The 55,748-nt window shown below is 36.9% G+C and carries 65 protein-coding genes and 1 tRNA gene (2 of these 66 cut by a window edge); 14 read left to right on the top strand and 52 right to left on the bottom strand.

Translation table 11 applies throughout. The annotated features are described in order from the left end of the window. A protein-coding gene (locus tag HMPREF9071_RS10430) for an LTA synthase family protein (protein WP_173301512.1) crosses the window boundary here: on the bottom strand, nt 1–497 show its beginning. 1,429 nt of this gene lie to the left of the window's left edge; 497 of the gene's 1,926 nt are visible here — the first part of the coding sequence; the start codon lies at nt 495–497; its stop codon lies beyond the left edge, outside the window. Between the two features lie 95 nt (nt 498–592). After that, nucleotides 593–2,350 (bottom strand): 30S ribosomal protein S1, encoded by a 1,758-nt coding sequence (gene rpsA / locus HMPREF9071_RS10425; RefSeq protein ID WP_009746609.1) that lies wholly within the window; start codon nt 2,348–2,350, stop codon nt 593–595. Between the two features lie 314 nt (nt 2,351–2,664). Between rpsA and HMPREF9071_RS10420 the strand changes: the two genes are divergently transcribed. Further along, a complete protein-coding gene (locus HMPREF9071_RS10420) occupies nt 2,665–3,063 on the top strand; it encodes a lipocalin family protein (protein ID WP_009746608.1) in 399 nt (132 codons plus the stop codon). Nucleotides 3,064–3,099: 36 nt separating this feature from the next. On the opposite strand, the gene HMPREF9071_RS10415 is transcribed toward HMPREF9071_RS10420, so the two are convergent. Continuing rightward, nucleotides 3,100–3,417 carry a rhodanese-like domain-containing protein gene (locus HMPREF9071_RS10415; protein ID WP_009746607.1) on the bottom strand — a complete coding sequence of 106 codons (318 nt, stop codon included), beginning with the start codon at nt 3,415–3,417 and terminating at the stop codon, nt 3,100–3,102. Between the two features lie 11 nt (nt 3,418–3,428). Continuing rightward, nucleotides 3,429–4,619 (bottom strand): pyridoxal phosphate-dependent aminotransferase, encoded by a 1,191-nt coding sequence (locus HMPREF9071_RS10410; protein WP_040358106.1) that lies wholly within the window; start codon nt 4,617–4,619, stop codon nt 3,429–3,431. A 134-nt stretch (nt 4,620–4,753) separates the two neighbouring features. On the opposite strand from HMPREF9071_RS10410, the gene HMPREF9071_RS10405 reads away from it, so the two are divergent. From HMPREF9071_RS10405 to HMPREF9071_RS10385, 5 genes are all read left to right on the top strand, one after another. After that, the gene (locus tag HMPREF9071_RS10405; RefSeq protein WP_009746605.1) at nt 4,754–5,554 is read left to right on the top strand and encodes an SDR family oxidoreductase; all 801 of its coding nucleotides are present in this window, start codon (nt 4,754–4,756) and stop codon (nt 5,552–5,554) included. Nucleotides 5,555–5,619: 65 nt separating this feature from the next. Beyond that, entirely contained in the window at nt 5,620–5,937 is a 318-nt protein-coding gene (locus tag HMPREF9071_RS10400; protein WP_009746604.1) for a hypothetical protein, read from the top strand. Further along, on the top strand, nt 5,934–6,917 hold the full coding sequence (locus tag HMPREF9071_RS10395) for an NAD-dependent epimerase/dehydratase family protein (protein ID WP_009746603.1): 984 nt from the start codon (nt 5,934–5,936) through the stop codon (nt 6,915–6,917). Before HMPREF9071_RS10400 ends, HMPREF9071_RS10395 begins: the two co-directional genes overlap by 4 nt. 122 nt (nt 6,918–7,039) lie before the next feature. After that, complete coding sequence (locus tag HMPREF9071_RS10390; RefSeq protein WP_009746602.1) at nt 7,040–9,574, top strand: DUF5686 and carboxypeptidase-like regulatory domain-containing protein; 2,535 nt, start codon at nt 7,040–7,042, stop codon at nt 9,572–9,574. A gap of 87 nt (nt 9,575–9,661) precedes the next feature. After that, entirely contained in the window at nt 9,662–11,143 is a 1,482-nt protein-coding gene (locus tag HMPREF9071_RS10385; RefSeq protein ID WP_040358577.1) for an ankyrin repeat domain-containing protein, read from the top strand. A 103-nt stretch (nt 11,144–11,246) separates the two neighbouring features. Here the strand turns inward: HMPREF9071_RS10385 and HMPREF9071_RS10380 are convergent, their stop codons facing one another. The 3 genes from HMPREF9071_RS10380 to HMPREF9071_RS10370 form a co-directional block, all read right to left on the bottom strand. Continuing rightward, nucleotides 11,247–12,380, bottom strand: coding sequence for an acyl-CoA dehydrogenase family protein (locus HMPREF9071_RS10380; RefSeq protein WP_040358574.1), 1,134 nt, complete (start codon nt 12,378–12,380; stop codon nt 11,247–11,249). Nucleotides 12,381–12,418: 38 nt separating this feature from the next. Beyond that, complete coding sequence (locus HMPREF9071_RS10375; RefSeq protein ID WP_009746599.1) at nt 12,419–13,417, bottom strand: PLP-dependent cysteine synthase family protein; 999 nt, start codon at nt 13,415–13,417, stop codon at nt 12,419–12,421. A 215-nt stretch (nt 13,418–13,632) separates the two neighbouring features. Continuing rightward, nucleotides 13,633–14,982, bottom strand: coding sequence for a lytic transglycosylase domain-containing protein (locus HMPREF9071_RS10370; RefSeq protein ID WP_040358571.1), 1,350 nt, complete (start codon nt 14,980–14,982; stop codon nt 13,633–13,635). Between the two features lie 192 nt (nt 14,983–15,174). Here HMPREF9071_RS10370 and HMPREF9071_RS10365 point away from each other — a divergent pair, with 192 nt between their 5' ends. Next, entirely contained in the window at nt 15,175–16,119 is a 945-nt protein-coding gene (locus HMPREF9071_RS10365) for a mevalonate kinase (protein WP_009746597.1), read from the top strand. A gap of 5 nt (nt 16,120–16,124) precedes the next feature. Further along, entirely contained in the window at nt 16,125–16,661 is a 537-nt protein-coding gene (locus HMPREF9071_RS10360; RefSeq protein ID WP_040358569.1) for an RNA methyltransferase, read from the top strand. Between the two features lie 2 nt (nt 16,662–16,663). Here HMPREF9071_RS10360 and HMPREF9071_RS10355 read toward each other — a convergent pair whose 3' ends face one another. Continuing rightward, nucleotides 16,664–17,026, bottom strand: a complete 363-nt coding sequence (locus HMPREF9071_RS10355; RefSeq protein WP_009746595.1) for a hypothetical protein — start codon at nt 17,024–17,026, stop codon at nt 16,664–16,666. A 14-nt stretch (nt 17,027–17,040) separates the two neighbouring features. Continuing rightward, nucleotides 17,041–17,457, bottom strand: coding sequence for a tRNA (adenosine(37)-N6)-threonylcarbamoyltransferase complex ATPase subunit type 1 TsaE (gene tsaE, locus HMPREF9071_RS10350; protein WP_009746594.1), 417 nt, complete (start codon nt 17,455–17,457; stop codon nt 17,041–17,043). 64 nt (nt 17,458–17,521) lie between these two features. Here tsaE and HMPREF9071_RS10345 point away from each other — a divergent pair, with 64 nt between their 5' ends. From HMPREF9071_RS10345 to HMPREF9071_RS10330, 4 genes are all read left to right on the top strand, one after another. Then, complete coding sequence (locus HMPREF9071_RS10345; protein WP_009746593.1) at nt 17,522–18,157, top strand: DUF4290 domain-containing protein; 636 nt, start codon at nt 17,522–17,524, stop codon at nt 18,155–18,157. Between the two features lie 118 nt (nt 18,158–18,275). After that, complete coding sequence (gene murA, locus HMPREF9071_RS10340; RefSeq protein ID WP_009746592.1) at nt 18,276–19,586, top strand: UDP-N-acetylglucosamine 1-carboxyvinyltransferase; 1,311 nt, start codon at nt 18,276–18,278, stop codon at nt 19,584–19,586. Nucleotides 19,587–19,696: 110 nt separating this feature from the next. Then, nucleotides 19,697–19,770, top strand: a tRNA-Arg gene (locus HMPREF9071_RS10335). Nucleotides 19,771–19,883: 113 nt separating this feature from the next. Further along, complete coding sequence (locus HMPREF9071_RS10330) at nt 19,884–21,047, top strand: site-specific integrase (protein WP_009746591.1); 1,164 nt, start codon at nt 19,884–19,886, stop codon at nt 21,045–21,047. A 25-nt stretch (nt 21,048–21,072) separates the two neighbouring features. Here HMPREF9071_RS10330 and HMPREF9071_RS10325 read toward each other — a convergent pair whose 3' ends face one another. From HMPREF9071_RS10325 to HMPREF9071_RS10265, 13 genes are all read right to left on the bottom strand, one after another. Then, a complete protein-coding gene (locus HMPREF9071_RS10325; RefSeq protein WP_009746590.1) occupies nt 21,073–25,401 on the bottom strand; it encodes a tape measure protein in 4,329 nt (1,442 codons plus the stop codon). Nucleotides 25,402–25,498: 97 nt separating this feature from the next. Beyond that, a complete protein-coding gene (locus tag HMPREF9071_RS10320; protein ID WP_009746589.1) occupies nt 25,499–26,029 on the bottom strand; it encodes a hypothetical protein in 531 nt (176 codons plus the stop codon). A gap of 9 nt (nt 26,030–26,038) precedes the next feature. After that, the gene (locus HMPREF9071_RS10315) at nt 26,039–26,542 is read right to left on the bottom strand and encodes a glycoside hydrolase family 73 protein (RefSeq protein WP_009746588.1); all 504 of its coding nucleotides are present in this window, start codon (nt 26,540–26,542) and stop codon (nt 26,039–26,041) included. Nucleotides 26,543–26,558: 16 nt separating this feature from the next. Next, entirely contained in the window at nt 26,559–27,167 is a 609-nt protein-coding gene (locus HMPREF9071_RS10310; protein WP_009746587.1) for a hypothetical protein, read from the bottom strand. Between the two features lie 197 nt (nt 27,168–27,364). Beyond that, nucleotides 27,365–27,853: a hypothetical protein gene (locus HMPREF9071_RS10305; RefSeq protein WP_009746586.1), complete on the bottom strand. Its 489-nt coding sequence runs from the start codon at nt 27,851–27,853 to the stop codon at nt 27,365–27,367. 69 nt (nt 27,854–27,922) lie between these two features. After that, nucleotides 27,923–28,375, bottom strand: coding sequence for a hypothetical protein (locus HMPREF9071_RS10300; RefSeq protein ID WP_009746585.1), 453 nt, complete (start codon nt 28,373–28,375; stop codon nt 27,923–27,925). Nucleotides 28,376–28,387: 12 nt separating this feature from the next. Further along, nucleotides 28,388–28,789 (bottom strand): hypothetical protein, encoded by a 402-nt coding sequence (locus HMPREF9071_RS10295; protein WP_009746584.1) that lies wholly within the window; start codon nt 28,787–28,789, stop codon nt 28,388–28,390. Then, nucleotides 28,786–29,169 carry a hypothetical protein gene (locus tag HMPREF9071_RS10290; RefSeq protein ID WP_009746583.1) on the bottom strand — a complete coding sequence of 128 codons (384 nt, stop codon included), beginning with the start codon at nt 29,167–29,169 and terminating at the stop codon, nt 28,786–28,788. Before HMPREF9071_RS10290 ends, HMPREF9071_RS10295 begins: the two co-directional genes overlap by 4 nt. After that, nucleotides 29,169–29,489 carry a hypothetical protein gene (locus HMPREF9071_RS10285; protein ID WP_009746582.1) on the bottom strand — a complete coding sequence of 107 codons (321 nt, stop codon included), beginning with the start codon at nt 29,487–29,489 and terminating at the stop codon, nt 29,169–29,171. The genes HMPREF9071_RS10290 and HMPREF9071_RS10285 overlap by 1 nt, the downstream gene beginning before the upstream one ends. Beyond that, the gene (locus tag HMPREF9071_RS10280; protein ID WP_009746581.1) at nt 29,486–29,794 is read right to left on the bottom strand and encodes a DUF6706 family protein; all 309 of its coding nucleotides are present in this window, start codon (nt 29,792–29,794) and stop codon (nt 29,486–29,488) included. Before HMPREF9071_RS10280 ends, HMPREF9071_RS10285 begins: the two co-directional genes overlap by 4 nt. 1 nt (nt 29,795) lies before the next feature. After that, entirely contained in the window at nt 29,796–30,869 is a 1,074-nt protein-coding gene (locus HMPREF9071_RS10275; protein ID WP_009746580.1) for a hypothetical protein, read from the bottom strand. 14 nt (nt 30,870–30,883) lie between these two features. Then, nucleotides 30,884–31,459: a head fiber protein gene (locus HMPREF9071_RS10270; protein WP_009746579.1), complete on the bottom strand. Its 576-nt coding sequence runs from the start codon at nt 31,457–31,459 to the stop codon at nt 30,884–30,886. Nucleotides 31,460–31,480: 21 nt separating this feature from the next. Continuing rightward, nucleotides 31,481–32,173 (bottom strand): hypothetical protein, encoded by a 693-nt coding sequence (locus HMPREF9071_RS10265; RefSeq protein ID WP_009746578.1) that lies wholly within the window; start codon nt 32,171–32,173, stop codon nt 31,481–31,483. A 179-nt stretch (nt 32,174–32,352) separates the two neighbouring features. Between HMPREF9071_RS10265 and HMPREF9071_RS12630 the strand changes: the two genes are divergently transcribed. After that, nucleotides 32,353–32,571: a zinc ribbon domain-containing protein gene (locus HMPREF9071_RS12630; RefSeq protein WP_216698053.1), complete on the top strand. Its 219-nt coding sequence runs from the start codon at nt 32,353–32,355 to the stop codon at nt 32,569–32,571. A 205-nt stretch (nt 32,572–32,776) separates the two neighbouring features. Here HMPREF9071_RS12630 and HMPREF9071_RS11830 read toward each other — a convergent pair whose 3' ends face one another. From HMPREF9071_RS11830 to HMPREF9071_RS10190, 17 genes are all read right to left on the bottom strand, one after another. After that, a complete protein-coding gene (locus HMPREF9071_RS11830; RefSeq protein WP_009746577.1) occupies nt 32,777–34,339 on the bottom strand; it encodes a hypothetical protein in 1,563 nt (520 codons plus the stop codon). A gap of 10 nt (nt 34,340–34,349) precedes the next feature. Further along, entirely contained in the window at nt 34,350–35,738 is a 1,389-nt protein-coding gene (locus HMPREF9071_RS10255; RefSeq protein ID WP_009746576.1) for a phage portal protein, read from the bottom strand. 2 nt (nt 35,739–35,740) lie between these two features. Further along, on the bottom strand, nt 35,741–36,076 hold the full coding sequence (locus tag HMPREF9071_RS10250) for a hypothetical protein (RefSeq protein ID WP_009746575.1): 336 nt from the start codon (nt 36,074–36,076) through the stop codon (nt 35,741–35,743). Further along, on the bottom strand, nt 36,060–36,371 hold the full coding sequence (locus HMPREF9071_RS10245; RefSeq protein ID WP_009746574.1) for a hypothetical protein: 312 nt from the start codon (nt 36,369–36,371) through the stop codon (nt 36,060–36,062). Before HMPREF9071_RS10245 ends, HMPREF9071_RS10250 begins: the two co-directional genes overlap by 17 nt. Nucleotides 36,372–36,390: 19 nt before the next feature. Then, nucleotides 36,391–40,695: an interleukin-like EMT inducer domain-containing protein gene (locus HMPREF9071_RS11825; RefSeq protein WP_117601747.1), complete on the bottom strand. Its 4,305-nt coding sequence runs from the start codon at nt 40,693–40,695 to the stop codon at nt 36,391–36,393. A 5-nt stretch (nt 40,696–40,700) separates the two neighbouring features. Next, complete coding sequence (locus HMPREF9071_RS10235) at nt 40,701–41,492, bottom strand: hypothetical protein (RefSeq protein ID WP_009746572.1); 792 nt, start codon at nt 41,490–41,492, stop codon at nt 40,701–40,703. Beyond that, nucleotides 41,492–42,664 (bottom strand): PBSX family phage terminase large subunit, encoded by a 1,173-nt coding sequence (locus HMPREF9071_RS10230; protein WP_009746571.1) that lies wholly within the window; start codon nt 42,662–42,664, stop codon nt 41,492–41,494. The genes HMPREF9071_RS10235 and HMPREF9071_RS10230 overlap by 1 nt, the downstream gene beginning before the upstream one ends. Beyond that, the gene (locus HMPREF9071_RS10225) at nt 42,645–43,130 is read right to left on the bottom strand and encodes a hypothetical protein (protein WP_009746570.1); all 486 of its coding nucleotides are present in this window, start codon (nt 43,128–43,130) and stop codon (nt 42,645–42,647) included. Before HMPREF9071_RS10225 ends, HMPREF9071_RS10230 begins: the two co-directional genes overlap by 20 nt. 18 nt (nt 43,131–43,148) lie before the next feature. Further along, nucleotides 43,149–43,844 (bottom strand): hypothetical protein, encoded by a 696-nt coding sequence (locus tag HMPREF9071_RS10220; protein ID WP_009746569.1) that lies wholly within the window; start codon nt 43,842–43,844, stop codon nt 43,149–43,151. After that, nucleotides 43,822–44,511: a phosphoadenosine phosphosulfate reductase family protein gene (locus HMPREF9071_RS10215; protein ID WP_009746568.1), complete on the bottom strand. Its 690-nt coding sequence runs from the start codon at nt 44,509–44,511 to the stop codon at nt 43,822–43,824. The genes HMPREF9071_RS10220 and HMPREF9071_RS10215 overlap by 23 nt, the downstream gene beginning before the upstream one ends. Nucleotides 44,512–44,529: 18 nt before the next feature. Next, entirely contained in the window at nt 44,530–44,664 is a 135-nt protein-coding gene (locus HMPREF9071_RS12615) for a hypothetical protein (protein WP_009746567.1), read from the bottom strand. A gap of 83 nt (nt 44,665–44,747) precedes the next feature. Further along, a complete protein-coding gene (locus HMPREF9071_RS10210) occupies nt 44,748–45,221 on the bottom strand; it encodes a hypothetical protein (RefSeq protein ID WP_009746566.1) in 474 nt (157 codons plus the stop codon). A 452-nt stretch (nt 45,222–45,673) separates the two neighbouring features. Then, a complete protein-coding gene (locus HMPREF9071_RS10205; protein WP_009746563.1) occupies nt 45,674–45,985 on the bottom strand; it encodes an SH3 beta-barrel fold-containing protein in 312 nt (103 codons plus the stop codon). Next, nucleotides 45,982–46,134: a hypothetical protein gene (locus HMPREF9071_RS12290; RefSeq protein WP_009746562.1), complete on the bottom strand. Its 153-nt coding sequence runs from the start codon at nt 46,132–46,134 to the stop codon at nt 45,982–45,984. Before HMPREF9071_RS12290 ends, HMPREF9071_RS10205 begins: the two co-directional genes overlap by 4 nt. 20 nt (nt 46,135–46,154) lie before the next feature. Beyond that, a complete protein-coding gene (locus HMPREF9071_RS10200) occupies nt 46,155–46,445 on the bottom strand; it encodes a hypothetical protein (RefSeq protein WP_009746561.1) in 291 nt (96 codons plus the stop codon). A gap of 65 nt (nt 46,446–46,510) precedes the next feature. Beyond that, nucleotides 46,511–46,816 carry a hypothetical protein gene (locus HMPREF9071_RS10195; protein WP_162859683.1) on the bottom strand — a complete coding sequence of 102 codons (306 nt, stop codon included), beginning with the start codon at nt 46,814–46,816 and terminating at the stop codon, nt 46,511–46,513. 76 nt (nt 46,817–46,892) lie between these two features. Continuing rightward, nucleotides 46,893–47,345 carry a hypothetical protein gene (locus HMPREF9071_RS10190; RefSeq protein WP_009746559.1) on the bottom strand — a complete coding sequence of 151 codons (453 nt, stop codon included), beginning with the start codon at nt 47,343–47,345 and terminating at the stop codon, nt 46,893–46,895. Nucleotides 47,346–47,383: 38 nt separating this feature from the next. On the opposite strand from HMPREF9071_RS10190, the gene HMPREF9071_RS12285 reads away from it, so the two are divergent. After that, on the top strand, nt 47,384–47,728 hold the full coding sequence (locus HMPREF9071_RS12285; RefSeq protein WP_009746558.1) for a RepB family protein: 345 nt from the start codon (nt 47,384–47,386) through the stop codon (nt 47,726–47,728). A gap of 61 nt (nt 47,729–47,789) precedes the next feature. Here the strand turns inward: HMPREF9071_RS12285 and HMPREF9071_RS10180 are convergent, their stop codons facing one another. The 13 genes from HMPREF9071_RS10180 to HMPREF9071_RS10130 all read right to left on the bottom strand — a co-directional run. Continuing rightward, nucleotides 47,790–48,035, bottom strand: coding sequence for a hypothetical protein (locus tag HMPREF9071_RS10180; protein WP_117601774.1), 246 nt, complete (start codon nt 48,033–48,035; stop codon nt 47,790–47,792). A gap of 14 nt (nt 48,036–48,049) precedes the next feature. Next, a complete protein-coding gene (locus HMPREF9071_RS10175; protein ID WP_009746556.1) occupies nt 48,050–48,388 on the bottom strand; it encodes a VRR-NUC domain-containing protein in 339 nt (112 codons plus the stop codon). Beyond that, on the bottom strand, nt 48,385–49,038 hold the full coding sequence (locus HMPREF9071_RS10170) for a hypothetical protein (RefSeq protein WP_009746555.1): 654 nt from the start codon (nt 49,036–49,038) through the stop codon (nt 48,385–48,387). The genes HMPREF9071_RS10175 and HMPREF9071_RS10170 overlap by 4 nt, the downstream gene beginning before the upstream one ends. A gap of 15 nt (nt 49,039–49,053) precedes the next feature. Further along, nucleotides 49,054–49,797: a GIY-YIG nuclease family protein gene (locus tag HMPREF9071_RS10165; protein ID WP_162859682.1), complete on the bottom strand. Its 744-nt coding sequence runs from the start codon at nt 49,795–49,797 to the stop codon at nt 49,054–49,056. 264 nt (nt 49,798–50,061) lie between these two features. Beyond that, on the bottom strand, nt 50,062–50,499 hold the full coding sequence (locus tag HMPREF9071_RS10160) for a hypothetical protein (protein WP_009746553.1): 438 nt from the start codon (nt 50,497–50,499) through the stop codon (nt 50,062–50,064). A 21-nt stretch (nt 50,500–50,520) separates the two neighbouring features. Continuing rightward, on the bottom strand, nt 50,521–50,817 hold the full coding sequence (locus HMPREF9071_RS10155; protein ID WP_009746552.1) for a hypothetical protein: 297 nt from the start codon (nt 50,815–50,817) through the stop codon (nt 50,521–50,523). A gap of 10 nt (nt 50,818–50,827) precedes the next feature. Next, entirely contained in the window at nt 50,828–52,204 is a 1,377-nt protein-coding gene (gene dnaB, locus HMPREF9071_RS10150) for a replicative DNA helicase (RefSeq protein ID WP_009746551.1), read from the bottom strand. Between the two features lie 15 nt (nt 52,205–52,219). Further along, nucleotides 52,220–52,987: a DUF6291 domain-containing protein gene (locus tag HMPREF9071_RS12560; protein ID WP_253908278.1), complete on the bottom strand. Its 768-nt coding sequence runs from the start codon at nt 52,985–52,987 to the stop codon at nt 52,220–52,222. A 13-nt stretch (nt 52,988–53,000) separates the two neighbouring features. After that, entirely contained in the window at nt 53,001–53,159 is a 159-nt protein-coding gene (locus HMPREF9071_RS12280; RefSeq protein ID WP_009746549.1) for a prophage Lp1 protein 20, read from the bottom strand. Between the two features lie 12 nt (nt 53,160–53,171). Beyond that, entirely contained in the window at nt 53,172–53,366 is a 195-nt protein-coding gene (locus HMPREF9071_RS12275) for a DUF6291 domain-containing protein (protein ID WP_009746548.1), read from the bottom strand. 91 nt (nt 53,367–53,457) lie between these two features. After that, on the bottom strand, nt 53,458–54,351 hold the full coding sequence (locus HMPREF9071_RS10140) for a site-specific DNA-methyltransferase (RefSeq protein WP_009746547.1): 894 nt from the start codon (nt 54,349–54,351) through the stop codon (nt 53,458–53,460). 76 nt (nt 54,352–54,427) lie between these two features. After that, nucleotides 54,428–54,829 (bottom strand): YopX family protein, encoded by a 402-nt coding sequence (locus HMPREF9071_RS10135; protein WP_009746546.1) that lies wholly within the window; start codon nt 54,827–54,829, stop codon nt 54,428–54,430. 181 nt (nt 54,830–55,010) lie between these two features. Continuing rightward, a protein-coding gene (locus tag HMPREF9071_RS10130; protein ID WP_009746545.1) for a phage antirepressor KilAC domain-containing protein crosses the window boundary here: on the bottom strand, nt 55,011–55,748 show its 3' portion. Its footprint extends 27 nt past the window's final position; 738 of the gene's 765 nt are visible here — the last part of the coding sequence; the start codon falls outside the window, past its right edge — the gene reads right to left on this strand; it ends in the stop codon at nt 55,011–55,013.

The raw sequence follows: 55,748 nt of genomic DNA, 5'->3' as shown, positions 1-55,748 counted from the left end.
CTCAGAATAGGAGTTTGATTAACCTTCACGCGGGTATAAAGGAATATCCAAATTGCAATTAATAAGAAGAAGCCCAAGAACAGATACCAATAGTCCATTAAGAAGGTGAAAAATAAGTTAGTTTTGTTCTGTTCATGCTCTATTACTGCAAATGATGCTGAGGTAAGCCGTGATTTGCTAAAAGGATAGTAGGCCATATCTATAAAATTGGAGGCATAGCCTATTATATTAGGAATAAAATATACCCAAAAGATGATTTTTTGAAATTGGGGATATGTATTTACCCATAAAGGCAATAAACTCATTAATATAAAGATCAGATTGAGATACATTATGGCGCAATTATCAAAAGCCAAACCATAAAACAAGAGTTTGAGAGTACTATAATCTCCCATCATGCCATGGTTAAAGTAAATGAATAATCCACGAGCAATAGTATAAAAGAAATAGATTAAAAAAATGCGATATAAGAATACTAGATATTCATTAATACGAATAGATTTCATAAAAAATAGATTTAAAAAAGTAAAAAAGGTACTACCTTTGAACAAAGTAGTACCCTAAAACAAAAATTATGAAAAAAACTAAACCACTATTGTCCTTTTTCCATTTTATCTTTGAGCTCTTGGAGTACATCCAAGTCCCCCAAAGTGGATTTTTCTACTTGTTGAGTAGGTTGCGCTGCAGCTTCTTTTACATTTTTTTCTTCTTCTTCTTTGAAGATCGCAGTATGGGAAGCTACTACACGTTTGAATTCTTTACTGAATTCAATGATTTTGAAATCAGCCGTTTCTCCTTTACCTAACTTCTTACCACTTTCGGTTTCCAAATGACGAGAAGGAACAAAAGCTACAATATCTTCATTGAAAGGAACGGTAGCTCCTTTGTCGGTAATTTTAGAGATAGTACCTTGGTGGATGGTACCTACAGCGAATTCAGTTTCATACTTGTCCCAAGGATTAGGTTCCAATTGTTTGTGTCCTAAGGCAAGCTTGCGTGTATTTACATCAAGTTCAAGGACTACGACTTCCATTTTATCTCCTACAGAGCAGAATTCGGATGGATGTTTAATCTTTTTAGTCCAAGAAAGGTCAGAGATGTAAACAAGCCCATCAATACCCTCTTCTAATTCTACAAATACACCAAAGTTGGTAAAGTTACGTACGGTACCTATATGGCGTGAACCTACAGGATATTTAGCTGTAATATCTGTCCATGGATCTACAGTTAGTTGCTTAATACCTAAGGACATTTTTCTCTCGTCTCTGTCCAAAGTAAGGATAACGGCTTCTACTTCATCTCCTATATTTACGAAATCTTGTGCAGAGCGAAGGTGAGTACTCCATGACATTTCAGAGACATGGATGAGTCCCTCTACCCCATCGGCTACTTCTACAAAGGCTCCGTAATCAGCAATGACTACAACCTTACCTTTTACTTTATCTCCTACTTTGAGGTCAGCAGGAAGAGCTTCCCAAGGATGTTTTTGTAGTTGTTTCAACCCTAATTGGATACGTGACTTATTGTCATCAAAATCAAGGATAACCACATTAATTTTCTGATCAAGTTCTAATACTTCAGTAGGGTGGTTAATACGTGACCAAGAAAGATCGGTAATGTGGATAAGACCGTCTACTCCTCCAAGATCTACAAATACCCCGTAAGAGGTAATGTTCTTCACAACCCCTTCAAGGACTTGTCCTTTTTCAAGTTGTCCTATGATTTCACGTTTTTGTTCCTCTATATCTGCCTCAATAAGAGCCTTATGGGATACTACTACATTCTTGAATTCATGGTTGATTTTTACCACTTTGAATTCCATAGTTTTATTCACAAACTGGTCGTAGTCGCGGATAGGTTTCACATCTATTTGAGAGCCAGGAAGGAAAGCCTCTATACCGAATACATCTACAATCATACCTCCTTTGGTTCTACATTTTACAAAACCATTAACAATTTCTCCACTTTCAAAGGCAGCATTGACTCTGTCCCATGCTTTGATAGTACGAGCTTTTTTGTGAGAAAGAACGAGCTGCCCTGTTTTGTCTTCACGTACATCCACAAGTACTTCTACTTTATCTCCTACTTTTAGAGAGGGGTTGTAACGGAATTCATTAAGGGAGATAACTCCTTCGCTCTTGGCATTGATGTCAATGATTGCTTCACGGTCAGTAAGGTGAGTTACAGTACCCATTACGAGCTCATCGGTTTGGGTATCTACGAAGTTATCCTTAACTAAACGTTCGAATTCGTCTAATTTGTCTTGGTCTACTTGGTCAATACCCTGTTCATACTTAGTCCAGTTGAAATTGTCCAACTGTTCTTGTTGTTCTTTAGTGATTTCAGCCATTGCTGATAAAAAAAGTTAACTATGCTATAGGTCAAGGGGAGGAGCACAGATAGCATAGGTTAGTAATACATATATTATATGGTATATCTTCCCCCTTGTGAAAACTCAAAGATTTTGCAAAAGTACGATTTTATTTTGATATAAAGCAAGAGATTTCTGAATTTATTTTGTAATATTTTATTCGGATTTTATTAACTTTTTAATGTATTTTGAGGGGGATAATTTATTAAAAAGTTATATTCTTGTTAAATTCAAGAAAAACTTAAGATTAATTTGTTTTTCTGTTTTACATTTGCACCAAAAATTAATAATTAATGAAAAAAAATTTTTTAATCTTAGCAAGTTTAGTAGCGATAGCTACTGCTTGCAGTAAAAGTGAAGGAGAAAGAACAGGAACTTCTATCGTAGATGAATGGGTCCCTATAAAGATAGTAAGGCAAAAGGTGGAAACTCCTATTAATAGTTGTAATAAACAGTCAAAAGTTATTATTACAAAAAATCACTTTACTTATTATGAATATTGGAAAGAAAATCAAGATTGTAAATCTCAAATTGACGAGTATGATTATATAATAGATAAAGAAAATGGGAAAAGTAGGATAAAAAAAGATGGTGAATTTCACTATTATTACTATGCATTAGAGGATAATGGGGCACATCTTCGTCTTACTAATCTTATAGAGAATAGCTATACGATATTTAAGCGCAAATAGATTATAAGGGGCTATCTGAAAGGATAGCCCCTTATATTATATAATAGGTAATTCTGCTTTTTCCCAAGAGAGGATTCCTCCATCTAAGTTCAGAAGTTTCTTATAACCTTGTTCTAAGAGAAAAGCAATAGCCTTCTGACTACGTCCCCCTGAATGACAGGCAATAATTACCGTTTTATCAGTGGGAATTTGAGCAAAGTTCTCTGTAAGGGTGGAAAGAGGCAGATGCAGGTAGTGATTTACTTTATAACACTTCTGAGCTACTTCATTGGCTTCCCGCACGTCTACAAGGAGAGTACCTTGCTTTGTGAGTTTCCACGCTTCTTCGGGTGTAACATGTTGTATGTCATTCATGATATTGTATTTTAGAGGGTTACAGCTTCCTTAATACGGCGAAGAGCTTCCCTAAGATCTTCCTCACTGGTGGCGTAAGAAAGGCGGATGCAGTGGCTATTTCCAAAAGCCTCTCCTGTTACAGTGGCTACATGGGCTTCTTCCAATAAGTAAAGAGCAAGATCACCCGCATTGTGGATTGTCTTGCCTCGTAAGGTTTTCCCGAAATAATAAGAAATATCAGGGAAGAAGTAGAAAGCTCCGTCAGGAATATTGGTTTTGAATCCTTCTATCTTACAAAGAAGTTGATATACCACATCACGGCGATGACGATAGGCATCTATCATGTATTGTATATTGCTCAAGGGTGCTTTCAGGGCTGCGATACTAGCACGTTGGGCAATACTATTAGCACCACTGGTAATTTGTCCTTGCATTTTGGTACAAGCTTTGATAATCCACTGGGGAGCTCCCATATATCCCATACGCCATCCAGGCATAGCAAAGGCTTTGGAGAGACCGTTTACTGTGATAGTACGTTCATACATCCCTTCTATTTCTGCCATAGAGGTATGCTGCCCTATATAGTTAATGTGCTCATATATCTCATCAGAGAGGAAGAAGATATTGGGGTGCCTTCTTAGCACTTCAGCTAGGGCTTCTAACTCTTGGCGAGAGTAAATGGCTCCACTTGGGTTTCCTGGAGAACTGAGCCATACCATCTTAGTGCGGGGGGTAATAGCAGCTTCTAATTGTTCAGGAGTTATCTTGAAATGACTCTCAAGAGTAGTAGGAATTTCCACAGGGACTCCCTCGGCAATCTTAGTAATATCGGAATAACTGACCCAATAAGGGGTAGGGAGAATTACTTCATCACCAGGATTAAGCATCACTAAAGCTATATTAGAGAGACACTGTTTTGCCCCAGTGGAGACGATTATCTGAGAAGGTGTATAAGTAAGATGGTTGTCCTTTTTGAATTTTTCGCAGATAGCCTCCTTTAGCTCCATATAACCATCTACAGGGGAGTACTTGCTATAATTCTGATGAATAGCCTCAATAGCAGCTTCCTTTATAAAGTCAGGAATAGCAAAATCAGGTTCTCCTAAACTAAGACTGATAATGTCTTTGCCTTGTCCTTTAAGTTCTCTGGCTCTTGCAGCCATCGCTAAGGTAGCTGAGAGAGTCATATTATTTGCGCGGTGGGATAAAAATTGATTCATAATTTACGAAAGTTATGTTTTACAGGATACAAATTTACGTTTTTTCTTCATATTAAGAAATAGAAAAAGGAAAAAAATTTGCCTATTTTCTTTTTAAAGATTACTTTTGTCCTCGTTTAGATACAATAAAATTAATGGAAAAAGAAGTAGTACTTATCACGGGAGCTTCCTCAGGTATAGGAAAGGCTACAGCAGAATATTTAGCAAGCAAGGGCTATATAGTGTATGGTGCGGCAAGGCAACCTAAGGAGACTCCTAAGACCTTTGTTTTGCTAGCAATGGATGTGAGACAGGAGGACTCAGTAAGGGCAGGAGTGGCTCATATCTTGGAGAAAGAAGGTCATATAGATATTCTTATTAATAATGCAGGGGTAGGTATTACAGGAGCTATAGAAGAGACCCCTATTGATGCTTTGGAGAATGCTTTTCAAACGAATTTTTTTGGAGCTATACGTACCATTCAGGCAATACTTCCTACTATGCGAGCCCAAAGGAAAGGACTTATTATTAATATTACTTCGGTAGCAGCCTATATGGGCTTACCTTTCAGAGGAGGGTATTCTGCTAGCAAGGGAGCCCTTTCTTTACTCACAGAAACACTACGTATGGAAACTCAGCAGTTTGGAATTGAATTCTGCACCTTAGCTCCAGGTGATGTAGCTACCGATATAGCTTCTCGACGCTTCCATACGCCAGCTTTTGAGAATTCCCCTTATAAGCAATATGTGCAAGCTCTCCCTTTAATGAATGAGGATGTAGATAAAGGACAGGCTCCGGAGATTTTGGCAAAAACAATTTATAGAATCATCTGTAAGAGACATCCTAAAGTACATTATGTAAAAGGGAAATTCTTAGAAAGGTTCTCTATTGTTTTGAAGAAGGTATTACCTAGCAAGTGTTTTGAAAAATTGCTGAAAGGTCATTATAAGTTATAACTCTTTAATATAAGTGTTGATAACTTATTTTTAGTATTCAAAAAAAATGATTTATTTTTGCCCTTGTGAAAACCATAGGAATTTCAAAATATTATCGTATTTATCAAAAAACCAATGATCGGAGGTTTTATGTAGAAATGCCTGAACAGACCCTAGAGTTTCGTTTTTGTGAACTTTTGGAGTTTCGTGGTAAAGTGCAGGCTATTGACCTTACCTCACATTTTGATTATTCTCAACCAGGAATTGAGATACTTACCTTCTGTGGAGGGAAATACCTATGTGTGTTCACCACTGTACAAATAATAGATTTGCAGAAACTTCTTTTTGAGATTTTTGAAGGAGTATCTGAAAAGGAAATATTTACCAAATATGTACTTCTATGATAGTGGTAACAGGAGCTACAGGCTTATTAGGAGCACATCTGCTTTACGAACTGCTCTCTCATACTACTTCTCCTATAAGAGCTTTGTACCGAAAGAATAAAGACACTTCATTATTACAACGTATATTCCAGACTTATTGTCCATCAGCTATTTCTTTGATAGAGAGAATAGAATGGATACAGGCAGATGTATTAGATATTCCCGCCCTTACAGAAGCCTTGAAAGGGACAACACAACTGTATCACTGTGCAGGGAAGGTGTCCTTTGACCCAAAAGATACCCAGGAACTCTTTAGAAGTCATGTGGAAGGAACAACTAATGTAGTGAATGTAGCCTTAGAAGAAGGAGTCAAGAAACTTTGCTATGTAAGTAGTATAGCTACTTTTACCCCTAAAAAGGGCTCCATTGTTACGGAACAGACAGAGCAAGAACCCCAGAGGGAGAAGGGGCGAGAATATGCTCTTAGTAAGTATAGTGCCGAGATGGAAGTATGGAGAGGCATACAGGAAGGACTGCCTGCCATAGTAGTATATCCGTCGGTAATTATAGGTGTAGGAGTGGAGCAACATCCAGCTATAAATGTAAAGAAACTTTGTCGGTTGCCCTATGTGACCGAAGGTGGGACAGGTTTTGTTACCGCATCTGATGTAGCACATGCTATGCGACTACTTGTAGAATCTTCTATTGAGAATGAGGGATTCATTCTTAATGGAGAGAATTTGCTTTATAGAGAATTCTTTGATAAGTTACAACAGTTACACCCTACATTACCTAAAAAGCGTTTGTTGAATAGGACTGCCTTACGAGGACTTTCCTATATTGATGCCTTTCTTTCTTTTTTTGGTAAGAGAAGACAATTATCTTCTAAGATGCTACAAACACTACAACAAAGGACATGCTATGATGGAACAAAGATACTCCAAGCAATCCCGTTCTCTTACACGCTAATAGAAGAATCACTTAAAAAATTATCCTTATAAGTATATCTATTATTGATTTTTTTATTATCTTTGCTCTCTATAATTGTATTAAATACTGATAAATTAATATATTTTTTAAAGAAATATATTTTGATTATCTCTCTTATTAATAGAAAAATATTATGCCGCTAAAAAAAAATGTATTTATTCTAACCCTCTTCTTATTTCTTGGAGGGTACGTACTTACTATAGCCCAAACACGTGTTTCGGGACAGGTGATTGATGAACAAGGAGAACCGGTTCCTTTTGCCAATGTACTTTTTAAGAATACTCATATAGGGACAGCTTGTGATGAGAATGGAAAATTCTCTCTGTATTCTCAGAAGAATTACACAACTCTTGAGGTTTCATCAGTAGGATTTACTACTAGGGAAATAAAACTTAAGGGGAATGATAATACCCGTATGAAGATTGTGCTTATTATGGGGGAAGAATTAGCTCCTGTAGTGATCGTAGAAAAACCTAAGAAAAATCTTTCTAAGAAAGAGAACCCCGCCTATCCAATTCTACAGAAAATATGGGCAAATAAGCATAGAAATACGCTTACTCAGGCGAAATCCTATCAGTATAAGCGTTATGAAACGGTAGAGTTGGGGCTTAATAATTTGGACTCTGTTTTTCTTAAGAGGGCATTGCAATCGGAATATCAAGAGGTACGTAATATTCTTTCTGAGAAAAAATATAAGCAATACTTTTCTATGCCTATGTATCTCAAGGAAGAAGTTTCTCAAGTGTATGGAGACAATGAACATAACTTGCAACGTACTGATGTAGAGGCGGAGCGTACACAAGGAGTTGTACAAACGGGCTTTGGTTTGGAACGATTTACGCGTAATTTTAGGGAATTTGATGTATATGATAATTCTTTTTATCTGTTGGACAAATCCTTCGTGAGTCCACTTTCTGAATATGGATATGGAGTATATGCCTATGTGTTGAATGATAGTATAGAAAAGGATAATCGTAAGTTATATTCTATTTATTTTTTTCCGAAACAAGACCAAGATTTGCTTTTCAAAGGGAACTTTACAGTAGATAGCAAGACATACGCTATTACTTCTATACAAATGTATACAATTAAGGAAGCCTCCCTGAATTTTGTAAGAGACTTATCCATAGAAAAGGAATTTCAATGGGTGAATGATACCTTAGTGCTTCCTAAAAAGGATTATTATGAAGGGGATTTTACAATCCTTACTAAGTCCGATGAGGAAAAGGGAATGTATGTAAAGAAGAGTATTGTTTATTCCGATTATCTGTTAAATGTTCCTAAAGAGGAATCTTTCTATTTAGCCTCAGTGGAGAAAATCAAATCCAATCAGTTTGCCCAACCTGAAACTTATTGGGAGAGACTCTCAGGAGGCGATTCTCTAATGACGAAAACACAGAACCTTATACGCAGGGTAGGTAATAATAGACGAATTAAAGGAATTTCCGATGCCTTGAATATTATAACCTCAGGTTATATTCCTATAGGACAATATGTACAATTTGGTTCTCTGTGGGAATCTTTTACCAATAATGATGTAGAACGTAATCGTTTTCGTTTCGGATTCAGAAGTTTTGTAAGCAATGATGACCGATTCCGCACCTATCTTTATGGTGCTTATGGTACTCTGGACAAAAAGTTTAAGTATGGAATTAGTGCCAAATACTTACTCTTCCATAAGCCGAGAATAATGATAGGAGGGCTTTACCAAGATGATTATTTACAGTTGGGAAGTATTCTTCAAAGAGATGATGCACAATTAGACCTTCGCAATGCCTCTAACTTTCTCTTTGCTCGTGGAGAGAACTATTATCTTACTCGTAATAAACGTATTCAAGGAGTTGCTGATATAGGATTGTTTAAGAGTAATTTGCATATCACTCTATCGGGAACCTATCAGCAGATGAAATCGGCAGATCCTGCACATTTTTCTATTGGTTATCATGCTTCTGAAGGAGGAATCTTTGATAAATATTCTGATGCCAATGCCTCTTTAGCTCTTACTTATACCCCAAAACGTAATGTATATGGTTATGGTGTAGAGCAGTTCTATGGGAAAAATATCTTTTCTACTTTCCGATTAAAGTATACACAGGGGTTCTCAGGGATACGTAATAGTCAATTTGACTATTCTCGTTTGGAAGGTATGATCCATTATCCACAGCCTCTCTGGGGTATAGGTATTCTTCATACTGTAGTAGAAGCTGGTAAGGTGTTTGGAGAGGTGCCTCTTCCACTATTGACTCCTACTCCGGCTAATCAAACCTACGCTACTTCTCGTAGGGAATTCAATCGTACTTTCCAACTTTTGGATTATTATGATTTTGTGACAGATGCTTATATTAATGTATATGCAGAACATCATTTTAATGGTTTTTTGCTGAATAGATTACCGCTAATTAAAAAGACTAAATGGCGAAGTTTGCTCTTGGCACGAGTGGCTTACGGAACCTTACGAGAGGAAAATAGAGGGGTTAGTGCCTCTAACATCTACTATAATGCTCCTGAGAAACTCTATTGGGAATATGGTTTCGGGATAGAGAATATAGGGATAGGTAATTTCCGTCCTATTCGAGTGGATTTTATCTGGAGAAGTAGTTTTAATGACCTCAATGGAGTAAGTAATCCTTATTTTGGTATTCGCTTTGGGATAAAACCTGAATTCTAATCTTTAACAAATATTTTCAGCAACTTTATTTAGAAACGCTCTAATTATTTCTTATATTTGCATCATTTAAAAAATATGGAAAATTGTATGAGAAAGATACTTTTAGGAGTAGTGTTTATAGCTTTTTTACCTGCCTTTGGACAGCGAACAAATATTTTTTTGAGTCGTGATTTCTGGACTCAAAATACTACAGTAGATCAAGTAAAAGCAGAAATAGCCAAAGGGAATAGTCCTTCTGAGCTTAATGAAAGAGCTTTTGATGCACCTACATTGGCTATATTAGGCAAAGTACCTACTGCAACAGCAATCTATCTGATAGAACAGCCAGGTAATGGCATAACTAAAGCCACACATGATGGACGTACCTACCTTTTTTGGGCAGCAAGTGCAGGGAATGTGGAGCTGATGCATTATCTTATTCAAAAAGGAAGTGATTTGTATGCTAAAGACACTAAAGGAAATATACCCATTACCTTTGCAGCCCTTTTTGGAGTAACGAATCCTAAGGTATATGATGCCTTTTTCAAAGCAGGGATAAGTCCTAAGACAAAATATGACCAAGGGGAGACGCTCCTTATGAAAGTAATCCCTTTTGATAATGAGAGATTAGAACTTACTCAATATTTTTTAGGGAAAGGAATGAAAATTAAAGAAGTTAGCAATAGTGGAGCTACGCTTTTTGACTATGCTGCTAAGGGAGGAAATATGCGCTTACTTAAAGTGCTACGTAAAAAAGTAAAGCCTACTTATCAGGCTCTTCCTATGGCAGCTGAAGGGATGGTGCGACAGCCTAATAATCCCATAGAGCTCTATAAGTATTTGGTAGAAAATCAAAAAATATCAGCCAATGCCTTTGATTCTAAAGGAGCTAATGCTCTTCACTACTTGGCACGAAGGCAGGACTTACCTTCTATAAAATATCTTATAGGCAAAGGAGCTATGATTGATATAATAGATAAGGATGGTAATACAGCCCTTATGAATGCATGTTATGGACGCAATCTGGACATAGTAAGGGCTCTTTATAAAAGTAAAGGACATATTAACCAGGCAAATAAAAAAGGAGAGACAGCCTTGCTCATAGCGCTACAGCGTAGCGACAATAATATAGTTAATTTCCTTTTAGAACAAGGAGCTGATACAAGAGTAATTAGTAAAAAAGGAACAAATGTAATAGAAGCCTTGCTGGATAGTTATAATCCTCGTAAGAAGGATAATGAGATTGATTTTGATAAAAAGGTAACTCTTTTAAAGCAGTATCTGGTTTCTTTACAAGCTCCCAATACGGAGGGGGATACTCCTTTACATTTGGCAGTAGTTAAGGGGAATAAGGAATTATTAGAGAAAGTACTCTCTTTTGGAGGAGATATTAATAGCCAAAATAAAGATGGAGAGACTCCTTTAATAAAGGCTGCAATGGTAGCTAAAGATACAACAATTCTTGAATATTTAGTAACTCATGGGGCTGATAAGGGGCTTACGACATCATTGGGAGAGACGGCTTATGATTTGGCAAGAGAGAATGAAGCATTACAAAAAAAAGGTGCTAACTTGGACTTTTTAAAGTAAACTATAATATAAAATAAAAGAGGCTGTCCAAAAAACTTTTTGGACAGCCTCTCTTACTGTGTAACTGATCCTAAGCACTTGCGTGGCTTTATTTTCTCTAATGCTATAGGTTTCTACTGATAACTAACTTTAGGATTTCAGAAGTTCCTTCTCCAATAGTACAGAGTTTAGCATCACGATAGAATTTCTCTACAGGATAATCCGTTGTGTAACCATAGCCACCATGTATTTGTATTGCTTCATTGGATGCTTTTACACAGAGTTCGGAAGCATAGAGTTTTGCCATAGCCGCCTGCTGGGTTACTTTTTGGTGTGTTTCTTTTAAATGTGCTGCCTTATGTAACATAAGTTCTGCGGCTTCTATTTCAGTGGAGAGTTCTGCTAACTTAAATCCAATTGCCTGGAAAGAAATGATAGGCTTACCAAATTGAGTACGTTCTTTAGCATATTTGATAGCAGCATTAACAGCACCCTTAGCAGTTCCTAAGGAAAGTGCTCCAATAGAAATACGACCTCCATCAAGTACTTTCATAGCCTGTATGAAACCCTCTCCTATTTCGCCTAATCTGTTTTCATCAGGGATAAGGCAATCCTGAAAAATGAGTTCTGCTGTTTCACTTGCACGCATACCAAGTTTGCTTATTTTCTTTCCATTTGAAAACCCTTTAGTTCCTCTTTCTACAACAAAGGCGGTCATTCCATGCTTATCTCCCTTTTCCCCTGTGCGAGCAATAACAACTACTACATTAGCACTAATAGCGTGAGTAATAAAGTTCTTTGTTCCATTGAGTACCCACATATCTCCTTTTTTGATAGCTGTAGTGTGCATACCACCAGCATCAGATCCGGTATTGTGTTCTGTAATTCCCCAAGCGCCTATATGTTCTCCTGAAGCCAATTTAGGAAGCCAACGTCTTTTTTGCTCTTTATTAGCGAAAGTTAGTATATGATTTACACACAATGAATTATGAGCTGCTATAGAAAGTCCTATAGAAGGGTCTGTTTGGGAAATGGCATCAACAATGGTAATATATTCATGATATCCCAGTCCGGAGCCTCCAAATTCTTCAGGAACAAGTATACCCATAAAGCCTAATTCTCCTGCTTTTCGAAATACATCTATAGGAAAAGTCTGTGTTTTGTCCCATTCACTGCGATAGGGTAATATATATTGTTTAGCAAAGGAATGAGCTGTTTGAGCAATTACTTCTTGCTCCTGTGTATAAGAAAAATTCATCATTTTAATCTAAGTGAGAATTAATTAATAATTCATCATTAATCATTAATATTTAGTTTTTCTTTTAACCATGTTTGGTTATAAATTTTATTCATATATCGAGAGCCATGGTCAGGGAAAACAATCACAACAATACTATCAGGGGAGAATAGTCCCTCTTGTGCATACTTTTGAGTAGCTACCCAAGCAGCTCCTGAAGTATAGCCACAGAAAATACCTGTATGCTGAGAAATATAGCGTGCCGCTAAGGCACTTTCTATGTCATTTACCTTCACGAAATGGTCAATAACCTTTGTATCAAGGGCACCAGGGATGAGGTTTTTACCTAATCCTTCAATATAATAAGGATGGAGTTCATTTTTGTCTACTTCTCCAGTATCAAAATATTTTTTAATAAGTGAACCTTCAGCATCTACTCCAAGTACTTTTACTTCAGGGTTTTTCTCCTTCAGGTAACGAGCAATACCAGAGAGAGTCCCTCCTGTACCGCTACAAACTACCACATGAGTAATTTGTCCAGAGGTTTGTTCCCAAATTTCTTTTCCTGTGGATTGATAATGAGCCTCAATATTTAAAGGATTGAAGTACTGGTTGATATAAATAGAGTTAGGTGTTTCTTTATGGATACGTTTTGCTACTTCATAGTAGGAACGAGGGTCATCAGCCGGTACAGATGCGGGGCATACATGTACTTCAGCCCCTAGGGCTCGGAGCATATCTATTTTATCCTGAGAGGATTTGTCAGATATAGCAAGTATACAACGATAGCCACGAATAGCAGCAATCATGGCAAGGCTATAGCCTGTATTACCAGAAGTAGTTTCAACAATTACCCCTCCAGGAGCAAGTAACCCTCTCTTTTCAGCATCATTAATGATGTAGAGGGCAGTACGATCCTTGGCAGAATGTCCAGGATTAAAGGCTTCAAGTTTGGCAAAGAAGTGTCCCTTCATAGGAGAAGCGATCTTTTGCAGGGAGATGAGAGGGGTATTTCCTATCAAATCCAAAATGCTGTCATAGTATTGAATATTCTTCATGAGGTAATGGTTTAATTAAGAAAAATCATAATGTTCTATAGTGTATATCAGAGCCTTAAAGTAAGGCTATCCTTTATAGGATAAAGTCAAGGGTGCAAAGTTACAACATTTTAAGGGTTAATTCAAGAAAAAATAAAATAATATTAAAAAAATAAAAAGAGAAGAGCTAAACGATAATTATATCATCTTTTAGCTCTTATAGAAATATTTTTAACTTACTTATGTATTACTATCCGTTGTCCCACTTTCAGGGAGTTACTTCTTAGCTTATTCCATTTTTTTAGTTGGCTGACGGTTACTCCATAGCGAGAGGCAATACGTCCCAAGGTCTCTCCTTTTCTTACTTTATGAGTGATACGATTATTAGCACGTGCTTGTTCGGCAGTAACAACCTTTGGAAGAATTTTTTCTCGCTTGGAATCCTCCTGATCAAGGTAAGCGTAGATAAGGTCTTCATTATTAACGAAGATACCAATAGCCTCTACAGGGAGCCGTACTCCATATTTTTTCCCCTCTATATAAGGGACAATATTAAGAGAATAAGCAGGGTTGAAGAACTCTATTTCTTGTTCACTCATTCCGACAATATCTCCTATATCCTTAAAGGAGATATGTCGTTTTACTTGAACTGTGTCTGTCTCAAAAAACACATTAGTTTTTTTATCTACTTGAAAGCCATGTTCTTTGGCATATTCAAAAATGTATAGAGTTGCTAAGAAGGCGGGCACATAACCTGCAGTTTCGTTAGGGAGATAGGGACGCAGATTCCAATAATTAGTTTTTCCTCCTGAGCGGCGCATAGCCTTAGTAACATTACCAGGTCCAGAGTTATAGGCAGCTAGTACTAAGTTCCAATCATTGAAAACACTATAAAGTTTTTTGAGATATTGAGCAGCTGCTTGAGTAGATAATTCAGGATGAGAGCGCTCATCCACATAGTTGTTGACCTCTAATCCATATATTTTTCCTGTGTAGTACATGAATTGCCAAAGTCCCTTAGCTCCCATTCTGGAAGTAGCCTTGGGATTCATTGCCGATTCCACAATAGCTAAATATTTGATTTCCTTAGGAATTTGGTATTTAACAAGTTCTCTCTCGAACATAGGGAAATAATATTGGCTGATATTCATAAGCCTCTGGAGGGAACTTCGTCGGTTTTTTAGAAAGTTCTTAATAACATTTTCTAAGATAGGATTATACTCTATGTGAAAAGGTGTTTTTTGGTCTAATTTGGCTAAGCGTTCCTTAAGGACTTCTGTGGGGAGCTCGTCATAAACAACATTTCCTTCAGGATTATTCTGAATGTCATTTTGCATCATTGGATAGAGAGAATTATTAGAGAGTTCCTCTAACCATTTTTTATCATAGTTTAATGCCTTATTATTGTCTTTTAGTTGAAGGAGTCCCTCGCGAAGGTTCCCTAAAGAAAGGCTGTCTTTGGAAGTAAGTCTTGAGTTAGTACGATTTGGATTCTTGTGTAAAGTATCTGATATATTGTGTTTTACCTGTGAAATTCCTAAGAGGGGGAATAAGTAAATTAAGGAAAAAATGTATATTTTTTTCATGAGATTCATTTAGCATAATGCATTCCAGAGGGCAAAAATAGGTAAATATTTTGAAACAACCTACTAATTAAATAGTAAAAAAATGAAAGATAAAAGTTAAAGCTAAAGAAGATAGAAAAACTTTTCACTTTTTTAGTTTTTTTTTCACTTTTTTTGTACCTTTGCCCTTTGAATACACTATTTTTAACCTCAATGAATTCAACATTTTTCTACTCAAAAATACTTTTATTTGGAGAGTATGGAATTATAAAAGACTCTAAGGGACTTGCTATCCCTTATAATTCCTATAATGGGACGCTAAAGAAAATTTCAATAAAAGAACAAAATAAGCAGCAACAGGACTCTAACAAATCTCTACAGATTTATTTTGAGTACCTTAAGAGAATTTCTCAAGAGGAGAAAGCCATTGTTCATTTTGATATTGAACGTATGGAAAAGGATATAGAAGAGGGAATGTACTTTGATAGTAGTATTCCTCAAGGATATGGAGTAGGGAGTAGTGGTGCTTTGGTAGCTGCTATTTATGATACCTATTCCATAGATAAGATAGAGACATCACAGCATCTCACACGTGATTTGCTTTTAAAGTTAAAGGAAATATTTTCTTTGATGGAATCCTTCTTTCATGGGAAATCCTCAGGATTAGACCCCTTAAACAGTTATTTGAGTATTCCTATACTGATTAATTCAGCCAATTTAATAGAAACTACTGGAATTCCTTCCCCCTTTGAACAAGGAAAAGGAGCTGTGTTTCTCTTGGATAGTGGAATGATAGGGGAGACGGCTCCTATGGTAGAAATATTTATGGAGAAGATGAAGAATGAGGGATTTAGGAAGATGCTCAAAACACAATTTGCTAAATATACAGATGCTTGTATAGATAATTTTCTACAAGGTAATTTTAAATCTTTGATAGGGAATGTGAAGAAACTATCTAGGGTAGTACTTAATCATTTTAAGCCCATGATACCTCAACAGTTCCATACACTTTGGCAACAAGGAATTGATTCAGGAGATTATTATTTGAAACTCTGCGGATCAGGAGGGGGAGGCTATATTTTAGGATTTACTCCTGATTACCAACGCGCTAAAGAGGTTTTGAAAGACCATAAGTTGGAATTGGTTTATCGTTTTTGAAAGATATGAGGAAGCTAACCAATGAGGAGTTACACCGCTTGAGTATAGATCAATATAGACAGGCAGAAAAGATACCTGTTATTATAGTGTTGGATAATGTGCGAAGCCTCAATAATATAGGCTCTGTTTTTAGGACTGCAGATGCTTTTAGAATAGAAAAGATTTATCTGTGTGGAATTACAGCTTGTCCTCCTCATAAGGATATTCATAAGACAGCTTTAGGAGCTACTGAAAGTGTAACATGGGCGTATGAAAAGGATATTCTCCAGCTGTTAAAGGAACTGCATCAATCTCAAGTGGAGACTATTGCGATAGAGCAAGTAGAAGGAGCGCAAAGTTTATCTGATTTTCTTCCAGAGAAAGGGAAGAAATATGCACTTATCTTTGGTAATGAAGTGGAGGGAGTACAACAAGAGGTTGTCTCCTTATGTGGAAAGGCAATAGAGATTCCCCAATATGGGACGAAGCATTCTTTGAATATTTCCGTGAGTGCTGGTATTGTCATGTGGGAAATAGGACAAAAAATAAGAAAAGAAAGTTAACATCACTTTATAAGAGTGACAGATTTAACGGTGGCTTTTTCAGTACAATTCTCTACTGTTATTTCCAGAGAGGATTGTTGGGTGTCTTTCCCTTGAATTATATAGGTACGACAAGCAGATTGGGTATCACTACGTGAAAAATCTACATTTCCTTCTTTGAAGATAGGGGAGAGAGATTCCATAGTATATCCTTGGGATTGTACCTCTGGTGATATAGTTAAGGGTTTAGACCGTAAATTCTTTAGTACTCGGCAATTAGGTAAATAGCAGAATTCAGTTCCTTTACGCTGAAAGAAAAACATAACGATGATACTGCCTAAGGCAAGTCCAAAGAAAAAGAAACCAAAGCGCTTGAGTAAGCTCATATTATAATAAGGTATTAATTATGCTGTATTATAGTAATTTCTCGAGTATTTTCATCAATAAAGGTGAATAAGACCTCTGTGTATTGATCGGGGAGGAGGGAAGGAATGCGCTCCGCCCATTCTATGAAACACCAGTTATTCTCCTGCCAATATTCCTCTATGCCAAAATCAAGGGCTTCCTGTTCTTGTTCAATACGATAGAGGTCAAAATGGAAGATTTTTCTTTCCTCTCCTTGGTATTCATTTACTAAGGAAAAAGTAGGACTGTTCACCCTTTCTGTAACACCTAAGTGCTTGCAGAGGGCTTTGATGAAAGTGGTTTTACCTACTCCCATAGCTCCCTGAAAAAGAATGACATTGTGAGAGAGAGGGAGTACTTTTTCGGAAAAAGTTTTAGCAAGAGCATCTAACTGCTGAAGAGTATATTGCATATCTGTAAATTCGGGTACAAAAATACAAAAAAATAATTATTAATTGACTTTATAATTTACTAACGTGGAACAAGAAGTTTTAGAATATAATACTGAACGTAATGAGCTTATTATTCCTGAATATGGAAGGCATATTCAGAAAATGGTGGAGAAAGCGATGAAGATAACCGATCGAACTCAACGGAATAATACTGCTAAGGGGATCATTGCTGTGATGGGAAATATGAATCCACACCTAAGAGATGTGCCTGATTTTCAACATAAGCTTTGGGATCAACTTTTTAAGATGTCCAATTTTCAGATAGATGTAGATTCTCCTTTTGAGAAACCTACGAGAGAGTCCACCACGCCTCATCCTGAAAAATTACCCCTTCCTCAGCATCGTCTCAAGTATCGATTCTATGGGAATAACATACTGAAGATGATACAAGTATGTAATAGTTGGGAAGAAGGAGAACTTAAGACTGCCTTAAAATTTTCTATAGCCAATCACATGAAGAAATGTTTCCTTACCTGGAATAAAGAAGGAGTGGAGGATCATGTGATTTTTGAGCATTTGTATGAACTTAGTGATGGGAAGATAGATTTGGCTACTTCGGAAGAGAACCTTAACAGTAAGCCAACTCATTATCAGAAAAAGAATAATAATCCCATGACAAAGAAAAATACAACCTATGGGAAGGGAAAAGGAAGAAAATAATTCAAAGGACTTATAATAGATATTATCATAGGTTGTTAAGAGGTTTCAATTACTATTTAGCCATGACAATATTGGAACTTGTATACATTAATATAAAAACACACTAACTACTATATTTATGGAAAGTTTTAAAATAGAAGGAGGGCATTCTCTGAGTGGGAGTATTACCCCACAAGGAGCAAAAAATGAAGCCCTACAAGTACTTTGCTTGGTATTGCTCACCGATGAGAAAGTGACTATTCACAATATTCCTGATATATTGGATGTGAATAAGCTTATAGGATTGCTGGAGAATTTAGGAGTAAAGATTCAGAAGTTGGCAAAAGGATCTTACTCTTTCCAAGCAGATGAGATTAACATGGATTATCTCTCCACTGCTGAGTTTGCCCAACAAAGCCAAAGCTTACGAGGCTCAATACTTATCTTAGGTCCCCTTTTAGCACGTTTTGGTTATGGAGGTATTCCCAAGCCAGGAGGAGATAAAATAGGACGTCGAAGATTGGATACTCACTTTGATGGTTTTGTAAAATTAGGAGCTACCTTCACCTATTCACAGGAGAAGCACTATTATACGGTAAATGCTCCAGAAGGACTTAGGGGAAACTATATTCTGCTGGATGAAGCTTCTGTAACAGGAACAGCCAATATAGTCATGGCAGCTTCTTTGGCAGAAGGTACCACTACACTATATAATGCGGCTTGTGAGCCATACCTACAACAAGTGTGCCGTATGCTTAATCGGATGGGTGCAGAAATAGAAGGGATAGGCTCCAACCTACTTACTATTAAAGGAGTAAAAAAGTTGAGAGGTTGTACTCACCGAATTTTGCCTGATATGATAGAGATAGGAAGTTGGATAGGGATGGCAGCTATGACACAGAGTGAACTTACAATCAAAGAAGTGGGTTGGGAACACTTGGGATTGATTCCTTCTGTATTTGAACGATTGGGGATATCTCTTGAAAGAAGAGGAGATGATATCTATATTCCTGCACATACGGATGGGTATGAGATACAAAGTTTTATAGATGGTTCAATCCTAACGGTATATGATGCTCCTTGGCCAGGATTTACTCCTGACTTGCTCAGTATTATTTTAGTTACCGCTATTCAGGCAAGAGGAGAGGTACTTATACATCAGAAAATGTTTGAAAGTAGGTTGTTCTTTGTGGACAAACTAATAGATATGGGAGCAAAGATTATTCTGTGTGATCCTCATAGAGCAGTGGTGATAGGAAATGATTTCAGATCACGATTGCGAGCTACAACGATGACCTCTCCTGATATTCGAGCAGGAATAGCGTTGCTTATTGCGGCTCTTTCAGCTAAGGGGACTTCCACCATTCATAATATTGAACAGATAGATCGTGGTTATGAATGTATAGAAGAACGTCTACAAGCAATAGGAGCAAGGATAATTCGAGCATAACTTTTTAGAAATGAATAGGTTATCATATCAATTATTTTTGTATAAAATTAAATAAGAAAATCCTTGCAGACTTAAAAAAAAGTTGTACCTTTGCATTCGTAATAACGATTGGCCTCGTGGCGCAACTGAATAGCGCATCTGATTACGGCTCAGAAGGTTACAGGTTTGAATCCTGTCGAGGTCACTAAAGGGTAACGCACTTCCACACAAAGCGTTACCTTTGTTTTTAACATATAATTTCATCTGTAATTTTTTTAAAATCGGCAAGGTAAACGGCAAGGTAAAAATTACAGACAAATGATAACAAAAACTTTTCAAGGGTGTAGTTACACCGAATTTTGGGTGTCCCCTGCCAATTGGCAAAAAGCTACTAAAAAAGACCTAAATAAAGAATGGTATGTACAATGTACCTTCTTTGATCCTCGCTATGAAAAGAAGTACCCTAAAGGATTCCCCTATCGGAAAAAGGCTAACAAACCCCAATCCATAGAGGAACGCAAGGCGCTTGTTTCTTTCTTTCTCAAAAATATTCCACAACAGTTTAACGACGGGTACAATCCTATCACCAAAAAGTACATGAACCTCAGAAATGAGGGGTTGTATCCTGATTTACTATTCATAGAAGCATTTAGACGCGCTTTGGAAATGAAAACAGGTACTAAATCACACCTATATAATATAAAGTGTGCTATTGATAGATTAGAAAAAGCCAGTGAAGCACTCGGTATGCAGTACATCAAAATCAAAGATTTGCGTCGTGTAGATTTAAAACGTATGCTTGACTATCTACAACTTCCCGATAAGTATTACAATAAATTTGTGATTTACTTCTCAAGTCTCTATCGTGAGCTGATAGAATATGAATGCTGTGAAACTAATATCACAAGGGATATATACCCAAAGAAGGTATTCAAGGAGCCGCGTCTTATTCTTGAAAAAAACGAATTGGAAAGGATTAAAGAGCACTTAAAGGAAAATTACCCCGAGTTCTATCGCTATATGATGATCTTCCTTTACTCAGGGGCACGTAATACGGAATTATTTCGATTACAGCGCAAAGATGTAGATTTGGATAAACAAGAGTTTGTGATACTTCTTGAAAAAGGAGGTCAATATAAGCGATGTACAAAGGTGATACTCGGTCCTGCATTAGGATATTGGCAGGATATATGCAGTGAGTGCCAAAGCCCCGATGATTATTTCTTTGCCTTAAACTTCGCACCAAGTAAGAAAATGGGACATAAGGAAATTGTTACCCGTTTTTGGAAACGCAATGTAAAGGATAAACTCGGTATTGAAGCTGATTTTTATTCCCTCAAGCACTATATGCTGGATAACTTGGATAGCGATACTGCTATGTTATTAGCTTCCCACACCAACAAAAATACCACAGCTATCTATCAAGTAAATAAGGCTAAAAAAGATAGGGAAATGCTCAAACATCTCAAAATAGAGATATAAGAAAAGCCCCTTAATTGGGGCTTTTTTATGATCTTATTTTAATTCCTTTGGTTTGAATATCGCTTAACACATTTTTCACTCCTGCAAGGTCTGTTTCCATTTTGTTTAGCTTGTATGTATTAGCTTCAATCCCTGCAAGATGTCTCAGTTGTTGTGCCGCATTGCTTTGCATAGACTGATTCATTTCCCTGATGAAGTTAGCGGTCTGTATAGCGGTATTCTTTATCTCGGCACTTAGTTGTGTTTGCAGTCTGAATTGTCCGTTAAGTTCGTCGGCGCTGTCTTGGCTCATTCGTGCAAGTCCTTTCTCTACGGCTTTGCGCTGTTCATTGAGAAAATCAAAATTAGGGTCATAAGACTTTGCTAAGTCATTCATGCTTTTATAAAGGGCTTTCATATTATCAAGATTCCCTTTCATTGAATTTCCAAATTGAGCCACCAATTCAGCTGATTTACGTGCAACTTCCTCTTTAGTAAGTTCCTTATTAGCCCCCTTTTTATATACTTTTTCGATTTCTTTTTGAAAAGTCTTAAATTTTTCTGCAACAAAAATTTCATATACAAGTTGTTTGCCTAACTTACCTATTACATTTCCTACAGACTTGGCAAAACTCTCAAAAGCGTCTTCTCCTGTTTGTAACGATTTCACTACACTATCTACAATAGAGGTGCCAAGTTCTCCAAAGGTATTTTTCAGGTATTCATCAAATTGTTTTTTAGCCTCTTTTGCTTCTTTATAGTAATTAACAATTTGCTCAAGAGCTTCCTTGTGCCCTTCCTTAAATTCTCTTGTTTTAAGGATACTATCTGCCAAACTTTCATTTAGTTCTCCATTCTCTTTTATTAAATCGGGATAATATTCAGTAATACTTTGGTAACCTCCTTTTGCAAGTGTTTTTATTTCTATTTTTTCCAAAGAGGTCCTCGTATCCTCCACTTTGCCGTATCTATTAGGATCTCCTCTCCTGTTACTTTCAGAAGGCACACCACTATCATAAGAACGAAATGTGCCTATAAATCGCTGTGCTTGATAATTTTTCTTTGTTACTCTATAGAATTTTTCCATTTGAGTGAGATATATATCCATATATCCAATAGCAATAGAAAGTTCTTTTGTCCCGAAAATACTCTTATAATCATTCATTAAAAACATTTCCTTTGTCAATAAATGATTATATTCTTTATGCTGATTGATTATTTGTTGTTCAGTCTTCAAATATTCAGCTCTCCTCTCTGCCATTTTTTTCTGTTTATTCATTACAAGAGAGGTTACCAAACCTACAGCTCCTCCTATTAAAGCTCCATACCCTCCTCCAACAGAAGCCCCCATACTTGCGCCTGATAGGGTTTTATCAATGATGTTTCCAACTTCTTCCATTGTTTTTCCTATCTTTTTCAAGGCTTCATTTCCTGTATTTTCTCCAAGTTTAGAAAAATCACTTCCAAAAGATTTTATGGCTCCTGAAACAGCTTGTGCTGATGATAGCATTCCATTGAACGCTTCCTGCCATTCGGCTGTGTTTGGCTTGGATTTGAACATCTTTTTGATGTTTGTGCCAAGTTTTCCAAAAGCAGTATCACTGCGGTTAGCAGTGTCTCTCGCTTGTTCCAATTGCTGTCGGAGGTTTTGGATATATTCTACGTTGTCCTTGTCACTCATGTCAAGGGTGCTTGCTAATGCGTCAATTTCTTTTTCAGCGTCTACAATGGTTTGACGGATTTCCTTGACAGTCTTTTTACGCATGTTCTCAAAGAGTTTAGCAATAGCTGTTCCTTCTTTCTTATAGAGTATATCTAACTTTTTAAGTTCACGAGCTTTCTCGTCTTGTGCTTTTTTGACTTGTGGAGCGTCGGCACCTAACTTGGCTTGCATGGCAGCTATATCGGCATTGTACTTTTCCTCAATCGCTTTGCGTTGGTCGGTATAGGTTTGGTACTTCTCTAAGAGTTCTTTGTACATAGCCTCCTGCTGACGGGTATATTCGTCTAAATTGTCCTGATTGAGTACTCGCTGATTCTCTGCTATTCTCGCTTCTTCCTTGTGGATTGCCTCGGTATCAGTATTGAAGTCTTCCCCTTTCTTCCACTTCCCCGCTGCTTCGTCTTGGGCTTTCTGCTGCTCTATAAAAGCCTGTAGTTCGTCTTCTCCTTTGCGCTTGATTGTTTCGGCTCGTTTCTCATACTCAAAGACAAGCAGAGCGTTACGCTTTTCAGCTCCTTCTTTCATTCCCCTAATCTTAGCCTCATCTTCCTCAAACATCCTATCCTTTTCCAAACGTTCTCTATCCCTTGCGTACTTCTCATAATCAAAAGTTGGAAGTTCGGATTTGGTTTTAGTCTTAGTGCTTTTTTTTGAGGAATTTCTTTCGGTTAAATCAATACCCGTTAAGCTCTTATATCTATCAATATACCCTTTAAGCGTATTTTCATTCTCGGATAGTTCTCTTTCGGTCGTTTCTGATACAATGCTATTTTTATTAGCGTTCTTTTGCTTACTAATTTTTTTTTGGAGCGATAAAATATCAGCATATAACTTCCTTGTATCTGTAGTCTTTTCATTCTCCTGCTGTTTGAGTTTAATTTGTCTTTCAGTAGCTTGGTTATACATACCCAGCTCCTCCCAACTGAATTTTAAATAAGGATTATTACTATCTACTTTATTATAGGAGAATTTAGCAAGCCCCTCACGCTCTTTCTTCTTGATATTGTAAGCCTCATTGATAAGTTTCTTTTCCGCTTGTATATCCGCAAGGTTTTTGCTTGAAAGGGCATTTTCGTAGTTGTTTACATCAAGTTTAACAACGACTTTTTTCTGTTTGCCCATTAAAAGTTTATCGGATTCGATTTGTTTTTTCAATCTATCTATAGACTGTTGTATTCCTACAGAAGCAGTACTATCTACTTTTTCCTGTAATTTTTCTAATCGTTTTATTTCTGCTTCTTTAGCTTGTATACTTTTTTCCGTATTAGTTACAGCTTCCCTTGATAGATTATCATTCATTGTTTCATAACGTCCATTCAAATCTTTCAACACTTGAGACATCTCACGTAACACTTGATTTAGAGAGGAGTATTTATCAAGTACTCCGTCTGTTGTATTTTGTAATTCTAAGAAAGCCTTGTTTCGTTCATTCCAAGATTTGGTTTCATCTTGAATAACTCCTATTAGCTTGTTAATTCGATTTTTCTCTTTATCTATTTTATTAGCTTGCTCCTCTCTAAGTTGATTGTGTCTTTCAGTAGCTTCAGCATTGGCATCTGTGCTGCTTTTCAAAGCCCACAAAGCCATTCCTAACCCTACCACAGCAGTAGCTACCAATACATAAGGATTGGCTTTCATTACAGTGTTTAAGGCAGCAGTAGCTATAGTTTGAGCTTTAGTAGCAGCAGTCTGAATACCTTTTGCAATGGCATCTTCCTTAGCAGCTACAGCCCATCCCTTTGTAATAGCAATATTAACTAATACTGCAGTGCGATAAGTTCCATAAGTAACAATCATTCCTGCTATTACTCTGCCTAACGTTTGGTAGTTTTCAACTAAAAAAGCAACCCCTTGAATAGCACCTGACACATACCCTTCGCTGGCTTTTCCTATCTCATTGAGCATTTGGTTAAAACTGTCTCCTAAGTTGGAAATTTGTCCCCCAAAACTCTTACTCTGCTCTGCCATTAGGTTAAAGAATAGCCCGCCCTCATTGGTCATATTTTTGATAACGGCTTGTACTTCAGGAAAACCAATCTTCCCTGCGCTGACCATGTCCTTTATCTCGGTTTCACTCTTACCTACCACCTTGCTAAGCTCGGCAATGATAGGAATACCTGCATTCATAAACTGATACAAGTCATTAGTCATTAACTTGCCTTGTGCTTTGACTTGTCCGTACACATGAATAAGTTGTCCCATAGGCACTCCTAATCCCGCAGCTACATCTCCCATACGGCGGAGGGTCTCGGTTACTTCCTCAGCAGGAACCTGAAAAGCAAGCAAACGCTTAGCCCCTTCAGATACTTCTTCTAATCCGAAAGGGGTTTTAGCAGCAAGGTCTGCCATTTGCGACATTAGTGCATTAGCTTTTTCCTTGCTCTTGAGCATAGTGCTAAAAGATATTTCGAGCTGTTGAAATTGCGAGCGTACCTCAATTACTTGATTGACAAAAGCCTTTGCCTGTGAAAAAGTAAAAACCGCTAATGCTCCCTTAGCGAGAGTATCAATAGACTGCTGTAGCTTATTTGTTTCACGTTGGGAGCTTTGCATTGAATTATTGAACATTCGCTCCATTTCGCGAAGTCTGCTGTCTAATTGGGTAAGGCTTAGAGTAGCCTCAAAGTCTATACTTCCGTTGGTGATATTCATAATTATAGTGGGTTTAAGGTTAAAGATAAATTTATATAATAAACGCCCCTGAAAAGGGACGTTCTACAAGAAAACAACTAAGAATAAATAAGAATTTTTATTTAAACCACCTAAACAACTTAAATCTCCAAATAATAAAAACTACTATTCCAAGTAATAGAACGATTGTTATTAAGATAAAATTAAACCTTTTGACTTCCTTTTGTTTAGTGATTTGTTGCATTTCTGATTGTGATTTATAGCTGTAATTATTGTTAGTAGTTACTGCTTCTTTTTCTTCATTATTAACTTGCACGAGGTCTTTTTCTATTACACTATTTGCTTTTAACTTAACTATTCCCCCTCGTACGATTATTGTTTCGCTTGTTCCGTCTCTCACATGGTTGTAAAACAATTCTTTGGCATTTCCAACAGAGTCCTTATCACTCTCAAGGGTGATTTCGTACGATTGGGACTGCTGAAGGTCAAAAGTGCTTACCTTTTGGGTCTTTTCTACGTGTGTAGAACTGTCTTTGACTTCCTTTCTTTCGCTCTTTTGCTCTTCTTTCAGCTCGGTTCGGCTTGATTTCTTGCTCCTGCAACCACCTAATAGCAGAAGGGCTAAGAGTAAATACATAATCTTTTTCATACATAACTGTTATTTTACTTTCTCAATTTCTCCTATGAGTTTTTTCAAGCTCTCTGCATAGTTCGGAGCAGTGGCATACCCTGCCTTAGCTACTTCTTCGGCAAACTTGTATGGGTCGGATTTTACAAGCAATGCCTTTGCGTATCGCTTGTTCCTGAAAAAGAAATTAGCATGGTCTGTAAAACACTCCTCTGGGGTATCGTATTTCATAAACCAATCTCGTACGATATACAAGTATTTTCCGTCCGTGCGCTTTGTGATACTAATCACTTCAGGAAATTTGCTCTTTTCATTAGGAGTACCCAATACTTCTGTAGTTCTTATCAGTTGTTTTTTATTTATTGGTGTATCTTTTTTTGCTTTCACTCCAAAAAACATATTCCCAGGCGCCCTTTCTCCCCAGCCACTCTCTAACGCTGCTTGTGCCAAAATAAACAAATGAGAAATCCCTATCTTTCTCTCTGTTTCAAGCGCAAAGGGCTTGTATTTAGTTATAAATTCTTTTTTTGTCATCCTCGTTATATTTTAATTAATTATTTTCTTCCTCTTTTCCCTCTTTATTATTTTCAGTCATCCCCTTGTTAATCTTATCAAAGAAATCCTTGAGTTTCCCCTCCCGCTCATAATTGTACAACGCTTTCATAATGAATTGTGGAGGATACTTCCCGTTTGTAAGGATAAATGCGTTCTTTAGGGTTTTACTCACTGGATATAATAATGTGGTGAGTTGTACTACGATTTTAAATATCTTACCCATTTCAGATTCATCAAGAGGAATACTAAGCAATGATAATGAAATATATACAGCAACTATGATAAATACCATTTCTGTATTCTTGACAAGAAATTTTTTAATGCTAAAAGTTCCTGCCTTAAAATGATATACCCCTCCAACCAAAGCATTGATTAATAATGCTGTACATATACCTGCGTAAAAGAACTCATTTTTGTCTTTCCACATAGAGAAGTACGAGTACAACATCAAAAGCGGAATACTCTTAAAGAATGCGAGAAAGAAGTAATAAATCCTATCCCTTAAGTGTATCCTATCATCAAAGTAAAAGAGCAGCACCAAGGGGGTAGCCCATATTGCTATTTTTAGTTTAACTTTTATAAGCCATTGTAAAATTTTTTTCATCTACGATTGATTGATAAGTTTATCTAACTCCTTGTTGTAATCGGGGCTTTTGTCGGTTATTATTTTGTCTTTGTCCTTTTCATCGTTATACAAATATTCAGGTATTACACTGTTATATAGAATGATGTTTGCAAAGGAAATATCATATAGAGCCTCGTTAAAAGTTACATTAGGATATTGCTTTAAAAAACCACCGACTATTGCCCAAAGGCTATCGTTTCGCTCACTTTCCTTATCGGTTTCAGCATGTTTGCTTCGTTTAGGAAAGTGATAAGCATAAAAAAATCAGAAGTCTGCATTTTGCCGAGTAGCTGAATAAAAAGTGTCCCCGCTTCTTGTATGCTTAGTTGATATAGTATTTTGTCTGTGAGTGCTTGGATTTGTTTTTTGTAGTGACAACTAAAGATATTTTTAAACCATTTCCATAAGGTCCTTTTGGGATTGGAAGCACCGAGTATCATTATAGCGAGGGCACGAGCTATATGTTTGCCATGGATAGCTTTTTTGAAAGCTTCGCCTAATGCTTTTTCCTTGTTGATTTCTTCCATTGGTATATGAGCAATTTCTTGAGATACAAGAATAAGAGTAGCAAGGGTAGGTTGTGAAACTTGGTAAGTGCTACCCGCTATATTTACAGATTGTTCCTGCTGTAGTATGGTTTGAGCTGTCTTTTGTTGAATATCCACATTCTTAAAATTAAAAGATGAAAGGTAAAAGGTAATTAGGTTTTCGTCTATTACCTTTTACCTAAATAATTATCCGTTGTACTCTTTGAGCATTTTCCCTGTTTTGGGTTTGAGAGCCGTAAAGGTATATTTTATTTTACCTCCTATCTCACTGTCCCACGTTTTTATAGACGAAACATTGGTTTTATCCATTATAAAGCCTTTTGCACTACTGTTTTCAGGTGAAAGTCTCACAGCATACTGGTCAAGGATAATACCATCTTCGTCTGGAATAGGCGTAACAAGGTCGTCTGTTTCGTAGATTTCAAACTCCAACTTATACTTGCTGGCGTTCTTACGGGTAGCAATAATTTCACCACCTTCTACTTTAGCTTCTTTGCTATCTCCTTCTTCTGTCTCTAACTTTGTCGAGTTTTCAACAGGTGTAGGAAACGCTTTCCAAGTGGGAGCAGAAGGCATTTCGCCATTCTCCAACTTGACATATTCTATTTTGGGTTTCCCCCAGCTTATGATATTTGCCATTTCTTAAATGTTTTAATCGTTACTAAATCGTTTGTATTTGAGGACGGCATTTACTAAATTTTGGAACTCATTTTCCTCAAAACTGTTAATGGTTTGTTCTTGTATAAAGAAATATTCATCGGTTATACGTCGTACCAATTGGCTCATAAACTCCTCAATTTCCAAGATACGAGCGATGTTCTTCACGTTCTTTTGTGTGCCTATATTAATTTTAGGCACATAGAAATTGATATTTACCTTACCCTCTTGTATGTCTTTGTTGATACCTGTAAGGTAGCCAATTACACAATCTTCTTTGGTGGAATTGTGTGGACGTGTGCCTTGCAAATATACATCACCACTGATGAAATTCTTTATTTCGTTTTTGAACGTATCAAAAACGTCTTTTTCTATTTGCGTACCTCCTTTTTTCATAGGGTAAATAATTGTTTTAAGATATTTTTAGCCATTAGCTCCGCACTACTGAGTACATTAAATCCTTTTGCTTCTACGTAAGCGGCATAATTCATTCCTGCTACTACAATCAGAACTAAATCTTTTGGATATTGGGCTTTGATTTCCTCAATATGGGTGCGGTTTAGTTTAGAAATATTACTTTGAGACTTCTCTACCCCATTTAGTAGCACTACATAACCTACCGAGTTACGAAGGTTGCCCGTTCTATCGGTATATGCCCCATTATCTCGTGCTTCAATGATACATCGTTCGCCAACCTCAATGAATTTATTTGTAGCTTCATTGATATACTTTTCTTTGATTTTATCAAAGGTAATGTTTAGCTTTCCTTCTATCATTATACAGTGATTTTGGTTCTACCCACTAAATCGGCGTGCTCAATGCTTTGTACTTCAAACTCTCCTAAGTCGTACCCTTTATTATTAATAAGTCGTACCCTTTTAGCTTTAAAAATATGCACCCCATAGTCAAACCATACCGTAAATGAACATTGAGTAAAAGTACTATCCTTAAAAGTTCCTTTTTGGTTATAGGTATTAGCTACAATGTGGCAAGGTATGGGATCGCTCCATTGGGTAGTTCCCACTTGTGGTATACCATTTACAAGCTCACCACCTACTATAGTTTGCACTTGCAAAGTGCCGTTATCTAATATCATATAAATATTACTCTGGGTTTCTTAGTGAGTTCGTCTTTAAGTCCTAACCGCTTGCATTCACTGCCATAGAATGCGATAATATCGTCCTTGCTGGCACGTGATAGACTTGTACCTCCTTCTGATACTGAACTTGGGTGCAATAACATTTGAGGAATGAACTTGATGAAAGTAATATAGAGTTTCTTTTGCTCATCGACGGTGGCTTCGTTTGATAAATCGGGAATGTTTAAGTCTAAAAGGTCTGCATCAGATAGAGATAGTCCTAAAGAGGCGAACCTTTGACGGAAATAATCCTTTTTAGTCATCTTAGCCCATATTAGAAGTGTTAATCACTGCCATGCGCTGAGGAGCGGTGATGTTTGGTATCCACTCACAGCCGTACTCTATAAAACGACCTTCTTCTGTACGTTTAGTGGTGATAAAATGACCACCCTCTAATACAGTGTAGGCTCTATCGGGAACACGGTCAGCAAGCTCGTAAGGTTGATGCCACATCATTTTCCCAATTTTTGCAGTAGGCAACAAGGAAATACGTTCATTAGCAAAGATGTTGGTACTTGTTCCGTCTTCTTTTACCACGTAATCCTCAACAATACGGATAGGTGGTAATCCTATCCCAGTGAGCAGCTGGTTTGCCATTGCTTCGGTGATGATACCTCCCGCAACGCCTATTTGTGCGCCACCTAATACCATTTTATAGGTGCTTTTGAACTCATCGGAAGCCACGATACGTTTGTTGAAAGTGCTACGTGTCATTTCCATAAGTGCAAAAGTGCCTACTTTGGCTCTGGTTTCTTCCACTATCTTTTGCAAGTAGGCAATGAAATTAGGCTTTTCGGCACTGGTGGGGTTGAATTTCATCACGGGGAGTTCCATTTTCATAAGGGTTATACCCTCTTTGTTGTCGTCTAATTTTACTTCGCCTTCACCGGTAGAGATGAGTTGCCCCACTACATAATCCATACGCTTATGAGGAGCGAGAGTACATTGGCGAATATCGTCTGCAAGGTAATTGATAATTTCGGTAAGTACGGCGGGTTGCCCTGCTCCTGCCTCATTGTACTTGTCGATGAGTTGTTGCACGATACTAAGACGTTCGTTATCCATTTGGAAAGAGTTACCCAAATCGGCAACCTCACCAGTACCACTACCAAGTGTTTTGCGTTCACGGATAGGCTTTCCTGAGTTCTTATCGATAATAGATCCCATTACTACACCAGTAACTGTGCCGAGATAGGTTTTGAACAAACGTGATTTGGTTTCTTCAAAATCTAAGTATCGCTTCCATACGATAGTATCAATGGTAGTTTGCATTACCCTATCAATTACCGCTTTAATGATGAGAGGGCTGTTAAAGAGTTTTTCTAATGTTAAAATCATTGTTTGAGTGTTTTTTAGATGAACATAAATCTTGCCCCAAGTGTTTCCTTATCTTGTTCCGATACGGGAGCATATAGCTTTTCGGTTTGGATTTCATAAGCCTGTCCGAGAGCTGTAACAGTTGCACCAGCTTCTTTCTTCACATGTGCATAGTTAAGGAAATTGGCGGGGTTCTTGACATCTTTACCTGTGTCTGCTTTGGCTTCAAAAAGTACTTCTCCTGTTTTCACTCCTGTAATGGTAGCGGAAAGGGTAAGGGTGTCATAATTGGCATTGGAGGTATCTATAGCGGTAATGGTTGCGCCCTTGCTACCGGTACCCAAGTGCATTCCTTTTTTTACAAGGCTTCCTTTCTGGACTTTTAGAGTAGTGTTGTCTATATTTTCAACAGCTTTTACACTCTTTGCCACTTTAGCGGTTCGTGTTTTAAAATCAATAGACAAAGGCGCAAGTACAGGTATATATTGACCATCTGCTATATCTTCATCATTAATATTAAAACCTCCTGCCAATCGGTAGCCTGATTTAACATTGTAGAGTTCTTTCTCTACATCTTGACCTTTGAGATCATACTTAATTCCTGCTGGCATTTTGTTTATTATTTAATGTTATTAATTTGTAGCAGTTGCTTTTTTGGCTTCTGCGATTTCTTTAGTGCCTTGCTCGATGAGTTTGGCAATTGTCTCTTCCTCTTTAAGAGGAGTGTCTGGGTTGTCGGGGGCTTTGGAGTAAGAGAAACCCAAATCAGCAAGCTCTTGTTTTTGTTTTTCAAAGCCGTTGCTTACTTCGATAGTAAGAGTTTCTACGGCAGCATTGTCAGCAAATTCCCGCCCTGCAAGTGCGGGAGTGTAGTAGCTTTCGGGGATGTTTTTCTCTTTCATTGCCCTGATGAATTGTTCTTTAAGGGTTTCGGATGTGCGACCTTTTTGGAACTCTGTGAATGTGTTTTGCAGTGCGTTGAGCTTTTCAAGCACGGCGGTGAGTTCCGGATTAGGTTGTTGCTGGTTGCTTCCTTGTGTAGGTTGCGTGTTAGCGGGTTCGTTACCCTTTTCGAACTTGGCTTTCCAATCCTCAGCTTCTTTCTTGTATTTTTCGCTTTCTGTTTTGAAAGTGTTTACTCGACTATCGGCAAACGATTGGAAATGTTTTAGCATAGATTCAGCCCCAGCAATAGCTGGTTCTACTTGTGCTTCTTCGGTTACGAAAGTGCTTAAATTAGTGGCTACTCCTTCGAGCACTTGTGCACTCAACCCTAATGCTGCATACTTAGTTTTGAGCGCTTGTAAGATTTTTTCTTTAAGCATAATATATTACGTATTAATATGGCAAAGGTATGACATGGGTAGCAAATAGCTGCTATAGCTGTTTGTGTAAAGTTTGTTCTTTTTTTGAATTTTCTTTGAATTTTTTCTAATTTAGGGAAGTGTAAAACTTTAACTCTCGTAATTGAGGGCTTTATTTATCGTTTGAGCCGAGTTCCAAGCTGTGCGGTGTCTGTGGTTATATCAACAAAGAGCTTACACTGAAAGATAGAGAATGGACTTGTCCTAATTGTGGTACACACCACGATAGAGACAAGAACGTCTCTATCAATATCAAGCACTTTGCTTTAAAAGATAGGATCTGTGGAACACAGAGTCAAGATCGGGACGAACTGCCAACATTAGTTGGAGTGTTGACTCCCAAAGCCTCTACCCTTTAGAGGTAGTAGGTAGTTCACAAATATAACAAAGACCACCTTAATTTTGTAAGGTAGTCTTTGTTTTAATTAAAGGGCGAAAGCTCGGCTTAACATCTATCTATTGCGTATAGCTTTGCAGTCCCGCTCTCTGGTGGGCGTTGCCCTGCCTTTAATCTTAATGAGTGTGCAAATATACAACTTATTTTTGATATACCAAATATATATATTAAAAATACCTATTTAACATTCTAAGATGTTTTTTCTGTAAGAAATCTTTTTTGCTAATTTCTATAACCTTGTTGTATTTGTTAATCAGTATCAAGTCTTTCATACCATCACTATTACGATACACTTGTTCAACCAATTTTTTAAAAGTATTTAGATTACCTTTTTCCATTTTAAGGACTATTAAGTCGGCTTGTTTATATCCTTTTATTAGCTCTTCTGCTATGGTATTGTGATTGTCTTTTGCTGAGTGTTTAAAGTCGGCTATTCTATATTTCTTTTTGAATAAAGTAATAGCATCGGCACTACTTATCTTATCATATTCAGGCAATAGAGCGACAGACTTTCCTTTCTCATTGAGGGCTTTTGCCATTGCTAAGGTGTTATTTAGGCTTTCTCCTTTACCTCTGTGTAGGTCAAAAAGGACTGTTTTTGAGCCGTTTGTCTCGTGCTGAAAGACAAGTTTTGCCCTTTCATCGTCTATGATTTCTTGTAATAGTTTTTGCTTATCGGCGTTGTGTTTTATCTTCTTCAAACGCTCAATAATCACAGGTGAGAAAGGATCAAAGGCTACATAAGTACTCCTACTGAAAGGCTGTATTGCCTGTATTACTCTTTGTGATACTCCTTCGTTTTGTCTGTCTATACCCCACAAGAACATTGGCATACTCTTAGTCGTTGCAATTTTATCCTCGTTTTGGGCTATCCATTCCGTTAATTTAGGGTTGATATAAATTTCTTTCCCTGCTGTATCTTTTTTGAATACAGGGGTCATATAGCAGCGGCAATTAGGGTGGTTGCCTACCCATACGAAGTTCTTGGGATATATACCTTTCATCATCTCACAAATCTCACAGCCGTAAGGGTGCTTACTGCGCTTAATCTCATAACCAGCCACAATGTCCATAGCCTGCCAGCGTTCTATATCGGCGGTACGATAGGCAATGTTTATCTCTGTACGAGCTAAGCGTTCGGCGTTCTTGTATGCACTCCTATATACTCCTTGTCCTGAGCGATATTCCTTTGCTTTTTTTGATAGTTGTAGCACACCGTTTTTGTCTCGGTACTTTCTGAAAAGGGTATCTGGGTTTTGTAAATACTTTTTTAGTACAGATGTAAGCTGATTAGCTGGTGTTCCCTCGTGCATGGCTACATCTAATGCCATTTCTAACTCGGTACGGTACTGTTTGGTTAAGTTCCATACCCTATCAGACATCATACGCTTCTTTTCTTTCATCACAAGGCTTTGTAGAGCAACCACCCCTTTGGGTGAATGCTGAATGTCGGTGAATACATCCTTAAACTTATTCTTTGAGATATTATAATGCTTATCTATATAGAAATTCATCTTTTGAGAAAAAACATTATTAAATTTCTCAAAAAGGTTTTTCACTTTATTGTTGAGTACAGGATACAGCGCAAAGGAAAACAGCCCCTCTTTGATAGTCTGCAATCCATAATGAAGTACAATCATTTTAAGGACTTCATCAAAGAGTTTGAGAACCTGAGAAACATCCTTTTCAGTTTGGTTTTGGTGATATTCATTCCACTTTTCTAAGTCCATTTTTATCTAACTACTGATTGAACAAATCTTTCCCTTTTTCTTTCTGAATCTGAGCGATTTCTTCTTCCACTCGATCGGTGATACCTGCCAAAATAACACCCTCTTTAAGAGAAGCCACGCCCCCTTGTACAGCACTCACGGCATCGGCTATCTTTTCGGTGAGGCTGTCAATCATATAAGGAACAATTTCTATATTAACTTGCATTTGCATTACTATAGTTGCATACTTTGGCATTAAACTTGCAATAGCAGAGGTAAGAAAATTGATACGACGTTGTAGAAACTCTTCTACAGTCTCAGCGTGGTTGCTCACTGCCATGTGTGTCCCCATAAACATAAACTTGAAAGCCTTACCACTCAATGCGTTCCCTATACCCTGCAAAGCCTCAAAGGTGATTTGTGGGGTGTTAGTAAGTGCATAACAGCGGGATGTAAGGTTATCAAACTCTAACTTTGCCATTTCAGGAGACTGTTGCCAAGTGAGGTATGATACTTGAGCATCGTTTTCGAGCTGTATTATCTCGCTGGTCATTCCTTTGTTACGTACGCCTTTGAGTTCTCCTGAAGCTACTAATTTTGGGTAAAAATTGTAGTCAAGACAGTCAGCAAAATTAGATAAGAGTTCTTCTAATCGGTTACGTAGAGAGCGTATCTTATCACATAAAGGTCGTTCTCTCTTCATATAAATAACAGGTATTTTAGAAAAACCATGTGGGTACTTCTCTATTTGCGTACCATTGGAATAGATAGTAACCATTTTGTTATCAATCACCATTAAGCGGTTGGTCTGTATGCCTTTGCTGTCCGTCTTATTGTACTCACGAGAAAAAGCAATGAGGTCGCCGTACTCATCATAGTAAGGGTATAGTGTATCTCCACGAAAAGGCGACCAAATCATTGACTTTAGGCGATAGGTAGGATTTGAATTGTCTTCCTTTTCGGGTTTTACATACCAATACTCTGCTACTTCGCATTCGGCAAACCACGAACGAACAATACGCTTGTTATCGTATTGTAGTTTGTTTCGCTGATGAATATCGGTTAGTAGTTTTAGTAATTCCTCTTGTTGGGGAGTATCAGTATTAGATGTTATCTTTGGGGATGTCCCCACGGTAAAAGCGGTGTGTATATTGACGATGTCCTGTTCCAAGGGCAAAGCAAGGCGATTGACTTCTTCATATTTGAATTGCTTAGGGATGCGAATAGAGCCGTCAGGATTGACTTCTTCATCTTGGGTAAGTACCTTGCGCTTTGGTCTGGACTTCTCATTGAAAATATCATGTTTAGAGTAATCCCAATCTTTGAGTAAAGAAAGGGTGTCAGGTCTCTTAGCAGGGTACTTTTTAAGTTCTGCTATACGTTCATTTTCAGGGAGTGATAGTAATTCTTGTAAGGTCATAATTAATAATTAGGTTTGAAATAAGCAGTGAACCACCATATACCCCTTATTTTGAGGTAGTCAAGGTTGTTTTGGTTAGCATAGGCTTCCCTTTCAAAGATGATATTGCGGTAAGCCTTATCCCAATTGCGATAGCGTAAATACTTGAAAAGAAAATCAAGAAAATACCAAATGGCAAAGAGGAGTATCAGGGTCTCTACCTGCTGTCGCAAGTGGATACGCTCGTGATTGATAAGCTCTTTATCGTACTTATCACTTTCATTGCGAACGAAGATGAAAGGATATAGGGTAATTGCCCTATACCCTTTTGGCACGAGAAACCTATTTTTTCGTATCATTGGCTTTTGGTTTTTCGTTACTTTCTCCTTTGATGATAGCCGTGCAAGTGGTGTGAATGTGCTTTATCAAGTCAATATCCGAGAGTTGGAAATTGTTGTTTTGCATATTGAAATCGTGCTCGGTTACTGTTCCTTGCAAATAGGAATAGCTTCCTTGTGTTTCAATATTCTTCTGTACTGAAAAAGCCACTGCTTGTGGGTTTTGGTCTTTCTCAAATTCGTAGGAGTACATAACAGATATACCTTGTACTTCCTCTTTTGCGGTGATACGCGTTGTTTTTTGAATGATTTGCATATTTGTAAGTGTTTAAAAATTATCTTCTTAGAGAAACAATATAATAATTACCTTCACAAAAACGAAGTCTCATAGTATCTCCCCGAGCCATCTCTATATATCCATCACCTCCTTCTGCATGTCCTCCGTCATTATCTAATATATATCCATTAGCAACTCCTTGTACTACTATCTTGCTACCACCTACAGAATAAGCCATTATAATAGTAACTTCAAAGGTTACATTACTCTTTCCTGTTATTTGTATTATTTGACTGTGGTTTGGTAAATAGATAGTATGTCTGTTAGAAGCTACACTTGTAAATATATAAGTATGTGTATGTCTTATATTGTTAATTATAGCATAAGATTCAGCGAGCCCCATATAACCATCATCAAAGATAGCTCTTTGACCAATAGTAAAAATATTCCCATCTATCTTTTGAGCAAGTGAATATTTTTGAAATTCATTATCTGTACGTGGTCTTACTGTTATATTTGAGCCTATGGTATTATGATTTTCTCCTTTATAATTTATATCTAAAAAACCTCTTCTATTCTGGGTAATGATAGGGGAGGAACTAAGGTGTATTTCTGTTTGTTCATTAAGATTCTTCAGAAAAATCCCTGAGTAATTAATAGCATTTCCTCCTGAATTATTATCTCCCGAAAATAATTGTCCTTTATTGTCATTGTTCTCAGTGTTAATATAGAATTGTCCTATCCGTCCACTGGCAGCGTCAATCTGCCCTGATATATGTGCATTGGTAGCCCATAGTTCGCCGTTGTCATCTACTCTAAAAGGAGCTTGTTCTTTTTGAGAATATGGTTTGCCTGCAAATAAGCGAATAGAATTTCCTGCTAACCCCGCCCCATTGATACCTGCATTTCCTCCTAATGTATTTCCTACCGTAATAGCCCCTGTGGTAATGGTGTTTTTTACTATTTCCGTGCCATTAGTATAGTCAGCCCCTTTGCTAAATATACCATTGATATACTTTATATTGGCTTTTTCGGCTTCATTGATAGCCGCTGCATTTTTGTCAATGATACCTAAATCTACCATGGTATCCCATACATCTTCAGGTGCAGGAGACCAGTCGGTGGCTTTGTTACCGCGTTCGAGTTTAACCCATTCTATGGTGCTATCTACTACAACATTTGATGGATAAATCCAAATCCACAATTTTTTATTATTTGTGCCACCAATCCTCCAAGAAAATGTGTTTTTATATATACCATTACCTACATCTTTTAAAGTACTTATCTCAACTCTATCACCACTATTGTACAATGCAAATGCTGCTTTCCCCATGCCCAATTTACCTTTGATGGTTGCGGTTACTATTTCACCCTCTTTTAAATCAGTAGTAATATCATAAGTAGCAATGAGATAACCATTGTTTGTTATTTTTCTGCCACTATTGCGCAATAAATTACGACTACCAATATTCAATTCATCTACCTTTTGTTTTGCAAAATTTTTAGCTTCTTGTAGTTTCTGTTGGAGTTGTTGTATTTGTCGTTGTTCTGCCGCTGTTATTTTGCCGTCGGCATTCGCAATAGCTTGTGTTTTGGTAAGTTCTGCTTGCGCTCGTGCATATGCTTCTGTAGCATTTTTAGCGGTTTGCAACATACCATTAAAAACACTATTCATTCCTTGCGGTGTACCATTGATAATTTTAGTAGCAATCTCGGCATAAGGGGCATTTACTTCAGTAGATGTGTAAACCTCTATACCGTTGCCCTTGCCTATGTTTGGAATACCTAAAAAAGCGTATGGCATTCTTGATACAAATTTTGAATTGTCATCATTAGCCCCACAACGGATGAGAGCATTTTTCAATTCATCAGTACCTAATATATAAGGGTCTTCAAATGCTGAATCTCTTGAGACTAATGTAACTAATACATCACTATTAAGGTTTTTTAGCTTATTTGCTAATGCTTTTCTTTCTTCAGTAGCCCCATAAGTATCATAATTTTGCTTGAATATTATTTGCAAATCTGAACGGCGAATAACAGCGAGATATAGTCCCCTATAATTGTCAGGAACTATATTTTGTCCATTAATCTGAATAATAGGTGCAGCGTGTCTGTTTAATCCTGTACCTCTTAGGTATATCTCACCTTTGGCATTGTTTTCATTAGAATATTGTTTGAGTCTATTCTCTAATAATTGTAAATCAGGGTTAATAAGTTGTTTTATCTCGGTTTTGTTGCCGTCTGTTATTTTAAGATTGGCTTTGATTTCTATATGGTCATCAAAGAGGTGTATATACTGCTCTCCATTTCCTGATGTTATCTTATCGGTTTTGATTTGTCCACCTGTGATTTCAGTAAAACCATTGAGTTTAGCTATGCCACGCTCACCTTCGTATTCTGAATTGACAGTGGCATATAGGAAATGATAAAAGCCTGCTTCTTGCTCTATATCTATTTTATTCTCTGATAGGATAAACTCGCCCGTTTCAGCGGTTTTGGATGCTTTGATATAGAGGTAATAGGTTTTAGCCTTATCGTCTAATCTACCTGATACGAAAGCAGGAATATTCCAATACTTATAGCTGTTAGCATCACGATTAGGATTTATATCAGTAGTACCAAGTGTGAAATGTTTGAGCCACCCGCTACCTGCATTGATTTGCTTCGTGTTTTTATCAAAATACAATGCATGAGGTACAGTAATAGGATTTGTTTTAGAGGATACAAAAGCAAATTGAGTAGATTTATTACCTATAAGTGCCATCATCGTCTGTACAGTAGCAGGAACAATACTCTTGGTATATTCAGGAAAGGCTGCTTCTATCTGTTTGATGGTTTCTTGGGCATCACGCCAGCTTCTTTTAGTTAATGATTGTGTACGCTTATTGAGTTCTCCAAAATATACTTCTTGGTTTTGGAGTTTGCGCATTTCAGAAACAAAAGAATGCCCTTGTACCTTATTGGATAGCTCTATTTGTGGGCTATAGGGGTTATTTACATACTCTTTAAGCCCTACAATACGAATAGCCACGGGGGTACGTTGGAACTCGGTATCTGAAAAGTTGATGTAAGCACCCATTTTGAGACGACCTCCTACATTTACCCAGTTCTTTTTAGCCCATATTCCGTCTAAATCACCGGTGAAGGTGAAGAGGTCGGCGCGGTTTTCGTATAGGTATTTGCATGCTTCTTTCATCATCTCCCAACTTGCGCCCGTTTTTGTGTTATCATCGCAAATATAAGCATTAGGCATTTGCATATTATAGACGGAATATTCATCACCTATAGCAGGTTTGAATATATCATTAGGCATTGTTACGCCGTCTTCCTCTTTGGGTACGAGTTGAAACCTTTTTTGATTGTGGTCGTATTTCTGTACCTCAAACTCTCTACCTGAGAGCATACCGCTTTCGAAGTAGATAAGCATTTTTTCACCTTTGATTTGCATTGCATTGAAATCAAGGGCTTGAGGTATGGAAGTATCGGTAAAATCATAAAAGTGTTTTGCTTTATCAACTTCAAAAACTTCTGAAATTGTGCCTTTACGCTTAGGATATATATGAGACAAATCAAGGCTTTGTTCGTTGATAAAGCCGTTATTCTGTACGTTCTTGATAGCTATTGATAGCCCTTTTTTATCTGAAACGAATGTTACACCTTCATAAACGTACTCTTGTGATTTGGGTAAAAGGAGTTCCTTGTTTCCGTACTTTGAGCGGTCAATATTACGTTCTCCTCCTTGTACGTATAAGCGGGTAATACGGCTTTGCTCAGTGGTGCGACTTACACCGGTTTTGAAGCCTTTGCCTTTGCCATATTGGAGTGGTAAGGGATTATCCTTGAAATACTCTACCTTATGCAAATGAATTGTTTTGCCTATGATTTCGTATTCAGTCTCAAAGGCTTTAGCTATCATTTCCAACGCTTCAAGGCAGTTGTTATGACTGTATGATACGAGTTTTTCGGAGGCTTCTATACAGTTACCTACTTGCCAACCGCTATCTATCATATTAAGGCAATCCACTAATATCTGAATATGGTAGCGTGGGGAAGCAGTGAAAGGAAATTTGAGGGTCTTATCGTTGGGATTGCGGAACTTGTAATTCTTCAGGTTAGCGCCCTCACTGTCCATAGTAAGGGTATATTCAAAGTGATGTGTGTTATGTTTGACTATCTTAGCAGGTTGATTGAGAGTATAACGCTCATTAGCAAACTCGCACCAAGCCCCTGTAGGTATGTCGGTGTAAGTAGGCAAGGCAAAATATAAATTAAGGGTATGCTCGCCCATTATGGAGTGGTATCGGTAGCTCTCATCAGTGGGGAGGACATCTATATAGGTGCTGTTAAAGTGAATTTGCATATTCGTTAGATTATTGTTAGTTGTAAATCAAACTTAGACCAAATGAGTGAATTGTCAATATATAGTTCCGTTATTTTACTGTCTTTATAGATACAAGTGTACTCCTTTTCGTTATACTTGAGCGTTCGTGCATTAGGTTGCACTAAATCATAAAGGAAAGCATAATACCCTTTGAGAAAGTCGACAATGGGCAAACGCATAAAGCATTTGAGGGTTGCAACACGCTCCTGAAAGTGTACAGGGGTACTCGCTGCTATAAGTCCGCTCATTGTACTATTTTGGGCTGTGAAAGGCACTTTAGCATTTCCTGCTGCGATTATTTCTTGTTGTGAACCTTCTAATAGTGTAATACCATACTGAGATAAGTTTTTGCTGTCAATATAGGTTTCTACATTGTAGGCAGTAAGGAGGGGAGCTTGGTAAGTATATCCTTGTAATGGGCTATCATCGGAAAGACGAATATCGGCTACTATATAATTACCATTGTTTTGTACTTTATTGAGCCCTACCAATCGGAGCTTGTATGTCCGTTGTATTTGCTTAAACGTATAATCGGCATACACACTTGCTGAAAGGAGTGTTACAAGCTGGCTGTATTTACTTTCAGGTAGTAACAACTGTAAAGTGATTTCCTTTGCTGATAGTTTTTGGGTCGCAAGGTCATACTCTGTACCGCTTTCCTCTGCCCAATCGTTTTTATTAGGTGTCTTAAGGGCAGGGTAGGATAAGAGGCTTGCGAGTGAGCCTTCAATGAGTTGTGCATTCAGCGTTTGTATGTCAATATTATTAATTTTCATTAGTAAAATATACCTGTTAAGTCTTTCGGTTTGCGGTTTCTACCTAATATTTCTTCTAAGAATACGTAACGAGAGGCATCAATAGCATGGTTAAAAGCGTCAATGGGTACATTGAGGAATGCGCCGTCTTTGCTTTGGGCATAAGTGTAATTCTTGAACTCTTTGATGATGTTTTCACTTCTGCGGGTGATACATATTTCATACTCTAACATCTTGGTAAGTCCTTCCATAACCGATCCATGCCCTTTGGTTACTGCAGTGATGTTATATCCTGCATTCTTTATTTCCTTCACCAAGCGAGGGTCAGCACTTTCGGAAATGATTTTGTAGATACGATAGGGGCGAAGGGCTTCGATGATGTCGGTGGTAAGCATTTGCGTTTGGTAGCATATTTCATCAATATACACCTTGTTATCAAGGAAAGCGACTTCCACGATAGCGGTAGGGTCGTGAGTAAAACCAAAGTCAAGTCCTAAGTATCGTTTCTTTGCCCAAATAGGTATTTCCTCCACTATAGTAACCTTTTCAAAGATAAGTCCCTCAATCATTGCCTGCTGCCCTAATCCATAGACTTGCCACAAGGAGCGGTTTTTGTGCTGGAGACTCTCTATCTCGTCAATGACCGTCTGCTCCAAGAAAGGGTTATCCTTATAAGTGGATATAAAGTGATAGGTACGAGGGTCCTTGTTTAATTCGCACAACCAATGGTCATTGGAGAAAGAGGGATTGTAATCGACAATGGTAAATTGGGTAGTACGCATTTTTAGCTGTTGGAACTCTATAAACTTGAGTTCGTTGGCTTCATTCACATACAATACATCACGCTTGCGCCCTCTTAGCTTTTGCTCGCTATCAGTAGAAAAGAACTCTACCCATGAACCATTAGGAAAGGTGTATATCATTTCAGACTTATTGATACTGTCTTCATCAAATACATTTAGCTTGTACAATATCTCCTTGAAATCGACAAATACAGACCCTTTGAGAGCAGGCAGGGTAGCACGGACAATAGAAAGACGTGTCTTAGGGTAAGTAAGACAATAAATAATGAGCCAAATAAGGATATTGAACGTTTTCGAGCTACGGCTGGAGCCTTGTGCTGATACGGTGGTATATCCTTTCTTAATTGCCTTATCCACTTGGGTATATATGTTAGTGGTCTGTATTATCATCGTTATCTGTTCTTACTTGTTCCCGCTTGTCAATGACTTCAATGGTGATCCCTTGAGCGAGTGGGCTGCCAGCGGTGGTGATGTCCAGTTTGTCAATCACTCCATCTTCAACACGGAAAGTGGATAGTACTGTTTGCATGGCTGTCATACGAGTACGATAATCAACAGGCACTTCGCGGAATTGATTAGGTATTACAGTACCATCTTCATCAGTAAGAGGCTCACGAATAACACCCATAATAGCAACGACAGATACCAAGTTTGATACATCATTGAATGTGCGTGCTCGGTAGGCTTTTTGTACCATTTCCAATTCAGGATTTTTACGAATACGCCCATATACAGATGGATAGGTAACACCAAGTATTTCGGCAGCTTTGGTAGGTTGTCCATTAGCTTTGATAAGAGCCTGTTTAAGCTCCTCGTCAGTATATTTTTCATTATCTATCTTCTTACGTGGTTTCATATCAAAAGTTATTAAATGTTAATCTATCATGTTAAGGACGGTTTCGCCCTTTGCAAAACGTTCATCAGGGTCTATACCCATAATCTCACAGAATGCTGATTTAGCTTCGTATGAGGAAAAGGATAGTGTAATAAAAGCGTCTTCGTTCTTTTGTCGCTCTATAACTTTTTCCTTTACCTGCTGCTTCATCTGTTTGACTTGTTCCTTTTTCTCGTCGTAGGTAGGTTCTTCCTTTTGCGGTGTTATAAGGTCTTCATAAGTTTCTACTTGTGGAGCGTAGTCATTTATATCAACCACGAAATGAGAAAGCTCGTTAATATCGTAGTCACTTAATCCTAAATTGGTATAGTCTATATCGTTGATGTATTCAGCAACAAGGGAATAATCAGCACGGGTGTTGCCAAGTGCTTCGTATGTAAGTTGTTCTTTTTCTGTTTTTATATCAAATGCAACGGCTTCTACTTTTACTTGGTAATCAGTTTCAGGAGTGCCATCATACTTGTAATACATATCCATTGCTTTGATACGACGGTGTCCGTCTATAAGATTACCCGTTACCTTGTTCCACTTTATACCCCCATTGAAGCCTACCTTTTTGAGGTTGGCGAGTTGGTTTTTGATTTCCTTGTCGGTGTGTCTTTTAGGGTTGTAAGGATTTAGGTTGATTTGGGAACGGTTTATGGTGATAGTTTCAGATTGTTTTAGCTCTTTCATAGGCATATTCGTATAGTTTGCGTTCTACTAATGGAAATTCAGCTATTACCTTTTTCAGATCATTAGGGAAATGGTTACGAAGGAATAGTAAATAGTTAAGGTCGTTTATATCTGTACCTGATGATTGGCTATTACCATACTTTTCGGGAGTGATGAGTTTTTCCGCTTTGATGTATTCTATTATGTTATTATTCTTGTAAGTGGAAAGCGGATATACTTTTTTGTTCTTTTCATTGATAGCCTGCTCCTGATAAGTACGAAGCATTACACGTCTATTCATACTATCAGATTGCTTAAAGCCGAAAAAAGCCCACTTTATAGATGTTTTTTCTCGTATGTTATCCGTAAGGTCTGAAAGGTTGTAAAGGCGTTGTTTTTCGTTTTGAGCATGTCCCAAGTGTCCAGTTTTGATGTAAGAGAATACAGCAAAATGAGGTATTTGAATGATTTGTGCTTTTGGGTATTTCTTATTGATGTAGTGCATATAGCGTGCGATGTGGTCGAGGTCTTTCACTACATACATAAATACGCACACTACCTTTTCAAAGTGAGGATATAGCAAATTTAGCAAGGCAATACTATCCTTACCACTCATAGAGTGAAATAGTATCACCTTGCTGGTTTTTTGAGCAATTTGCTCGATGACTTGCTGGGCACGGTTAAGCATAAGCTAAAAAAGATTAGATTACTTAGCAAAAGAAGCACTTAACCTTTGGTTTGTTCTACCAAAAGACGAAAGTTTGCCGCTTTCATAATCTTTTTTAGTCTTGTAGACTGTTCTTTTACCATCTGCCCATCGTACTGCATAAGGTTCACTCATAATTGAAAGATATTAAAGTTAAACAATAAAAAAGGTCTGCAAGCTATTACACTTACAGACCTTTGTAGGTTCGTGATTTATTATTATATACCTTTGTGGCTGATGATTTTACCCATAACAAGCACAAAGAAAGCGGGTACTTCGTCTAATTCTTTGCCCTCAAACTGTTGCCACTCATTATCATAATCGTGAAAGTCAAAGCAACGATTAAGAAACTCAATATCATCTTTCACCATTGAGCAGGTATTAATACCGTCAAGCTCTACTACCAAGTTCCACGTTTTATTGTAGTTGGTGAAAAAGATGTGCCTAATATCGTCTCTATAGACTTTATCAAACTCTAATATACCGTTTTCGTCTATACCTTGAAAGTCTGGTTCTTTGAGTTTCTCTTGGTACTCTTTGTACTTTTCTTGGTCGATAAACATTGAAATATATTTATCTGAAAAGGTGCGTATTTCTACTTTCTTTTTACCATTGAGTATATCAAGGGCATTTTCTTTTTTCATTATAAGATGGTACGCCTCTACTGATTTGCCATTTATCTCTATTGTCATTTTTTTAATGTTTTATATTAAGGTTGTAAGTGTTTCACTATTTCAAAGACCTTATACACGCTTTATGTACAAGGCAAAGGTACGATATAAGCCACAAAGGGCTACTATAGTTGTTTGTGTAAAGTTTGTTCTTTCTTTGAATTTTTTTTGAATTTTTATATTATTTTAGGTACAAGCCGATAATCATAAGGGCGAGGGTAACAAAGAGGCTCACAAGCCACTTGATAAGGTCTAATTTAGTTTGTACTAAATCTTCTTTTGTGGCTAATTCTTTATACATTTTCAGTTACATACTCAGATATATAGGTAGTAAGTGCCTCAGCGGTTTCTTGGTTGAGCTTTTTACTTAGTAGTTGGTATAATTGTGTTATAGTGATAGTCATTTCTTTTATTTTAGTTAGGTGCAAAAATATGAAAAATATTTTAAAAACCCTTCTCTTTTGAATAACTTTTTATGCTATATCTAAAATGTTAAATTTGTAGAATGAGCGCCATTCGTTTTTTACTGTATCAAAGTAGGTAAAAAGATTCTCATTAGGTTTGCGGTTGGTAGTGGTAGCAGGTGTGTTTGCCAACGTACCAAAGGCTTGACGAATTGAGCCATCTAACTTCTTGTAGTGAAATTCTACGATTTGGCTTTTCATTTTAGCTTTGAGCTTGATATTTGCCCACGCTTTTTTAAGGCATTCTGAAAAAGAGTACCCTGTTTGCTTGAAAAATTGCCATGCGAGGCAAAAGACTGTTTTTCTATCTGTATTTTTCATTTTGATTTATTTTTTAATAATTTTTGCCATTGTCCATAAGTATAAAGTCCAAATTTATTTCGTGCTTCATCTATTGAAATATTGAATTTTAGAATTGCTTGATTTAAAAAATTCTTATAATCAGCGCAGGTTGGTAATTTATTGTCCATTTTGGTAGGTGTTTTAGAAGTTAATAATTAAGATAAATATTTGCAACGTTCTCATAATCGCATTTTTTTAAATATTCAAGCTCTCTATGATAGTTTATATCTTCAAAAAGTCTTTCAATAAATAGTGCTTTTTGAAAGTTATTATTCATAACAGCTTTTTCGTGCTCTAAGATATATTTTATAAGTTCAGTAAAAGTAAAACCATAATTAATAGTTTTAGCTGTTTTTCTTACTCTTTTAAAATCGTTTTCAGAAAGTTCTATTTTTTGAATTTCTGATTGATAATTTTTAATTTGTTCTAATGTTAGCATTGTAATGATTTTTATATATTATTATTGAAAATTTGAGCCTTTTTGCGCCTTGCTCAGGGCTGTGATTAGAGTTCTATTACATCTGAATATTCTTGATATTTTTGCTTTAACATGGTAAAATACTTGATAAACTTTTGTTCATTCTCTTTTGAGAAAGTACCCTCAAGGGCGGGGCATTTAAGGTCAATATTAAGGGCATTAAGCAAGCAATTAACGCAATCTTGCAAGGTCTCATTAAGTACTTTCATGGCTTGGTTACTGCCATATTTGTATATGCCCTCGTTAAGGTTATTAAGCGTTTGTTCAAGGGGTCTTACAAAGCTAAATTGTAGCATAAGGTATGTAAATGCAGCATCTTGTTTTTTGTTCATTGGTTTCATATTCATTTTATTTTTGATTGATTTTTAAGATAGAAAGCAGTTTTTAGACTTGCTTAGGTCTGTGTTTTTAAAAACCTTTTCTTTGCATAAGCATTTCAATTTTTGCACGCCCGCGCTCGGCGCTTGGTACTTCTTTGACTTTTAGAAAATCTTCTTTAAACTCTCTTACTGCTTTTATTGCATTTTCACAAGCTAAAACCTCTATAATCATAGGTGCAAATTTTCGTTTGCCTTTGTTGCAGAGGGCGTTTTTTTCAAGAGATGTTTCTCTAAGAATGTAGTTTTCATAAAACTCTTTTTGCATATTTACAGGTACTATATATTGACTATTTTTGAGTGTGTATACATCATTTTTACTTTTTCTATCAGCTATGATAGTAACAGGTATTTTATTGACAGTACCTTGAAAAAGGGTGATTGTACCATCTTCATTTTTTACAACCTTGTACCCCTCTGTTAATGCTTTGTAGTTGTCTTCTGTATAAACATTTGTACCAACTTTAATTACTTTAGCTTTCATATTCGTATATTTTTAATTAATGTTCTTATTTCATTTTGATGGTGCAAAGGTATATACTTTTAGCTACACTTATAGTTAATAAAATCATAAACCTTTCTATATGTAGAGTTAAATGTATATACACATATATTTACATTAAAATATATATGTACCTTTGCAAAAAAATAAATAGGAGCATGGCACGAGAAAGAATAAAAGGAAAAGCCTTAAATATTAGGGTATCTGAGGAGTTTATCACTCTACTAAAATTGTTATCCGAGAAGAAAGGCATGTCGCAAGCTAACCTAATAGAGTACCTTGTACGTAAGGAAGCAGACGCTATTCAACTCAAGGAGAAGTACGAGCAGGAGAGGGGAGAAGGAAAAGAAAGCACCACCCCTTAGCTTAGGAGTGGTGCTGCTGTTGAAAAACATTAACCAAAAATAGATTAAAAACGAATATCAATTACAATATTTTTGCTTCTACCTCATGGAATAGTTGTTCGTATTCCGTGATGTATAGCATGTTGTTATGCTCCTTGCGGTAATAGGCAACACTTGCAGGGGAAATTCCTAAGTACAAGGCTATTTCCTTCTGTGAGGAAAAGGAGTGTTTGCAGGCAAGTCCACAAAACAGTTTTAGATAAATAACCCTGTCTTTTATGAACTCAAGAGTAGTATCCTCGATGGCTATTTTAATTTTTTCAAGCATGGGCATAATACTTTTTATTCTTGTATCTCCTTAGTGATAATCTCTTTAAACTCCTCAAAGGAATAGCATACATAGTAGGTATGCCCCAGAGCTTCTGCTTTTTGTTGGAAGGTTTTTTGATTAGGAGTTTGCTTGTTTCCTTTTACCTTCATCTCTATATAGAGAATCTTCCCATGAGGGAGTAATACAGTCAAGTCTGCTACTCCTGCGAGTACTCCTTCTGCTTTGAGTCTTTTTGCTTCTATGGAGTTGCGAGAACCTCCGTTGGGAGTAGCGTAAATAATGAGGTTCGGATACTGGAGCCTGAACCACTTAACGCATTGGGTTTGTAGGGTACTTTCTTGGTGTTTCATAAGGGTACATTACTTTTTATTGTCACTTTAAATTTTTTGCCCTTGTACTCTTTTTTGTAGCGTCTTATAATTCTTCTCAAAGAGACTAATCCAAAGGCTTCTTCTACTTGAATCACTATCTTACGAGTTACCATAGATAGGTTTTTAGGAGCAAATTCAAAATCCTTGAGGTACTGTATATTTTTTAAGGCTTCGTCTTTGGTTATCATACCTAAGTCATAATTCATAATATGCCCTATTACATACATAGCAATTTGCCCATAACGACTGAATAATGGGACTGAGTTATTATATTCTACATCGGCACAAAAGGCATACACACCTTGAGGGTTAATCTTTAGTGTGTTAAGAACCCCTTCGTATGATTTCATCTCCTCAGTGAGGTTAATACACTTATCTGCCTGCTCATTCTTATCACAGATAAAATCTTGAGGGGAGGTTTGTCCTCCGAATACTTCATTTATCATATTGGATATATTCTCCGCTGTATGATAGTCATTCTTCGCCTTCATTAACGATTGGTTCAAACAACGGAGGCTATATAAATGAGCCATCTTAATAAGTAGGTATGCTCTCATTATACGAAAACTCCTCTTTAATTGCTTGTTGTTTTTGCTCTTTATCTTGGGGGTTAGTACGTCTGTTGTCATTAGGCTGCTTTGTAATTAGTAATTACCCTTAGAAGTTGTTTGTTTAAAATCTTTTAATACTGATTTTAGAGTTTCGTTGTCAAAAATAAACCATTCTCTTTTATACAGATATTTTTTATATTTTTCATGTAGTTCAGTTTCTAAATCTCCCATCATCTCACACACTAATTTTATATCAGGGTTATATAACTCTAATTCCTCTAATCGTCTATTAACATCTCGTGATTTTCCTATCTTATATTTATCTCCTGATTGAAATAAGTACGTTTTCATAACCTCCTTTTTAGGAAGCATTGCAGGAACGTCAAAGCAAAAGAAGTTGTCTGTATCTAACCCTTCCAAATCCGCACTAAACATTAATTCTACAAAGAACATGGGATGTAGTTCTAAGGCTAAAAGTGTCCAAATATATGGGTTACAAAAAACTTCTTTGTTATCACCTCTCCCATACGTCTCCCACATTCCTATAGATTTCAAAACCTTAATAAGTCCTTTATCATCAACTTCTTTCAGGAAGTCGTCAATATGTAACTTAACAACTCCTATTCTGTTTAATGTTATGTAAATTGTTTCCTTAAACCCTTTATTATTGACTATTTCGTGTATGTTTTTTTCTTCTCCGCCATATTGCATACGTGCCTTTTCATATGCTTTCATAAGGTCAGTAACAGAAAGACTTTGTCCGTTTTTAGTGTTTTGTTTGATAATTATGCCGAATAAGTTGCGGTCGGCACTCTTCATTATGATATTGGTTTTCATAATTGAAAATACGATTTTTATTGTTAAATTCTTACAAAGTGCAAAGATAAGAAAAATATTTGAATTATCGCTATAAGTTATCAACATAACTATTTGGTAATAGGTGTTTTGCATTGTTAAATTAAGGGTGTTTTTACACTTGCAAAAACGATAATAAATATTATTTTATTTTGTTAAATTGTGATTTTAGAGCAGGTAAATAAAGAGGGTAAATATTTTGCTTTCACCCTCCTTATAACTTCATTTTTTACTCATAAAATACTATTAATTTAGCATATTATAGGTTTGTATGAGAGCTTTTACAAGGGCTTCACGGGCTTCTTTGTAATCGTCAAAATCACTTTTACAATCTATCGTCTTACCTCTTTCATTGCTTATTACATAGCAATAATAACAACCTTCGTCAAACATAGACTGATTATCAATTTTGATAAAACTTACAAAACCTTTCTCTCTGAACCACTCAAAGACTTGTTCCCAAGTGGGGCATAGAATACATAATAATGGAGCTTCCTCATAAGGTTCTAAGTCCTCAAAATAATATTCAGATGTATCCTCAAATACCTTATCTAAATCCATTTTGAATTTTATTTCATCGCTTTTACGATATACAAATAGACATTTTTCATCAAAGCCTATTCGTTCTAACATAAAGGCTATATCAAAAGGGACAAGCCAATTGGGGTAGTTGTTATTTTTCATCTTTCACAAATTTACCGTTAATCATTTTTTTAGTTGCTCCTTTCTCAATCCCATGCAATAGGAGTAGTAATTAATATTTACATCATGCTCAGAGATGTAATAATACCACTCTACAATTTTCCTCACAGGTTGATTGCTCTTGAGGTCAAAGTATATATCCGAGATACTGAAGAAGAAATCAGAAATGTAAAACATGTCTATACGATCCCCTCCAACTGAATAATCAGGGATTAAGTCTTGTTTCTTGCAAAAAGCTTTTAGTAGGTCCTTAGTGGCATACTCAAAAAGAGAAACTTCATCTTGTTTTTTTGTTCTCATTGTTTAATTCTTAAAATGGATTGTTATTTTTAGGGTCAATTTTTGGGAAACTATTTTCTTGATAAGTATTTATACTTACGTTTCCGTATCGTTCAAAAAACCGCATATAGTGTAGCTGACAGCCGGCAATTACACGACCTACAGAACCGTTACGAAACTTAGCAATATTAATTTCTACTTCGTTATCTGTAGGGGTGTTATCCTCCCATTGAGGAATTTTATAATATTCAGGACGATAGAGAAAGAGTACATTGTCAGCGTCCTGTTCTATGGCACCTGATTCACGAAGGTCAGAGAGTTGAGGACGTCTATCTGTTCTTGAATCTACAGAACGAGAAAGCTGAGAGAGGGCGACAATAGGAATATCCAATTCCTTAGCCAAGCCCTTGAGAGTACGAGATATTTCACTAATCTCTTGATCTCGCGTCCGTCCCTTAAGAGGGTTGCTAATCAGTTGCAGATAGTCAATGTAAATAATTTTTACTTTCTTATCTCTTACCCACTTCTTTGCTTTGATTTTCAAAGAAAGCAAGGATAAAAAAGGCTCTTCATCAATATACAAAGGCAACTTATTAAACGCTTCTCTATGTTCTACGGCAACCTCCATTTCCGAAGGAGTAAGGGTGCCAGAGAATAGTTTACTACTGTCTATCTGGGCAAAGTTAGCAAAGAGCCTTGAGGTAAGCTGTTGCGCACTCATTTCAAGGGAAAATATTCCTACAGGGTAACCTAATCGTGCTTGATGAAGGGCGTCATTCAGTGCGTATGCTGTCTTTCCCATAGCTGGACGTCCTGCTATAACCGTAAGATCACTCATCTGGTAACCATTGAATTTCAAATTCAAATCACGAATAGCCATAGGTACCACTTGACGTTCTGCTCTTGTCTTTAGGACCTCTGTAAGATAATCCCCTATCTCCTTCGGTTGTTTGATAGAAAGCCAATCGGAAACTTTATCAAGCTCCTTGTAAGAACTATCCAACAGCTCAAATATATCCATGTCCTCATCGTAGGCTTGCTCAGTGAGGTGATAACCTACTTCAATACTCTTGCGCTTGACGTACAACTGCATGAGAATAAGCGCATGTTTGTAAATATGTGCTGAAGAGGATACTTTTTCAGTGAGTGCAACAAGATAGGCACCCCCTCCTGCTTCTTTGAGTTTGCCTTTCTTCTGCAAGGCAATCCGAACTGTTACTAAATCAACTGGCTGTGAATCCTTGTAAAGCGAAAGGATAGCATTATAAATCAATGCATTTTTTTGATTATAAAAAACATTTGTATCCTTAACCACCTCTACAAATTCAGAAACTCCACGATTGTCTATAAGCATACCTCCCAGTACAATCTCCTCAAGATTGAGGTCATTAGGCATTTGTCTTATCATTTCCGTTTTTTTTAATTAATAAATTATCTCATTTCCGCTCTCATCATAGCGAAAGCGCTTAGGAGCTGCTACGGGCACTTGTGCTTGTTGCATGGGAGGTCCTGTTGTTTCTTTCCTTCGTGTTTCCCACGTTCGTACAGCTGCCTTCCAATCCTTCATCGGCTGACTCCCTACTCTCCAACCTTTGGAAGCATAGAAATCACAAAACTGCTGTCCTAAAATGCCATTCTTGCGCTCCTCGCAATATGTCTGTACTTCTTCAGGGGCAGGGATAATAAATTTTTTCCGCCCGCCGCTGCTTTGTGTTTCTGGAGTAGAAGGAGTCTCTATGGGAGTTTCTACAGGAGAATTCTCTCTTTCCATTTCCGAATTTGCGCAGTCGCTTTTCTGTTTCTCTTTTTCTAAAAGAGAAAATTCATTTACATTATCATTTACATTTACATTTACATTAAGGGGGCTTTTGCTTTTTTTGCTTTTTTTAAAAACCAATTGGTTTTTTTGCTTTTCTTTACTTTCTTCTAATTCATTGGTTTTCAACGGTCTTCCTCCTTTCGTTCCTGCCTCTTTTCTCTTTTCTTTGATTGATATATACTTTTGTGTATCCCTATCAATCGTTTGCTTTACAAATCCGAATGCTACCTTTGCAAGTGGTTTTAGTTCAATCAAGTTACCATAAATGGCATATTCCGCAATAGCCTGATAAACTTCCAACTGAACCTCACTTGGCAAATCCCTAATAACATTCAACCAATCTTTGTAAAAAACAAATGTTTCTCTTTCCATTTCTTTTTGGTTTTTATAAACACTTCCTTTCAAAGGTTAAAAGAACTCTTTTCAGAACGATTATCTCTCCTTTCACAGAGAACTCCCCCGAGATAGCCAGTATTTTATCGTCTTCAAAAATCCCAACGTCCAAAGGGAAATAATCTAATCCTTGTTTATTTGGTCGTGCCATATTGATATTGTTTTATTCGCTTATTTTGTCAATTTCACACTTGATAAGCAAAAATACCGCTCTTGATTGTGGCTTGAGGACATCCTCCCAATCCTCATCAGCAAATACATAGTGCAATATTGCCATGGTTACTTTTGATTGTTCTGATCTGGGGAGGTGGCACATGGCTTCATACCAACTCTCCTTAAAAATTAAATCTTTTGACATATTTTTATCTATTACTTGTTATCTGTATAAAGCCCTCTCCTTGAGCAAACTCACCAAGTACAAGCGAGGGCTCATAAAAATGAATGAGTACTTAGAATAACTTAGGTTGCAAATTTTCAATACGCTGTTTCCCTTTCTCAAAATATTCTTTGTCTATCTCAGTAGCAATGCCTTTCATACCCATATTATACACCACTTCCATACAACTCATACTTCCTGCAAAGAAGTCGGCTACTACTATTTCATTAAGAGGTTTATCTTTTGGGATAACCAGTGCTAACAGACGCTCTAAGAGGCGAACGGGTTTTTGAGTGGGGTGAAGTCTATTAAATCTTTCATAATTCACTTTGATAATAGAGCGTTCTCGCATTCCTTCTTTGATAGCTTTCAGGCACATTGTTGGTATAGAGAATATACCAATTGAATTTTTAGAGATCGTACACCCACTGGTTTTGTCATTTCTTTTTTTGCTTATATTGATATGCCCCGTTCTCAAGTATTCTTTCATGTAATCTAACTCCTTAGTATTATTCAGTGCTGACTTAATTCGGTTAATATCACCCACCAAAGTATCTATATTGTGCTGTTTTACTTCTAAGTAAGGGACTTTTACATCTGCATTAATACTCCCTTTTTCTTTTGTGTATATAGCAATTGTCTCGTGGAAGCGTTGTATTGGTAAAGTCGGCGCAGTAGAAAATCCCTTATTCCAAATCACCTCCTCCTTAAACACAAACCCCAATCCATCTAACATCGTATTCCATCTATAAAAGGAAGTACCACGACCAAACATCACAATAAAGCCTTTCTTTGTAAGTAACCGCTTGCATTCGGCAAAAAACTTGTGCTCTTCAAAAGGGCGTTCCAGCTTTTGGTTTTTGAGGTACAGATAAGGCGGGTCAATGCAAATCACATCAATACTCTCATCGGCGAGGGTTGCCATTACCTCTAAGTTATCGGCATTGTATAATTGTATATTATTCATTAGCTTTTTTTGATTTGAAATTAGAGATTTGATAAAGATTTATGCGCACTCAATCTCATTCAAATCGGGTTGTTTTTTATTGTTTGAATAATTCAGGGTTGTCGTAGATGTTTCCTATTACTTTTATTTCTTCTCTATCTACATCCATTTCAGAAAGACTTATTAAACCATCTCTTGTACCCTTTTTCTTTATATAAAGTCTACAAAAGCCAGCAAAACATTCAGAGTATACAATCTTAAATCTATGACTACTAATTATATTATTTACTGCTTTTTCAACAATATCCCCTTCATAGATTTCTTTTCCATTTTTGTCATATAGTCCTGTGAATTGTCCAATTGAATTAGTTTCTACTATATAGAAATTTCTTTCACCTTTAGTTTCTGATATTCCAAAACAATTTTCAAAGGTTAATAAATCTCCATATACAAATATGTTAGCTTTTTCACTAAAACCCCTAAATTTAATTGTTCTCATTACTTTATTTTTTAATCTTTGCCCCCGCTCACGGCTCGAACGTGAGGGCTTGCCTATCGGGGGGCATCATGTCTAAGACATGAGATACATAACTTTCATAATGTTAGGTTTTTTGTCTTTAACAATTTCTATGTTAAAAATATTTTAGGTATATGTTTGTGGTACCAGTTTATCGGAAATACTAACTAATCTTTAAACTATGAATAAATTGCCTGCCTTTCTCTGTCCAAACCATAGATTGAGAGGTTTTAGGCTCTCCTGTTTTTGTGTCAAAATAAGGTGTTATACGCATGTCTGTGTATCCTTTATCTTGATAGGTATGAGTAAGAAACCATTGCCCACTTTGAAAGAATTGTATTTTCCTTTCTTTTAGCTTTTGATTTAAAGCCTGAGCGCTCATGCCTAAATCCTTTGCAATCTGTGTAGTGGTGAAAGTACTTGTACTCTGTAACACTTCATCTGTATATTGAGCCTTTGGAGCAAGGTACTTTATCTCTGTTTCTTGTAATTCTACTTTACTCTCAAGCATTTGTACTTTTTGTTTGCTTGCTTCTAATCGCTTTTGTAGAATATTCATAGCATTGTAGATAGCTTCATCCTCGTCTGAAATAGTGGTAACGCCTGTTTTTAAAAGCTCCTTTATCCTATCATTACACCATAATTTAAAATCAACTGAAAGCCATTGGGCAAAATCTAAGGCAACATCCTCGTGTAACCAAGTGCCTTGTATATCCCCTCCTTGTACAACTTTCACTAAATCAGCCGTTAGGCATTTTAGCCTAACGGAAAGAGCGTTAATAAGCTCTTGCGCTGATTGAGTTCTTAAATAGTCTTTAGGAGTTTTTCCAAACGCTTTAGCCATTTCAGTAGCGTTAATCATTACATCACCATTTCCAAGTTGGAAAGTGATATTATTTCC

It is taken from the genome of Capnocytophaga sp. oral taxon 338 str. F0234, assembly GCF_000192225.1.
Classification (GTDB): Bacteria; Bacteroidota; Bacteroidia; order Flavobacteriales; family Flavobacteriaceae; genus Capnocytophaga.
Note: the sequence above shows the minus strand (reverse complement) of the source record. Positions and strands in the feature narration are given on the sequence as shown.

Excerpts from the sequence above, each read along its gene's own strand:
- rpsA (WP_009746609.1), bottom strand. The coding sequence starts at position 2,350 with ATGGCTGAAATCACTAAAGAACAACAAGAACAGTTGGACAATTTCAAC.
- HMPREF9071_RS10420 (WP_009746608.1), top strand. The coding sequence starts at position 2,665 with ATGAAAAAAAATTTTTTAATCTTAGCAAGTTTAGTAGCGATAGCTACT.
- HMPREF9071_RS10415 (WP_009746607.1), bottom strand. The coding sequence starts at position 3,417 with ATGAATGACATACAACATGTTACACCCGAAGAAGCGTGGAAACTCACA.
- HMPREF9071_RS10410 (WP_040358106.1), bottom strand. The coding sequence starts at position 4,619 with ATGAATCAATTTTTATCCCACCGCGCAAATAATATGACTCTCTCAGCT.
- HMPREF9071_RS10405 (WP_009746605.1), top strand. The coding sequence starts at position 4,754 with ATGGAAAAAGAAGTAGTACTTATCACGGGAGCTTCCTCAGGTATAGGA.
- HMPREF9071_RS10395 (WP_009746603.1), top strand. The coding sequence starts at position 5,934 with ATGATAGTGGTAACAGGAGCTACAGGCTTATTAGGAGCACATCTGCTT.
- HMPREF9071_RS10390 (WP_009746602.1), top strand. The coding sequence starts at position 7,040 with ATGCCGCTAAAAAAAAATGTATTTATTCTAACCCTCTTCTTATTTCTT.
- HMPREF9071_RS10385 (WP_040358577.1), top strand. The coding sequence starts at position 9,662 with ATGAGAAAGATACTTTTAGGAGTAGTGTTTATAGCTTTTTTACCTGCC.
- HMPREF9071_RS10380 (WP_040358574.1), bottom strand. The coding sequence starts at position 12,380 with ATGAATTTTTCTTATACACAGGAGCAAGAAGTAATTGCTCAAACAGCT.
- HMPREF9071_RS10375 (WP_009746599.1), bottom strand. The coding sequence starts at position 13,417 with ATGAAGAATATTCAATACTATGACAGCATTTTGGATTTGATAGGAAAT.
- HMPREF9071_RS10370 (WP_040358571.1), bottom strand. The coding sequence starts at position 14,982 with ATGAAAAAAATATACATTTTTTCCTTAATTTACTTATTCCCCCTCTTA.
- HMPREF9071_RS10365 (WP_009746597.1), top strand. The coding sequence starts at position 15,175 with ATGAATTCAACATTTTTCTACTCAAAAATACTTTTATTTGGAGAGTAT.
- HMPREF9071_RS10360 (WP_040358569.1), top strand. The coding sequence starts at position 16,125 with ATGAGGAAGCTAACCAATGAGGAGTTACACCGCTTGAGTATAGATCAA.
- HMPREF9071_RS10355 (WP_009746595.1), bottom strand. The coding sequence starts at position 17,026 with ATGAGCTTACTCAAGCGCTTTGGTTTCTTTTTCTTTGGACTTGCCTTA.
- tsaE (WP_009746594.1), bottom strand. The coding sequence starts at position 17,457 with ATGCAATATACTCTTCAGCAGTTAGATGCTCTTGCTAAAACTTTTTCC.
- murA (WP_009746592.1), top strand. The coding sequence starts at position 18,276 with ATGGAAAGTTTTAAAATAGAAGGAGGGCATTCTCTGAGTGGGAGTATT.
- HMPREF9071_RS10330 (WP_009746591.1), top strand. The coding sequence starts at position 19,884 with ATGATAACAAAAACTTTTCAAGGGTGTAGTTACACCGAATTTTGGGTG.
- HMPREF9071_RS10325 (WP_009746590.1), bottom strand. The coding sequence starts at position 25,401 with ATGAATATCACCAACGGAAGTATAGACTTTGAGGCTACTCTAAGCCTT.
- HMPREF9071_RS10320 (WP_009746589.1), bottom strand. The coding sequence starts at position 26,029 with ATGAAAAAGATTATGTATTTACTCTTAGCCCTTCTGCTATTAGGTGGT.
- HMPREF9071_RS10315 (WP_009746588.1), bottom strand. The coding sequence starts at position 26,542 with ATGACAAAAAAAGAATTTATAACTAAATACAAGCCCTTTGCGCTTGAA.
- HMPREF9071_RS10310 (WP_009746587.1), bottom strand. The coding sequence starts at position 27,167 with ATGAAAAAAATTTTACAATGGCTTATAAAAGTTAAACTAAAAATAGCA.
- HMPREF9071_RS10300 (WP_009746585.1), bottom strand. The coding sequence starts at position 28,375 with ATGGCAAATATCATAAGCTGGGGGAAACCCAAAATAGAATATGTCAAG.
- HMPREF9071_RS10295 (WP_009746584.1), bottom strand. The coding sequence starts at position 28,789 with ATGAAAAAAGGAGGTACGCAAATAGAAAAAGACGTTTTTGATACGTTC.
- HMPREF9071_RS10290 (WP_009746583.1), bottom strand. The coding sequence starts at position 29,169 with ATGATAGAAGGAAAGCTAAACATTACCTTTGATAAAATCAAAGAAAAG.
- HMPREF9071_RS10285 (WP_009746582.1), bottom strand. The coding sequence starts at position 29,489 with ATGATATTAGATAACGGCACTTTGCAAGTGCAAACTATAGTAGGTGGT.
- HMPREF9071_RS10280 (WP_009746581.1), bottom strand. The coding sequence starts at position 29,794 with ATGACTAAAAAGGATTATTTCCGTCAAAGGTTCGCCTCTTTAGGACTA.
- HMPREF9071_RS10275 (WP_009746580.1), bottom strand. The coding sequence starts at position 30,869 with ATGATTTTAACATTAGAAAAACTCTTTAACAGCCCTCTCATCATTAAA.
- HMPREF9071_RS10270 (WP_009746579.1), bottom strand. The coding sequence starts at position 31,459 with ATGCCAGCAGGAATTAAGTATGATCTCAAAGGTCAAGATGTAGAGAAA.
- HMPREF9071_RS10265 (WP_009746578.1), bottom strand. The coding sequence starts at position 32,173 with ATGCTTAAAGAAAAAATCTTACAAGCGCTCAAAACTAAGTATGCAGCA.
- HMPREF9071_RS11830 (WP_009746577.1), bottom strand. The coding sequence starts at position 34,339 with ATGGACTTAGAAAAGTGGAATGAATATCACCAAAACCAAACTGAAAAG.
- HMPREF9071_RS10255 (WP_009746576.1), bottom strand. The coding sequence starts at position 35,738 with ATGACCTTACAAGAATTACTATCACTCCCTGAAAATGAACGTATAGCA.
- HMPREF9071_RS10250 (WP_009746575.1), bottom strand. The coding sequence starts at position 36,076 with ATGATACGAAAAAATAGGTTTCTCGTGCCAAAAGGGTATAGGGCAATT.
- HMPREF9071_RS10245 (WP_009746574.1), bottom strand. The coding sequence starts at position 36,371 with ATGCAAATCATTCAAAAAACAACGCGTATCACCGCAAAAGAGGAAGTA.
- HMPREF9071_RS11825 (WP_117601747.1), bottom strand. The coding sequence starts at position 40,695 with ATGCAAATTCACTTTAACAGCACCTATATAGATGTCCTCCCCACTGAT.
- HMPREF9071_RS10235 (WP_009746572.1), bottom strand. The coding sequence starts at position 41,492 with ATGAAAATTAATAATATTGACATACAAACGCTGAATGCACAACTCATT.
- HMPREF9071_RS10230 (WP_009746571.1), bottom strand. The coding sequence starts at position 42,664 with ATGATAATACAGACCACTAACATATATACCCAAGTGGATAAGGCAATT.
- HMPREF9071_RS10225 (WP_009746570.1), bottom strand. The coding sequence starts at position 43,130 with ATGAAACCACGTAAGAAGATAGATAATGAAAAATATACTGACGAGGAG.
- HMPREF9071_RS10220 (WP_009746569.1), bottom strand. The coding sequence starts at position 43,844 with ATGAAAGAGCTAAAACAATCTGAAACTATCACCATAAACCGTTCCCAA.
- HMPREF9071_RS10215 (WP_009746568.1), bottom strand. The coding sequence starts at position 44,511 with ATGCTTAACCGTGCCCAGCAAGTCATCGAGCAAATTGCTCAAAAAACC.
- HMPREF9071_RS12615 (WP_009746567.1), bottom strand. The coding sequence starts at position 44,664 with ATGAGTGAACCTTATGCAGTACGATGGGCAGATGGTAAAAGAACAGTC.
- HMPREF9071_RS10210 (WP_009746566.1), bottom strand. The coding sequence starts at position 45,221 with ATGACAATAGAGATAAATGGCAAATCAGTAGAGGCGTACCATCTTATA.
- HMPREF9071_RS10205 (WP_009746563.1), bottom strand. The coding sequence starts at position 45,985 with ATGAAAAATACAGATAGAAAAACAGTCTTTTGCCTCGCATGGCAATTT.
- HMPREF9071_RS12290 (WP_009746562.1), bottom strand. The coding sequence starts at position 46,134 with ATGGACAATAAATTACCAACCTGCGCTGATTATAAGAATTTTTTAAAT.
- HMPREF9071_RS10200 (WP_009746561.1), bottom strand. The coding sequence starts at position 46,445 with ATGCTAACATTAGAACAAATTAAAAATTATCAATCAGAAATTCAAAAA.
- HMPREF9071_RS10195 (WP_162859683.1), bottom strand. The coding sequence starts at position 46,816 with ATGAACAAAAAACAAGATGCTGCATTTACATACCTTATGCTACAATTT.
- HMPREF9071_RS10190 (WP_009746559.1), bottom strand. The coding sequence starts at position 47,345 with ATGAAAGCTAAAGTAATTAAAGTTGGTACAAATGTTTATACAGAAGAC.
- HMPREF9071_RS12285 (WP_009746558.1), top strand. The coding sequence starts at position 47,384 with ATGGTGCAAAGGTATATACTTTTAGCTACACTTATAGTTAATAAAATC.
- HMPREF9071_RS10180 (WP_117601774.1), bottom strand. The coding sequence starts at position 48,035 with ATGCTTGAAAAAATTAAAATAGCCATCGAGGATACTACTCTTGAGTTC.
- HMPREF9071_RS10175 (WP_009746556.1), bottom strand. The coding sequence starts at position 48,388 with ATGAAACACCAAGAAAGTACCCTACAAACCCAATGCGTTAAGTGGTTC.
- HMPREF9071_RS10170 (WP_009746555.1), bottom strand. The coding sequence starts at position 49,038 with ATGACAACAGACGTACTAACCCCCAAGATAAAGAGCAAAAACAACAAG.
- HMPREF9071_RS10165 (WP_162859682.1), bottom strand. The coding sequence starts at position 49,797 with ATGAAAACCAATATCATAATGAAGAGTGCCGACCGCAACTTATTCGGC.
- HMPREF9071_RS10160 (WP_009746553.1), bottom strand. The coding sequence starts at position 50,499 with ATGAAAAATAACAACTACCCCAATTGGCTTGTCCCTTTTGATATAGCC.
- HMPREF9071_RS10155 (WP_009746552.1), bottom strand. The coding sequence starts at position 50,817 with ATGAGAACAAAAAAACAAGATGAAGTTTCTCTTTTTGAGTATGCCACT.
- dnaB (WP_009746551.1), bottom strand. The coding sequence starts at position 52,204 with ATGATAAGACAAATGCCTAATGACCTCAATCTTGAGGAGATTGTACTG.
- HMPREF9071_RS12560 (WP_253908278.1), bottom strand. The coding sequence starts at position 52,987 with ATGGAAAGAGAAACATTTGTTTTTTACAAAGATTGGTTGAATGTTATT.
- HMPREF9071_RS12280 (WP_009746549.1), bottom strand. The coding sequence starts at position 53,159 with ATGGCACGACCAAATAAACAAGGATTAGATTATTTCCCTTTGGACGTT.
- HMPREF9071_RS12275 (WP_009746548.1), bottom strand. The coding sequence starts at position 53,366 with ATGTCAAAAGATTTAATTTTTAAGGAGAGTTGGTATGAAGCCATGTGC.
- HMPREF9071_RS10140 (WP_009746547.1), bottom strand. The coding sequence starts at position 54,351 with ATGAATAATATACAATTATACAATGCCGATAACTTAGAGGTAATGGCA.
- HMPREF9071_RS10135 (WP_009746546.1), bottom strand. The coding sequence starts at position 54,829 with ATGAGAACAATTAAATTTAGGGGTTTTAGTGAAAAAGCTAACATATTT.